Annotated in this window: 36 protein-coding genes and 2 pseudogenes (1 of these 38 cut by a window edge); 26 read left to right on the top strand and 12 right to left on the bottom strand. The window is 72.4% G+C overall.

Annotated features, from left to right (window positions below):
* Positions 1 to 123: 123 nt before the first annotated feature.
* On the bottom strand, positions 124 to 1,173 hold the full coding sequence (locus AB0D48_RS20020; RefSeq protein WP_362398190.1) for a ketoacyl-ACP synthase III family protein: 1,050 nt from the start codon (positions 1,171 to 1,173) through the stop codon (positions 124 to 126).
* A gap of 217 nt (positions 1,174 to 1,390) precedes the next feature.
* Between AB0D48_RS20020 and AB0D48_RS20015 the strand changes: the two genes are divergently transcribed.
* The 3 genes from AB0D48_RS20015 to AB0D48_RS20005 are packed head-to-tail and all read left to right on the top strand — an operon-like array spanning position 1,391 to position 4,021.
* Positions 1,391 to 1,669, top strand: a complete 279-nt coding sequence (locus AB0D48_RS20015) for an acyl carrier protein (RefSeq protein ID WP_362398187.1) — start codon at positions 1,391 to 1,393, stop codon at positions 1,667 to 1,669.
* Positions 1,662 to 2,885, top strand: coding sequence for a beta-ketoacyl-[acyl-carrier-protein] synthase family protein (locus AB0D48_RS20010; protein WP_362398184.1), 1,224 nt, complete (start codon positions 1,662 to 1,664; stop codon positions 2,883 to 2,885). Before AB0D48_RS20015 ends, AB0D48_RS20010 begins: the two co-directional genes overlap by 8 nt.
* A complete protein-coding gene (locus tag AB0D48_RS20005) occupies positions 2,882 to 4,021 on the top strand; it encodes a beta-ketoacyl synthase N-terminal-like domain-containing protein (RefSeq protein WP_362398181.1) in 1,140 nt (379 codons plus the stop codon). Before AB0D48_RS20010 ends, AB0D48_RS20005 begins: the two co-directional genes overlap by 4 nt.
* 36 nt (positions 4,022 to 4,057) lie before the next feature.
* Here the strand turns inward: AB0D48_RS20005 and AB0D48_RS20000 are convergent, their stop codons facing one another.
* Both AB0D48_RS20000 and AB0D48_RS19995 read right to left on the bottom strand, forming a co-directional pair.
* Complete coding sequence (locus tag AB0D48_RS20000; protein ID WP_362398178.1) at positions 4,058 to 4,747, bottom strand: response regulator transcription factor; 690 nt, start codon at positions 4,745 to 4,747, stop codon at positions 4,058 to 4,060.
* 14 nt (positions 4,748 to 4,761) lie between these two features.
* The gene (locus AB0D48_RS19995) at positions 4,762 to 5,916 is read right to left on the bottom strand and encodes an ATP-binding protein (protein ID WP_362398175.1); all 1,155 of its coding nucleotides are present in this window, start codon (positions 5,914 to 5,916) and stop codon (positions 4,762 to 4,764) included.
* A 338-nt stretch (positions 5,917 to 6,254) separates the two neighbouring features.
* On the opposite strand from AB0D48_RS19995, the gene AB0D48_RS19990 reads away from it, so the two are divergent.
* Positions 6,255 to 6,812 (top strand): TetR/AcrR family transcriptional regulator, encoded by a 558-nt coding sequence (locus tag AB0D48_RS19990; RefSeq protein ID WP_362398172.1) that lies wholly within the window; start codon positions 6,255 to 6,257, stop codon positions 6,810 to 6,812.
* Here AB0D48_RS19990 and AB0D48_RS19985 read toward each other — a convergent pair.
* A complete protein-coding gene (locus AB0D48_RS19985) occupies positions 6,775 to 7,386 on the bottom strand; it encodes a ScbR family autoregulator-binding transcription factor (protein WP_362398169.1) in 612 nt (203 codons plus the stop codon). The two genes, AB0D48_RS19990 and AB0D48_RS19985, sit on opposite strands and share 38 nt — an antisense overlap.
* A gap of 192 nt (positions 7,387 to 7,578) precedes the next feature.
* Here AB0D48_RS19985 and AB0D48_RS19980 point away from each other — a divergent pair, with 192 nt between their 5' ends.
* From AB0D48_RS19980 to AB0D48_RS19970, 3 genes are all read left to right on the top strand, one after another.
* Entirely contained in the window at positions 7,579 to 8,517 is a 939-nt protein-coding gene (locus AB0D48_RS19980) for a ScbA/BarX family gamma-butyrolactone biosynthesis protein (protein WP_362398240.1), read from the top strand.
* 14 nt (positions 8,518 to 8,531) lie between these two features.
* Positions 8,532 to 9,470, top strand: a complete 939-nt coding sequence (locus AB0D48_RS19975; RefSeq protein ID WP_362398166.1) for an NAD-dependent epimerase/dehydratase family protein — start codon at positions 8,532 to 8,534, stop codon at positions 9,468 to 9,470.
* A 168-nt stretch (positions 9,471 to 9,638) separates the two neighbouring features.
* A complete protein-coding gene (locus AB0D48_RS19970) occupies positions 9,639 to 13,625 on the top strand; it encodes a hypothetical protein (RefSeq protein WP_362398163.1) in 3,987 nt (1,328 codons plus the stop codon).
* Between the two features lie 89 nt (positions 13,626 to 13,714).
* Here the strand turns inward: AB0D48_RS19970 and AB0D48_RS19965 are convergent.
* Positions 13,715 to 14,700: pseudogene (locus tag AB0D48_RS19965) on the bottom strand (aldo/keto reductase).
* A gap of 225 nt (positions 14,701 to 14,925) precedes the next feature.
* Here AB0D48_RS19965 and AB0D48_RS19960 point away from each other — a divergent pair.
* On the top strand, positions 14,926 to 16,323 hold the full coding sequence (locus AB0D48_RS19960; RefSeq protein WP_362398160.1) for a CoA transferase: 1,398 nt from the start codon (positions 14,926 to 14,928) through the stop codon (positions 16,321 to 16,323).
* A 36-nt stretch (positions 16,324 to 16,359) separates the two neighbouring features.
* Here the strand turns inward: AB0D48_RS19960 and AB0D48_RS19955 are convergent, their stop codons facing one another.
* Positions 16,360 to 16,875, bottom strand: coding sequence for a GNAT family N-acetyltransferase (locus AB0D48_RS19955; protein ID WP_362398157.1), 516 nt, complete (start codon positions 16,873 to 16,875; stop codon positions 16,360 to 16,362).
* A gap of 38 nt (positions 16,876 to 16,913) precedes the next feature.
* On the opposite strand from AB0D48_RS19955, the gene AB0D48_RS19950 reads away from it, so the two are divergent.
* Entirely contained in the window at positions 16,914 to 17,717 is an 804-nt protein-coding gene (locus tag AB0D48_RS19950) for an exodeoxyribonuclease III (protein WP_362398154.1), read from the top strand.
* Here AB0D48_RS19950 and AB0D48_RS19945 read toward each other — a convergent pair.
* Complete coding sequence (locus AB0D48_RS19945; protein ID WP_362398151.1) at positions 17,699 to 18,388, bottom strand: MerR family transcriptional regulator; 690 nt, start codon at positions 18,386 to 18,388, stop codon at positions 17,699 to 17,701. The two genes, AB0D48_RS19950 and AB0D48_RS19945, sit on opposite strands and share 19 nt — an antisense overlap.
* Positions 18,389 to 18,561: 173 nt before the next feature.
* Between AB0D48_RS19945 and AB0D48_RS19940 the strand changes: the two genes are divergently transcribed.
* The 4 genes from AB0D48_RS19940 to AB0D48_RS19925 all read left to right on the top strand — a co-directional run bounded on the left by AB0D48_RS19940 (position 18,562) and on the right by AB0D48_RS19925 (position 22,239).
* Positions 18,562 to 20,151 (top strand): NAD(P)/FAD-dependent oxidoreductase, encoded by a 1,590-nt coding sequence (locus tag AB0D48_RS19940; RefSeq protein ID WP_362398237.1) that lies wholly within the window; start codon positions 18,562 to 18,564, stop codon positions 20,149 to 20,151.
* Complete coding sequence (locus tag AB0D48_RS19935) at positions 20,148 to 21,074, top strand: alpha/beta hydrolase (RefSeq protein WP_362398148.1); 927 nt, start codon at positions 20,148 to 20,150, stop codon at positions 21,072 to 21,074. The genes AB0D48_RS19940 and AB0D48_RS19935 overlap by 4 nt, the downstream gene beginning before the upstream one ends.
* A complete protein-coding gene (locus AB0D48_RS19930) occupies positions 21,071 to 21,955 on the top strand; it encodes an SDR family oxidoreductase (protein WP_362398145.1) in 885 nt (294 codons plus the stop codon). Before AB0D48_RS19935 ends, AB0D48_RS19930 begins: the two co-directional genes overlap by 4 nt.
* Positions 21,956 to 22,032: 77 nt before the next feature.
* Complete coding sequence (locus AB0D48_RS19925) at positions 22,033 to 22,239, top strand: hypothetical protein (RefSeq protein ID WP_362398142.1); 207 nt, start codon at positions 22,033 to 22,035, stop codon at positions 22,237 to 22,239.
* 174 nt (positions 22,240 to 22,413) lie between these two features.
* On the opposite strand, the gene AB0D48_RS19920 is transcribed toward AB0D48_RS19925, so the two are convergent.
* Positions 22,414 to 25,698 carry a S41 family peptidase gene (locus AB0D48_RS19920; RefSeq protein WP_362398140.1) on the bottom strand — a complete coding sequence of 1,095 codons (3,285 nt, stop codon included), beginning with the start codon at positions 25,696 to 25,698 and terminating at the stop codon, positions 22,414 to 22,416.
* Between the two features lie 176 nt (positions 25,699 to 25,874).
* On the opposite strand from AB0D48_RS19920, the gene AB0D48_RS19915 reads away from it, so the two are divergent.
* Positions 25,875 to 26,465 carry a TetR/AcrR family transcriptional regulator gene (locus AB0D48_RS19915; protein ID WP_362398234.1) on the top strand — a complete coding sequence of 197 codons (591 nt, stop codon included), beginning with the start codon at positions 25,875 to 25,877 and terminating at the stop codon, positions 26,463 to 26,465.
* Between the two features lie 132 nt (positions 26,466 to 26,597).
* A complete protein-coding gene (locus AB0D48_RS19910) occupies positions 26,598 to 28,802 on the top strand; it encodes an MMPL family transporter (protein WP_362398137.1) in 2,205 nt (734 codons plus the stop codon).
* A 100-nt stretch (positions 28,803 to 28,902) separates the two neighbouring features.
* Here AB0D48_RS19910 and AB0D48_RS19905 read toward each other — a convergent pair whose 3' ends face one another.
* Positions 28,903 to 29,301, bottom strand: a complete 399-nt coding sequence (locus tag AB0D48_RS19905; RefSeq protein ID WP_362398134.1) for an SsgA family sporulation/cell division regulator — start codon at positions 29,299 to 29,301, stop codon at positions 28,903 to 28,905.
* Between the two features lie 182 nt (positions 29,302 to 29,483).
* Here AB0D48_RS19905 and AB0D48_RS19900 point away from each other — a divergent pair, with 182 nt between their 5' ends.
* From AB0D48_RS19900 to AB0D48_RS19885, 4 genes are read left to right on the top strand one after another with little or no spacing between them, the layout of a single operon-like run.
* Positions 29,484 to 30,530, top strand: a complete 1,047-nt coding sequence (locus tag AB0D48_RS19900) for an energy-coupling factor ABC transporter permease (RefSeq protein ID WP_362398131.1) — start codon at positions 29,484 to 29,486, stop codon at positions 30,528 to 30,530.
* 1 nt (position 30,531) lies between these two features.
* Positions 30,532 to 31,293, top strand: a complete 762-nt coding sequence (cbiQ, locus tag AB0D48_RS19895; protein WP_362398128.1) for a cobalt ECF transporter T component CbiQ — start codon at positions 30,532 to 30,534, stop codon at positions 31,291 to 31,293.
* A 14-nt stretch (positions 31,294 to 31,307) separates the two neighbouring features.
* Entirely contained in the window at positions 31,308 to 32,060 is a 753-nt protein-coding gene (locus tag AB0D48_RS19890; RefSeq protein WP_362398231.1) for an ABC transporter ATP-binding protein, read from the top strand.
* Positions 32,061 to 32,088: 28 nt separating this feature from the next.
* The gene (locus tag AB0D48_RS19885) at positions 32,089 to 33,255 is read left to right on the top strand and encodes a serine hydrolase domain-containing protein (RefSeq protein WP_362398125.1); all 1,167 of its coding nucleotides are present in this window, start codon (positions 32,089 to 32,091) and stop codon (positions 33,253 to 33,255) included.
* On the opposite strand, the gene AB0D48_RS19880 is transcribed toward AB0D48_RS19885, so the two are convergent.
* From AB0D48_RS19880 to AB0D48_RS19870, 3 genes are all read right to left on the bottom strand, one after another.
* Positions 33,244 to 33,729 carry a YbaK/EbsC family protein gene (locus AB0D48_RS19880; RefSeq protein ID WP_362398123.1) on the bottom strand — a complete coding sequence of 162 codons (486 nt, stop codon included), beginning with the start codon at positions 33,727 to 33,729 and terminating at the stop codon, positions 33,244 to 33,246. The two genes, AB0D48_RS19885 and AB0D48_RS19880, sit on opposite strands and share 12 nt — an antisense overlap.
* Positions 33,730 to 33,943: 214 nt before the next feature.
* A complete protein-coding gene (locus tag AB0D48_RS19875) occupies positions 33,944 to 35,590 on the bottom strand; it encodes a penicillin-binding transpeptidase domain-containing protein (protein WP_362398120.1) in 1,647 nt (548 codons plus the stop codon).
* 372 nt (positions 35,591 to 35,962) lie between these two features.
* Positions 35,963 to 37,732: a phospholipid carrier-dependent glycosyltransferase gene (locus AB0D48_RS19870; protein ID WP_362398117.1), complete on the bottom strand. Its 1,770-nt coding sequence runs from the start codon at positions 37,730 to 37,732 to the stop codon at positions 35,963 to 35,965.
* A gap of 78 nt (positions 37,733 to 37,810) precedes the next feature.
* On the opposite strand from AB0D48_RS19870, the gene rsmI reads away from it, so the two are divergent.
* From rsmI to AB0D48_RS19835, 7 genes and pseudogenes are all read left to right on the top strand, one after another.
* Positions 37,811 to 38,707 carry a 16S rRNA (cytidine(1402)-2'-O)-methyltransferase gene (gene rsmI, locus AB0D48_RS19865; protein ID WP_362398114.1) on the top strand — a complete coding sequence of 299 codons (897 nt, stop codon included), beginning with the start codon at positions 37,811 to 37,813 and terminating at the stop codon, positions 38,705 to 38,707.
* 253 nt (positions 38,708 to 38,960) lie between these two features.
* Positions 38,961 to 39,350: a hypothetical protein gene (locus AB0D48_RS19860; protein WP_362398228.1), complete on the top strand. Its 390-nt coding sequence runs from the start codon at positions 38,961 to 38,963 to the stop codon at positions 39,348 to 39,350.
* Positions 39,351 to 39,360: 10 nt separating this feature from the next.
* Entirely contained in the window at positions 39,361 to 40,242 is an 882-nt protein-coding gene (locus tag AB0D48_RS19855; protein WP_362398111.1) for a TatD family hydrolase, read from the top strand.
* A gap of 1,206 nt (positions 40,243 to 41,448) precedes the next feature.
* A pseudogene (locus tag AB0D48_RS19850) lies at positions 41,449 to 42,528 on the top strand (ubiquitin-like domain-containing protein); the annotation flags it as partial.
* Positions 42,525 to 43,427: a 16S rRNA (adenine(1518)-N(6)/adenine(1519)-N(6))-dimethyltransferase RsmA gene (gene rsmA / locus AB0D48_RS19845; protein ID WP_362398107.1), complete on the top strand. Its 903-nt coding sequence runs from the start codon at positions 42,525 to 42,527 to the stop codon at positions 43,425 to 43,427. The pseudogene AB0D48_RS19850 and the gene rsmA, both read left to right, overlap by 4 nt.
* Complete coding sequence (locus AB0D48_RS19840; RefSeq protein WP_362398104.1) at positions 43,424 to 44,332, top strand: 4-(cytidine 5'-diphospho)-2-C-methyl-D-erythritol kinase; 909 nt, start codon at positions 43,424 to 43,426, stop codon at positions 44,330 to 44,332. The genes rsmA and AB0D48_RS19840 overlap by 4 nt, the downstream gene beginning before the upstream one ends.
* 392 nt (positions 44,333 to 44,724) lie before the next feature.
* A protein-coding gene (locus tag AB0D48_RS19835) for an acyltransferase (RefSeq protein WP_362398101.1) crosses the window boundary here: on the top strand, positions 44,725 to 45,761 show its 5' portion. 313 nt of this gene lie beyond the right edge of the window; the window shows 1,037 of its 1,350 coding nt (coding positions 1–1,037); it begins with the start codon at positions 44,725 to 44,727; the stop codon falls past the right edge of the window.

The raw sequence follows: 45,761 nt of genomic DNA, 5'->3' as shown, positions 1-45,761 counted from the left end.
GCAGGCGCTCAGGTCGGGGGAGTGCTCCCTCGCCCTGGCCGGCGGAGTCGCGGTCATGGCCACGCCCGAGGTCTTCCCTGATCAGGTCCGCCACCGCCCCCGGCCCCTTCTGCACGCGGCCCGTCAGTGCCGCTTCGGCGCCTCGACCACGGCGCACGACCAGGTGAAGCCCGCGCCGGCGTTGAGCAGCAGTGCGAACTCTCCGGCGCCGAGGGCGGAGCGGCCCACCACCTCGTGGAGCCCTGCCGCGAGATCACCCGTACCCAGGTGGCCGGTCTCGCAGCCCCAGTCCACGGCAGGCGCGTCGACGAGTTCCCGCAGCAGAGGGATCCACGCGTCGTCCAGGGTCTTGCGAGCCAGCCGGGGAAGTATCACGAAACGGATCCGGGGATCACCGGCGTCGAGCCCGGCGTCGCGCAGCGCGCCCGCCACCACGTGCCGGATCATTTCGCGGTTGGTCTTCTTGAACGGCTCGACGCCGTGCTCGCGCAGGTAGACCCGCTTGGTCCGGCGCATGTCGACCACCGCGGAGTTCTCGCGGGGCACCTGCGCGAAGGGGTCCGTACCGCGGTGCATCATCTCCAGGTGCGGGGCGGCGCCGGTGTGCAGGGCGCGCAGCACGAGGTCGTCCGGGCCGGCCGGCGAGCGCAGCAGCACCGCCGTGGCGGCGTCACCGTAGGCGGCTCCGTAGTCGCTGCGCCACCGGTCGAAGCCGGGCATGGCGAAGCGGTCGGCCGTCGTGACCAGGGCGTGCCGGGGAGCCGGTTCCCGCCCTTCCCCGGCCGTCATCCGGGCAGCCGCCAGCTCCAGCGCCGCCGCCCCGCCGTTGCATATCTGCTGGATCCCGACGGGAACGGCTGTGTGGGCGCCCAGCTGGTGGGCGATGTAGTGCGGCGGGGACCACAGGTCGTGGCCCTGGTAGTACATCCACGCGTGCAGCAGCAGCGACACGTCGGCCGCCGGTACCCCGGCGCCGTGCAGGGCTTCCTGAGCTGCCAGCACGGCCATCTCCGGGGGCGCGACGTCCCCCGCGACAGGCAGCCGGGGGTCCCCCAGTTCCTTCGCCGTGCGTGCCTCGACCCGGCGTTCGGCCACGGCGGTCTCTGCGGTGTCCTGATGCTCCGGCAGCCACAGAGCCACCGAGGCGATACCTACCGGCACGGGCATTCTCATGCGAGGAGCTCCCTCTGATTTCGGCAGCGGGGCGGTCCCGCCCCCCGACACCTGATTCTTTCCAGCCGAAATCGAATGCACGTCAAACCGGCATGAAAGTTGAATGCAAACCGGCCGAACGGGCTTCTCTCCGCAGCCCGGCCTGTGGCAGCATCCTTTCCCGAAGGAAGTAGCCGAACCATCTGGTCGATCGAGAATTCAAAGAAAAGGAATTCACATGTCCGGCAACCTGGCCGTGGAACTTGCCCCGGAGATTCGCAATCGCGTCCGCGAGATCATCGCGGATGTCCTGGAGGTCGGCCCCGAGGAGATCCGGGAGGAGCACAGCTTCGCCGAGGACTTCGAGGCCGACTCCCTGCTCGTCATCGAGATGTTCTCCCGCTTCGAGCGGCAGCTGCACATCGAGATCCCGCAGGAGGAGCTCGTCGACCTCGACGACCTCGGCACGGCCTACGCCCTGATCGCGCGTCACGTGACAGAGCCGACGGGTGTCTGAGACACAGCTGCGTCGCGTTGCGGTCACCGGCCTCGGAGCGGTGAGCAGCCTGGGCATCGGAGCCGGGGCGTTCACCGAGGCCATACGCGAGGGACGCAGCGGAATCTCGCAGATCCGGTCGTTCGACAGCACCGGGTTCAACCACACGCAGGCCGGCGAAGTGCACGACTTCCGGCCGGAGGAGCACCTGAGGGTGCTGGAGCCCGCGCAGTGGGGCCGTAGCAGCCAGTTCGCGGCGGCGGCGGCCCGGCTCGCCGCGCAGGACGCGGGCTGGGAACCGGACGCCCTGGCCGCCGCGCGGGCGGGCAGCGCGATGGGCACCACCAACGGAGAGGCCCAGGTCTTCCAGGAGCTGACCGAGCAGTGGCTGGAACGGGGGCTGGAGGGGATCGACGGAGACCTCGCCTCCCGGGCCTGCGCCGACCGCATCGCGGCGGCCGTCAACACGGAACTGGGCCTGCACGGTGAGGCCCAGACCTTCGGTACGGCCTGTTCCGCGAGCAACTACGCGATCGGCTACGGCTTCGACGTCATCCGCAGTGGCGCGGCGGACGTGATGGTGGTCGGCGGCGCCGACGCGGTGAACCGCGCCACGCACGCCGGCTTCCACCGCCTGGGTGCCATCGCCCCGGACCTGTGCCGCCCGTTCGACGAGCACCGGGGCGGCATCATGACCGCGGAGGGAGGCGCCGCGCTGATCCTGGAGTCGTGGGAGAGTGCGGTCTCCCGGGGCGCCCGGATCTACGCCGAGGTGCTGGGCTACGGCATCACCTGCGATGCCAAGCACCCCACGCAGCCCGATCGGGACGGGATCGCCGAATGCATCCGGCGCGCCCACCGGGATGCCGGGGTGAAGCCGGACGAGGTCGACTACGTGTGCGCCCACGGCACGGGGACGTCCGCCAACGACTCCACCGAGGTCGCGGCTGTCCGCGAGGTGTTCGGCGACCGCCTTCCCGCGATCAGCTCGATCAAGTCGATGCTCGGTCACACCATGGGCGCGGCCAGCGGCTTCGGCGCGCTGGCGTGCTGCATGGCCCTGTACGAGGGCTTCCTCCCGCCGACCTCGACGGTCCGCACGGTGGACCCGGCCCTGGGCCCCGGCCTGGACTGCGTGCCGGGGCAGGCCCGCCCCGCCCGTCCGAACATCGTGGAGAACCACGGGTTCGCGTTCGGCGGGAACAACGCCATCGTGATGCTGGGGAGGCCCCAATGAACGGAACCGCCGCGCCCGCGGTACGGATCACCGGCTACGGCGTTCTGAGCGCCGCGGGCATCGGTGGCAAGGCCCTGTACGAGGCAGTCCGGTCCGGGGAGCTGCCCCTGGGTGACGACGCCGCCGAAGTACTGGGCGGACAGCCCGCACCGCCGGTGCGGCTGCTCCCCGTACCGGACTTCAATCCCCGGGAGCACCTGGGCCGCAAAGGCCTCAGCGTCCTCAGCCGGACCAGCACCCTGGGCATGACGGCCTCGGAGCTGGCCCTGGACGCCCTTCCGGAACTGACCGGGGAGTCGGAGCGCGCGGACACCGGTGTCGTGCTCGGCAGCAGCACCGGCAGCGCGCGGGCGTTCTCGGAGTTCTTCCGGGACACCTACGAGCTGGAGCGGCCCTACCTGGTCAGCCCGGCGCTCTTTCCCGGCCTGCTGCTCAACCACTGCGCCAGCCAAGTGGCCATGCGGCACTCCTTCACCGGTCTCAACGCCTCGCTGGCGGGTGGACACGTCTCCGCTCTGTCCGCACTGCGCTACGCCCGCAACGCCCTGACCACCGGTCGTGCCTCGCGCCTTCTGACCGGTGCCGTGGAGGAACTCAGCGCCCAGTCCGCCTGGGCCTGGTACCGGAGCGGTGACCTTCCCGAAGGTGCCCCGGTGGGTGAGGGCAGTGCCGTGTTCGTGCTCGAACGCGGTACGGAGGGGGCTGCTGCCCACCTGGCCGAACTTGCCGCTTGCGAGGTGTCTTTCAGTCCACTGAGCGAGGGACCCCTGGCTGTGTCGGCGGCACTCGCGCGCTGCATCGGGGACGCGCTGTCCGCGAGCGGATGCACACCCGCGGACATCGGCGTCGTGTCCTGCGGATCGAGCAGCAGGCCGGGCTGGGCGGCGGTGGAGTCCCGGGGCCGGGGCCGGGCTCTGGCCGGCTACGACCCGGAGGTCCTGCGCGTCCAGGACGTGCTGGGCGAAACCCACAGTGCGAGCGGCGCGCTCCAGTTGGCGGCGCTGCTCGGGTACTGGGGGGCCGACGGCCCACGGGGCGAGCCGAGGGCGTCCGGCAGCTGCGGTCTGATCACTTCCGTCGGGCACGACGGATCGGTCGCGGCGGCGGTCGTCAGGCGGCCCGCACCCTCGGCCTGACCCCCCCCCTCGTTCAGAGGCGGGTGTGCGCAGTGGTCACGGGGAGACGGTCCTCCCTGCGGGAGTACCCCAGTGACCACTGCGCACCGCCGTCGGCAGGGTCGGCGACGGAATGATGTGCGCTTGTACCGCCTTGTTGACCGCGTCGAGCCTCGACACGGCTCCGAGCTTGCGGAAGACGCTGTTCAGATGCCGTTTGACCGTTCCCTCGGTGATGCGGAGCCTGTCGGCGATCTGACGGTTGCTCATCGCCGCGGCCACGCTGACCAGTACCTGACGCTCGCGCGAGGAGAGGGCCTGTCCGTCGAAACCCACCGCGGCCGGACCGCGGGGCACCATGACCGTGGTGTCCGCCGCCTCCCCGAGGGTCCGCTCGATCGCCATGAGGAGCGCTTCCCGGTCGATGCCCTTGTGCAGCACGCCGCGTGCGCCGGCGGCCAGGACCTCCTCGACGAGACCCGGCTCCGCGTAGGCGGAAAGGCAGAGGACCCGCGTACGCGGGGAAATGTTCAGGATGTCGCGGACCGTGCCCGCCCCCCGGCTGTGAGGCATGCGGAAGTCCAGGAGCAACAGGTCGGGGCGCTCGGCGGCTGCACACCGTACGGCCGCGGCCCCGTCGGCGGCGTGCCCCACCACGGTGAGGCCGGGTTGCCCTTCGAGCAGGTCACCGAGTGTCTCCCGGAACAGATTGTGGTCATCGGCCAGGACGATGCGGGTGGGCGCCATGGTGGGGGTCCTTGTCACAGTCGGATGCTGAGGGGCAGATGGATCTCGACGCACGTGCCCTCGCCCGGTTCGCTCCCGATGTGCAGGCGGCCGCCCAGGTCCTCGATGCGTCCCTCCATCGACCGCAGGCCGTGGCCGTCGCTCGTCTCCCTCAGGTCGCGTTCGGCCACGAAGCCGACCCCGTCGTCCTGGACCCGCGCGTACAGCCAGCGCCGGGTGGTGCGGACGGTGACCTCGATCCGCTCGGCCCCGGCGTGCGTGAGGCAGTTGCGCAGTGCCTCGCGCAGGACGAGGAACAGCTCGCGGCGGCAGAGCTCGGAGGCCAGCGTCTCGTCGCCCGTCACCTTGACGGTGACGGTGGCCCGCGGCTCCATGTCGGCGAGCCAGCGCTGCAAGGCCTCACCGACCGGCGGTGTGTGCGAGCTCCGGCGCAAGGCGCCGATCAGGATCCGGTTCTCGCGGGCGGCCTCGCCGAGGGCTTTCCTGGCGACGGCGAGATGGGGGGCGGCCCGGCCGGGGTCGTCCTCACCCAGTTCGATGCGGTGCAGCGCCACGGCCAGGGCGTTGCCCAGCTCGTCATGGAGCCAGCGGCCGAGACGGCGGCGTTCGCTCCAGCCGGGGTCGCCGTTCCAGAGGCCGAACTCCATGGCGCGCATGACGTGACCGAGTCTCCGGACGACGGCCATCCCGCGCTCCATCCGGTCGCGGCTGTCCGCGGTACCGGTCTCCGTCACCTGGAGCAGAGCGCATTCGAGCAACAGGGTGCCCGCGGCCACCAGGTACTGCGGGGCGCAACCACCTGCGGGCTGCTCTGCTCCGCCCACGGGTCCGGGTTCCTCGGGGGAGGGGCTTCCGGCCGCCTCGGCGAGCTGCAGAACGCGGCGGGCGTAGGCAAGGCAGGAGGCGTCACGGTGGGGGTCGTCCGGTTGGCCCGGGCGCCCGAGCGAGGGCAGTTCGAGAGTGAAGCGATGGAGGATCGCCACGGCCTCCGCCCGGAGAAGGGCGTCCGTCGGGGTCACCGGGGGCGGTGCCGCGAGGCGGACGGCGCCCATCGGCTTGTGGAGACGGGACGACGACCGGGCCCCCCGGGGCGCACCGGGGGCGCGGGTCGCCCGCACGAGCCCCTCGTACAGAGCTTCCGCGAACACCGGGGCGGATGAGCTGTCCATCGAACTCCTCAACGTCACTCAGCTCCCACGGGCACTCCCGCAAGACTCCCTGACAGTAAACAGACAGACTTGTCTGATTGTCAAAGCTCCTTACGCCATCCTGCGGGACGTGCCGCACCTGCTGTGGGTCTTCGTGGAGCCCTCGAACGCCCAGTCTTTCCGGCTTATTTCAGAAGAAAAACGCCCATATTCGCTCGGCTGGGGCTGTGCGGTGAGCGCCGCGGGTCAACCATGGAACAGACAGACTTGTCTGTTACGAGTGCCGGGTGGTTGACTGACCGCACGGGGCTCAGGCTCTGAAGACCCGCTCCCGAAGCCGAGGAAAGGCGTAGCGCCGGATGCAGAAGCGCGCCGAGCAGACACGTCAGGCGCTCATCCGCGCAACCGCCGAACTCATCGGCGACGGAGGTCTGCGCGCTGCCGGACTGGTCAACATCTGCCGCACGGCGGGGGTGAGCAGAGGGGCTCTCTACCACCACTTCGACACCACGGAGGCGGTGGCCGCCGCCGTCCGCGTCCGGGCGTGTGAAGTGGTCACGGGTCTGATCGACGACGCCTTCGAAGCCCCCGCCTCCACCGGAGCCGCTCACTTCAGTACGTCTCTGTGCCGTGCTCTGCGTGAGGACGTGACGGTGCGGGCCGGCCTGCAGCTGAGCCCGAGCGGATCCGACGGGAGCCCGCGGCTGCTCGATGAGGTGCTCGATCAGGTGCGCAGCAGGATGGGCGAGCGCCAATCGGACGACCTCGCGGATCTGGCCGTGGTCGTCACGGCCGGTCTGGAATCCCTCGGCCGCCGGGACGCCACATGGTGGGACCCGGAGACCTCGGAACGCATCTGGTCGGTACTCGACCGCGTGCTCAGCCCTCCTGCGCAGGGGTCGTCCGCAGACGGCTGATCATGGCGGGGGTGGCGAAGCCGGGCAGCAGCAGCCGCCACATGGACGCCACGCGCTCGAGGAGGTCCCGTCGTCCGCTGTAGACCTGGGACATCAGCTGAACGCCCGTGAAAGCCCCGACGATGAACGTGGTCAGCTCGTCGAGGTCTGCGCCCGGCAGGATCTCGCCCTGTTCCGCGGCCTCCGCCAGAAGGCCGGCGATCACCTCGGTCGACCACTGGTACGGAGTGCGCTCCGGATAGGTGAACGAGGTCTGTTCCACCGTCAGCCGCACACTGGCGCGCAGTACCGGATCGCACTGCAGCCGGCGGGCGAACTCCAGGGTCAAGTCGATGGCCGCCTGCAGCTTCACCTCGTTCGGCGGGGCCACCAGAGCTTCCGTCTGGGCCTCGACCAGAGCGATGGCGATGGCCTCTTTTGAGGCGAAGTGGTGGTACAGGGCCCCTCGTGTCAGCCCGGTGTGGACGAGGATGTCGGTCGTGCTCGCCCCGTCGTAGCCCCGCTCGTCGAAGACTCGCGCCGCCGCCTCCAGAATCGAGCGTCTGGACCGCGTTCCCCGCTCTTGCTGCACCACCTGGCCAGTACCCCTCTTTGATCTTTATCACTTTGAAAATCCGACAGACCTGTCTGTATCTTAACGGCTGTAGGTGATCATCAGCCACTGTGGCGGGCACCCGAGCAGGTAGCCCCGCCCTGCCAGCGAAGAGACAGGCGGCTTGAAATGCAGCCCAGCGGGACAGACCTCACCATGCGACGCAGGCCCTCCATTTACCCTGCCCACAGTCTCGCAGGCGATCCCCGCCTACGCACTCGGGCTCTCGCGCTCACCACCATCGTCCCGCGGGAGTACGTACACCGAGCCTCCGTCTCGGAGGTGTTCCTCACGCATTGGGAAACAAACAGCCCCGACAGTTTCTCCGTGACGGCGCAGTGGCCTCGTGGGCACGCGCTCTTCGTCCCGTCCGGTGGCTACCAGGACCCCCTGCTGCTCGTCGAGTCGGTGCGCCAGGTCGGTGCACTGCTGTCCCACGCGGAGTACGGGGTGCCGTTCGGGTACCAGTTCTTAATGAGTGACATGACGTACTCCGCACACGTGGACGCCCTCACCGCAGGGCCGGCCCCCACCGAGGTCGAACTCCTCGTCAACTGTCACGACATAGTCCGCCGCGGCACGCGGCTCGTCGGCCTTCGCTACCACGTCACCGTGATGAGAGACGGACAGCCCCTCGCCGTCGCCGAGGCGGCCTTCACCTGCGTCAGCCCCTCCGTCTACCAGCGGCTCCGCGGCGAACGCTCCACCAGCGCACCGGCACCGTCCGCCCCCATCCTGCCCGTCCTCGTCGGCCGTACGTCCTCCCGCGACGTGGTCCTGTCCGCGGCCGGCCCCCATGCCGGCCCCAAGTGGCGACTGCGGTTGGACACCACGCACCCCATCTTCTTCGACCACCCCGTCGATCACGTCCCGGGCATGGTCCTCATAGAAGCCGCGCGGCAGGCCGCCCATGCGGGCACCGGTCTGCCCCACTCACTTCCCGTCCAGCTCACGAGCGCCTTCGAACGCTATGTGGAGTTCGACTCTCCCTGCTGGATCGAAGCCGAAGCGAGCGAACCGGACACCGACGGCTGCGTCACGTCCCACGTCCGCGGAAGCCAGGACGGTCAGACGACGTTCACGGCCGCCGTCACCCTCCGACCGCTCCGCTGACGCCGGAGGATCCCGTGCCCCAGATCGTGATCACGGGAAGTGCCGGCTTCATCGGCCGCCACGTCACCCGCCACGCCGAGAACCTGCGCCTACCGCTCCGCCTGATGTCGCACCACACCGAAATCCCGGCCACCGCCCACGGCACCGAGATCGTCCCGGCCGACCTGCGCGATCCCGCGAGCCTGCGAGGTCTGTGCGACGGCGCGGACGTACTGATCCACTGCGCTTCGCAGATCGGCGGTCCACGCGAACTCTGCGAAACCGTCAACACCCGGGGCACCGAGGCGCTGGTGGAGGAGGCGCTGCGCAGCGGCGTCTCGCGCATCGTCCACCTCAGCACCGCCGCCGTCTACGGCCGGGGCGTCTACCGCCAGGCCCGCGCGGAAGACCTGGTGCGCAGCCCCCTGTCCGACACCTCACGAACCCGGGCGGCCGCCGAGGACATCGTTCTCGCCGCCGGGGGCGTCGTCCTGCGCCCCCACCTGGTGTACGGGGCGCATGACGCCAAGGTGGTTCCCGGGCTGGCCCGCCTGCTCAGGACCCTGCCCGGCTCCGTGGAGGGCTGGGCCGGGCGAACCTCGGCCGTCGCGGCGGAAGACCTCGCCCGTGTCCTGGTCGCCACCGCTCTCGCGCCCGCCGAACGGCTCACCACGTCCGTATACCACGCCAACCACCCGCAGCCCGTGCTGTGGAGCGAGCTGCTCCGGGCCGTCGCCGCGGCCCTGTCCCTGCCCTGGCCGGGTTCCGACCTCACCTGTCACGAGGCCGAACTCCACCTGGAAGCACAGGGCATTCCCACGCACGACCTCGACATGGTCACCACTGACCACTGGTTCGACAGCCGTCCGCTCTGGACGGCGGTCGCCTGTGACCCCGGACCCGGTTTCGCCGACCGTTTCCCCCGCTACGCCTCCTCCTACCGGAACGCGCTCATGGCCCGTGAACGGGTCTGACACCCCACCCGGGTGAAAGGTCCCGTCCGATCGCGAGACCGGGCGGGATCCTCGTGCTTTCCGGGTCCGAATCCCCTTGGGCTTCCCCCGCGGGCGACGGCTAAACTCCGCTCGCCCGCAACCCGTGTGATGGTCACAGGGGTCGGGCCTGCTTGAACTGGGGGGTTCATGAGTTTGCTGCCGATCGGCAGAAGAGTGCGGGACAGACGGGGGAGAGGCCGCGGGGCGGTCGCCTCCGGTGCGTTGCTGCTCGCCGTCCTCACCGCGTTCACCGGCCAGACCGGATCCGCGTTCGCGGCGGCGGCGCCGCCCGCGGCCACCGCCTCACCGCAGGCCGAGCCCACGGCGCCGGCCCCGGCCGGGCCCAAGGCCCCGCCGAAGGCGGACCCGAAGGCCGACCACGAAGCCGCCGTGCGGGCGCTGGGGCAGAGCGACGTCGCGGAGACCTGCCCTGCGGCGCTCGCACCGCACACGACCGTCAACTGCACGGTCGAGCCGTACAAGACCGTCTCCTTCGCGCTCACCCTGCCGCAGCAGAAGGACGTGGTCCTGTTCCAGGTCCTCCACTCGCACTGGGCGAACTCCAGGCTGGTCGCACCGGACGGCACCGCCGTCACCTGTGAGAACCTGCTCGGCTCCGGCTCCGCGGACGGTGCCATGCGCTGTTACACGGGCGCGGCGGGAACGTACAAGCTGGAGATCACGGACCAGTACGGCACGGAGAACTCCGTCTCCGCCTCGTACGTTCCGCTGCTCTCCTCCGCCGCCTGCAAGGCGGTGGGCGCCGCCGACCGCAAGCTCGGCGCCCCGACCGTGTTCCACGGCTCGCTGGCCGCCGGTTCGGCAGGCGACTGCTACACGCTGGACCTGGCCGCGAACGACGTGCTGCGCACCTACGCCTCCACCTACCGGGTGCAGCAGGCGGTCGTCGACGCCACGGGCAAGGAGATCTGCACGACCCGCGGCCACGAGGGCGACACCCTCGACTGCCGGCTCACGGGCACCGCGCCGTTCCGGATGTCGGTGGTCCAGGGTTCGGGGGCCGCCGAAGCCTACGACGTCACCGCGGCGCGGCTCTCCAAGCCGGAGGGCTGCGTCGTGGTGGAGCCGCAGGCGTTCGGGGTCTCCCCGGACCTCACCTCCACGGCCCGCTGCCGGACCCTGCGGGTGTCCGCCGCCTCCTTCCACAGCTTCCGCCCGGTCTCGGCCACGAGCGCTCCCTACGGCGGGCTGTTCACCGGCGACGGCACCGCGCTGCTCGGCGACTGCGCGCAGGGCGCCTGTGAGCTGGCCCAGGGTGACCACACCTGGGTGGTCGACCCCCGCAGCACCGACACGGGTGCCTTCGGCATGGCCTTCCACTCCGCCAAGGAGACCCGGGGCTGCACCGCCACCCACGACAACGGCCTGGTGGCCGGACCTGCGACCGGTACGTTCGGCGGACCCGGACAGCACCTGTGCCTGACCCTGCCGACCGCCACGGGCAAGGGCGTCTACCTGCTCAACCGGCCGCCGGCCGAAGGCACCCCCGCCAAAGCGAAGGTCTACGACGCGTCGGGTGCCCCGCAGTGCGACAGCGACGGCTACTCGTACCGCGTCTGCAAGCTGACCGGCACCGCCCCGTTCCGTGCGGTGCTGAGCGGCGAGGCGTCCAAGGCGTTCGCACTGGTCATCCACCGGACCGAGGAGACCGCGGGCTGCACCGCATGGCGCCAGACCGGGTTCGACGGCACCTGGGGCGCTGAGGCCTCGCTGTCGCCGGAGGTGCGCTCCGTCTGCCTGAGCGTTCCGGCGAACGCGCACTCCACGGCCGAGATGCTCGACTACGCCAATCTCGCCAACAGCGTCAACGCCTCGGTCCAGCTGGTCGATCCGGCCGGCACCGTGGCGTGCAACACGGTCGGCAGCTCCACCACCATCTGTCCGCTCGCCGCCGGTGTTTCGTACACGGCGATGCTGCTCCCCTCGAGCTGGCAGCCGGACACGTACAAGCTGGTCCGGCGCGATGTCTCGGCGACGGCGAACTGCACCGTGCCGGCTTCGACGAAGGTCGGCGGCCCGTCCACGCCCTTCGACCTGACCTCGGCGCTCGACGCCCGCTGCGTCCGGGTCACGGGGGCCGCTTCGGACAAGTTCTGGCTGAGCTCGCGAACGCTCGGGAACCCCAGGTACGAGCCCTCGACCCTGCTCATGGCCGTCGATGCCCAGGGCAAGTACGTCTGCCGCCAGGCAGGCGTCTCCTGCCAGGTCACCGGCTCGACCTCGTACGTGGCGATCGTGCTCGCCTCGGGGTACCGCGACAAGCCCGTCCACACCGACGTGGACGCGTGGAAGGCTGCCACGGCAGCCGGCTGGGCCCCGGAGTGCTCCGGCAACCGGGTCTCCGTGGACGGCTTCGCGGTGCGCAGCGGGGTGCTCTCGGAATCCTCGGCCGCCTACTGCGCCGTGATCGACGTCAAGCCCGGCCAGTCCTTCGACGTGGTCGGCAACACCAGCTCCACGAACGGCAACCACCCGAGCGTGAACCTGCTGAGCGCCACCCAGTGGAGCAGCTCGTACCTCGGGTACCAGTGCACCCAGTACTCCGGCAGGTTCGGTGGCGACTGCATGGCCACGAACAACGGCGAGGCCGGCCAAGCCCTCCTGATGCTCAGTGCCTCCAAGGCCGCCACCCCGGTCGAGTACAGCATCCAGGGCATCTGCAGGGATGGGTGCACGCGCCCGCCGACCCCGCTGCCGACGTCCGTCGGCCCCGCCACGGGCGCCGCCGGAACGCAGACCCAGGCCGTCGTCCAGGGCACCGGGCTCACCCTCGGTACCAAGATCAAGCTCTCCCGGCTCGGGAGCGGCTCGGAGCGGTTCATGACGCCGCTGTCGGTGAACGCCGACGGCACCGCGCTGACCGTCCTGGTCGACACCAACGGCCTGGAGCCCGGCAAGTACGACGTGATCGGCGACGGTGTCGGGTACTCCACCGGAGTGCCCTCCCCGGGCTACCTCCCGAACGCGTACACGGTGACGGCGGCGGCGGCTTCGGCGAAGAGCCGGTTCGTGCCGATCACTCCGTCGCGGTTCCTGGACACGCGTGACGGTGTCGGGGCTGCGAAGGCGCGGGTCGGCCCGGGTGGTGTGGTCACGCTTCAGGTGGCCGGTGTGAAGGGTGTTCCGGCGACCGGGGTGAGTGCGGTCGTGATGAACGTGACCGCCGTCAACCCGACCGAGGCGGGGCACGTGATGGTGTACCCGAACGGGCAGCCGAAGCCCGCGGTGTCGAACCTCAACTTTGCGGCCGGGCAGATCGTCCCGAACCTGGTGACGGTGCCGGTCGTGAACGGGAAGGTGGACCTGCGCAACAATGCGGGATCGGTGGATCTGATCGCGGACGTGACCGGGTACTTCACGGACAAGGCCGCGACCGGTTCGGCCTTCACGCCGATCACTCCGTCGCGGTTCCTGGACACGCGTGATGGTGTCGGGGCTACGAAGGCGCGGGTGGGTCCGGGTGGTGTGGTGACCCTTCAGGTGGCCGGTGTGAAGGGTGTTCCGGCGAGCGGGGTGAGCGCCGTCGTGATGAACGTGACCGCGGTGTCGCCGACGGAGGCCGGGCACGTGACCGTCTACCCGAACGGGCAGGCGGCTCCCGGGGTGTCGAACCTCAACTTCACCGCTGGGCAGGTCGTGCCCAACCTGGTGACCGTTCCGGTGGTGAACGGAAAGGTGGACCTGCGCAACAACTCGGGGTCGGTGGACCTGATCGCCGACGTCACGGGCTACTACTCGGCGGACGGGTCGACGTTCTCGGCCGGTTCCCCGGTACGGCTGCTGGACACCCGGGACGGGACCGGCGCCCGCGCCGGGGCGGTGGGCCAGGGCGGGATCGTCAGCCTCAAGGTCGCCGGTGTCGAGGGCGTGCCGCTGACCGGGGTGACGGCGGTTGTTCTCAACGTCACCGTGACCGGCCCGACGCAGGACGGCCACCTCATCGTGCAGCCCCACGGGGTCGCGCGCCCGAACGTGTCGAACCTCAACTTCACGGCCGGGCGAACCGTCTCCAACCTGGTGGTCGTGCCCGTGGTGGACGGCCGGGTGACGTTCTACAACAACACCGGTTCCGCAGATGTGATCGCCGACCTGAACGGCTACTTCACCTCCTGACGGACCTGCGCGGACAAGCGCACAAGCGGACAGGACGAGGGGCCCGGCCGATCGTGAGATCGGCCGGGCCCCTCCGTCGTGGGCCCGCGTCAGTTCACCGAGTCGAGCGTGGCGCGCTGCTCGGGCGTCAGGTCGAGCGCCACCGCTCCGAGGTTCTCCTCCAGCTGTTCCACCGAGGAAGCGCCGACCAGCGGGAGCACCGGGATGTCGCCGCCCATCAGCCAGGACAGGACGACCTGGTTCACGGTGGCGCCGGTCTCGGCGGCGACCTCGCGGACCGCGCGCAGGCGGCGCTCGGTGCCCGCGTGTTCGAAGCCGGGGCCGAGCGGCTTGTCGTCGCGTACGTAGGCGCCGGCGATCAGCGGGGAGTACGAGACCTGCGTGAGGGACGGGTTGTCCCGGAGGTAGCTGAGCAGGTCGCCGCTCACCAGGCCCTGGTTGCCGTCGGGCGAGCGCAGGCTGGGGATGTCGGTGCGCTGGCGCAGGTAGCTGTGGTGGTGCTGGAGCACCTCGTAGCCCGGTACGCCGGCCGCGGCGGCGAGCGTACGGGCGCGCTCCACGCGCCAGGCCCAGTGGTTGCTGGCGCCGAGCAGGCCGGCCGTGCCGTCCGCGACGACGTCGGCGAAGCCCTGGACGGTCTCCTCCAGTGGAGTGTTCTCGTCCATGATGTGCGCGTACAGCAGGTGGATCCGCTCGATGCCGAGGCGCTCGCGGCTGCGCTCCGCCGACTCGCGGATGACCTTGGCGGACAGGCCTTCCACATCGAGGCTGAAGCCGCTGGTGGGCTGGTTGGGGCGGGCGCCCAGCTTGGTGGCGACGGTGATCTCGTCGCCGATGCCGCGGCTGCGCAGCCAGCGTCCGACCAGCTCCTCGCTCTCGCCGCCCTGGGTGCCGTTCACCCAGAAGGCGTAGTTGTTGGAGGTGTCGATGAACGTGCCGCCCGCCTCCACGAACCGGTCGAGGATCCGTACGAGGTGGCCTCGTCGACGGTCGTGCCGAAGGTCATCGTGCCGAGGCTCAGCACGCTCACTTCGCGGCGGGTCTCGGGGGCGGAGCCGATGACGCGGTATTTCACGGTGGTGCCTTTCGGTTCGGTCCGGCTCCCGGCCGTGGCACCGCGCCCGCGCGGACCGGCTGGTTCCCCGTCACGCGCCGCGCCGGGCAGGGGAAGCGTTTTCCGTTCAACGTACATGAAGGCCATGGGGTGGTGAAGTGCCCTTCGCCGCCGCCGCGTTGCATCGATGACCAGCGTGAACTCGCCCCCGGGCAGGACCGCCCGGGCCTCCCCGAGAATGGCCCCATGACGATCACCGATGGGCGGGACGGCGGGACGGAACAGGCCTGGGCGGCGCTCGGCGGGGCGCCGGAGCTCGCCGGGCGGGTGCGGTACCGCGGCGCGGGAAACCTGGGGGACGGGCCGCTGCCCGTAAGGGAGCTGGCGCGGGCCACGGTCGGGGCGTGCGCGCTGGCCGCGGCGGAACTGGCGGTGGTGCGAGCGGGGGAGGGGCCGGACGGCCTCGCCGCGCCCGTCGTGGACGAGGGCGCGGTCGCGGCGGCCTTCGTCAGCGAGCGGCACCTGCGGGTACGCGGGCGGAAGCCGGTGAGCTTCGCGCCGCTGTCCGGCTTCTGGCGGGCGGCCGACGGCTGGGTCCGTACGCACGCCAACTATCCGCACCACGAAGCGGCGCTGGTACGGGCGCTGGGGCTGCCGGCGGCGGCACCGGAGGCGGTACGGGCCGCGGTGGCGGGGCGCGCGGCCCTCGACGTACAGGAACTCGTCTACGGGGAGGGCGGCCTGGCCGTCGCCGTGGCGGGCCGGTACGGGGATCCGCGGCCGCTGGTGGAGACCGTACGGGAGACCGGGGCCCCGGGCCGGACGCTCGGGCCCGCCCCGGGCGGGCTGCCCGCGGCCGGGGTGCGGGTGCTGGACCTGACCCGGGTCATCGCGGGACCGGTGGCGACCCGCACGCTCGGACTGCTGGGCGCGGACGTCCTGCGGATCGACCCGCCGGGGCTGCCGGAGGCGGACGACGCGTACGCGGACACCGGATTCGGCAAACGGTCCGCGCTGCTGGACCTCGCGGCCGCGGCGGACCGGGCGGTGTTCGACCGGCTGCTGGCCGAGGCGGACGTGGTGGTGACCGGGTACCGGCCGGGGGCGCTGGAGCGGTACGGGCTCGGGCCGGCGGAACTGCTGGAGCGGCGGCCGGGGCTGGTGGTGGCCCAGCTGTGCGCGTGGGGGTGGGACGGCCCGTGGGCCGGCCGGCGGGGATTCGACTCGCTGGTGCAGGCGGGCTACGGGATCGCCGCGCGGTGCGCCGGTCCGGACGGTGTGCCGGGGGTGCTGCCGGCGCAGGCGCTGGACCACGGCACGGGATATCTGATGGCGGCGGGCGTGCTGAGGGCGTTGGCCGAGGGCCCGCGCGGGCGCGCCCTGCGGTTCTCCCTGGCGGGAACGGCCTCGTGGCTGGTCAGGGACGTCCCGGCCGCCGCCCCGGCCGCCGGGGGCCACGCGGGGTACGCGGCGGAACCGTGGCTCCGGTACACGGACTCGGGATACGGGCCCCTCCGGTACGCCGCAGGGCCGCTCGGGGACTGGAAGCGCGGCCCGTCCCGCTGGGGCACGGACGCCGCGGTCTGGCTCCCGCGCCCGGCCGGGGCTCAGGCCGTCCCGGGGTGTCCTCCCGAGGGGGTGTGAAGACCGGCTCCGCGGTGCTCGTGAAGAGGTGATCGGCTAGCGGGACACGTCCCGGACGTCCCGGACCAGCGGCTTCGCCATGCAGCGACTGGAGTCGTGGAAGCGGTAGTGGCCGAACTTGGCTGACGGGGAGTAGCCCGCGGAGAGGTACAGGGCGATCGCCTCGGGCTGCTGGTCGCCCGTTTCCAGGACCATGCGGACGCGGCCCGCCGCGCGGGCGTCGTCCTCCAGCGCCGCCAGGATCCGGCGGGCCAGGCCCAGACCGCGCGCCTCCGGGATCACGTACATGCGCTTCAGCTCGGCGTCGCCGTCCGAGTAGCCCTCGTCGTTCTGCTCCTGGCTGCGCCAGCCGCCGCTCGCGACCGGGGCGCCCGCGGCGTCGTACGCCAGCAGGTAGAGCCCGGCCGGCCGGGCGAACATCGCCGGGTCGAGGAAGGTGACGTCACCCTCGCCGTCGTACCGCTCCTGGTACTCGAGCTGGACCTGGTCGTTGAGCTTGACCGCGTCCGGGTGGTCGTACGGCACCGGGCGGAGGTCTATACCGTGAGACATTCGAATATCGTACGGAACCGTCCCGCTAAGGTGCAGGGATGCTCACCGTGACCTCCGTGAATGTGAATGGGATCCGCGCTGCCGCCAAGAAGGGGTTCGGGGCGTGGCTCCAGGGATCCGACGCCGACGTGGTGTGCCTTCAGGAGGTGCGGGCCGAGGAGGGGCAGATCCCGGAGGAGGTCCGGACCCCCGGGGGCTGGCACACCGTTTTCGCGCCGGCCGCCGCCAAGGGGAGGGCCGGGGTCGCGCTGTACACGCGGCGCGCGCCCGAACGGGTGCAGGTCGGATTCGGGAGTGACGAATTCGACACCAGCGGGCGGTACCTCGAGATCGATCTGCCCGGCGTGACGGTCGCCAGCCTCTACCTGCCCTCCGGCGAGGCCGGGACCGAGAGGCAGGACGAGAAGTACCGGTTCATGGCGGAGTTCCACACCTACCTCCAGGGGCTGAGGACGCGGGCCGCCGCGGACGGGCGCGAGGTCGTGGTCTGCGGCGACTGGAACATCTGCCACCAGGAAGCCGACCTCAAGAACTGGAAGACCAACCGGAAGAACGCCGGCTTCCTGCCCGAGGAACGGGAGTGGCTCGGGAAGGTCTACGCGGAGGCCGGGTACGTCGACGTCGTGCGGGCCCTGCACCCCGACACCGAAGGCCCGTACTCCTGGTGGTCCTACCGCGGGCGGGCGTTCGACAACGACGCCGGCTGGCGCATCGACCTGCAGGTCGCGACGCCCGGACTTGCCGCGAAGGCGGTCAAGGCGTTCGTCGAGCGCGCCGAGACGCACCCCGAGCGCTGGTCCGACCACGCGCCCGTGACGGTCGTCTACGAGCTCGGGGTTTGACCGGATCCGGATGCCAGCAGGCGGTCCATCGCCATCGCCAGCTCGGCCTCGACCACGCTCTTGGCCAGCGGGCGCAGGCGCGGGAGGGCGTCCTGCGGGAGGTGGGCCGTGATCAGCTCGGTGAACAGGGCCGCCATCGCGTCCGCGTGCTCGCGGACGCGGCGGCCCGTCTCCAGGACCGCCGAGAGCGGAACGCCCTCGCGGACCAGGGCCGAGGAGACGTCCAGCAGACGCCGGCTGACGTGCACGATCTCGTCGCCGTCGGTGGCGAGGTAGCCGAGGTCGAGCGAGGCCGCCAGGTTCTCCGGGGTGACCTCGCCCTCGAAGTAGTCGGCCAGCGCCTCCGGCGTCAGCCGGACCGGGGTCTCCTCCGACCAGCCGATGCCGAGCAGCTCGCCGAGCTGGCTGACGTCACGGCCGCTCTCGAAGGCGGCGGTCAGCTCGGCGATGCCGCCGAGGGTGTGGCCGCGCTCCAGCAGGGCGGCGATGGTGCGCAGCCGCGCCAGGTGGTGGTCGTCGTACCAGGCGATGCGGCCCTCGCGGCGCGGCGGCGGGAGCAGCTTGCGTTCGCGGTAGAAGCGCAGGGTGCGGACCGGGATGCCGGCCAGCTCGGCCAGTTCCTCCGTGCGGTACTCGCGCACTGTCTTCGCTTCCGTCTCTTCCTTCGCCACAGCCGCAGCCTATGGCGTACCGGCAGTAACTTTCCGGGCTTGACCCCTACCCATGAGTACGGGGCTGCTCTACTCTCCCGATTGTGCCAGTGATTGCTGGCAGCGTTGCAGGTGCGGATGTGATGCGGTGGAAGGTGGCTGGCATGGGCGGCGGCATGGGCAGCGGCGGTGACATCGCACGACGTGAGCATGTGCGCGTGGCGGTGATCGGGTCCGGATTCGGGGGGCTCGGCGCGGCCGTGCGGCTGCGGCGCGAGGGGATCACCGACTTCGTCGTACTGGAGCGGGCCGACTCGGTCGGCGGGACCTGGCGTGACAACAGCTACCCCGGGTGCGCGTGCGACGTCCCCTCCCACCTGTACTCCTTCTCCTTCGCGCCCAATCCGGACTGGCCCCGGACCTTCTCGGGGCAGCCGGCCATCCGCGCGTACCTGGAGCACGTCGCCGACACCTTCGGACTGCGCCCGCACATCCGGCTCGACTCCGAGGTCCGGATGATGCGCTGGGACGCGGAGGAGCTGCGCTGGGAGATCGAGACCTCCGCCGGTCCGCTCACCGCCGACGTGGTGGTGTCGGCGACCGGGCCGCTGTCCGACCCGAAGATGCCGGAGGTTCCCGGGCTCGCCGAGTTCCCCGGCAAGGTCTTCCACTCCGCCCGCTGGGACCACGACTACGACGTCCGCGGCAAGCGCGTCGCCATGATCGGTACGGGCGCCTCCGCCATCCAGATCGTGCCGGCCATCGCCCCCGAGGTGGAGCGCCTGACGCTCTTCCAGCGGACCCCGCCGTGGGTGATGCCGCGCACCGACCGGGCCATCACCGCCGTCGAGCGCTGGCTGCACCGCCAGCTGCCCTTCACCCGGGCGGCGCGGCGCGGGCTGCTGTGGGGCATCAGGGAACTCCAGGTCAGCGCCTTTACCAAGCGGCCGAACCAGCTCGGGCTCATCGAATCGCTCGCCAAGGCCAACATGGCGCGCTCGATCAAGGACCCGGCCCTGCGCGCCAAGCTGACGCCCTCGTACCGGATCGGCTGCAAGCGGATCCTGCTCTCCAGCGAGTACTACCCGGCCCTGGCCCGGCCGGACGTGGACCTGGTCGCCTCCGGGCTGAAGGAGATCCGCGGTTCGGTCCTGGTCGCCGCCGACGGGACGGAGACCGAGGCCGACGCGATCGTCTTCGGCACCGGCTTCCACGTCACGGACATGCCGATCGCCGACCGGGTGGTGGGCGCGGACGGCACGACCCTCGCGGACGCGTGGAAGGACGGGATGCAGGCGCTGCGCGGGGCCACCGCGGCCGGCTTCCCCAACTGGATGACGATCATCGGGCCGAACACCGGGCTCGGGAACAGCTCGATGATCCTGATGATCGAGTCGCAGCTCAACTACATGGCCGACTACCTGCGGCAGCTGGCCCTCCTCGGTGGAAGCAGCCCGAGCGGCCGGGCCGCGCTCGCGGCCCGGCCGTCCGCCGTGAACAAGTGGAACCGGCACGTGCAGGCCCGGATGGAGCGGACGGTGTGGAACACCGGCGGCTGCACCAGCTGGTACCTGGACGCCCAGGGCCGCAACACGACCGTCTGGCCCGGCACGACCGGCGAGTTCCGCAAGGAGACGCGCACCGTCGACCTGTCGGAGTACGAGGTCCTCCGCGTCCGGGACAGGGAGCCGGTCCCGGCCGTCGCCAAGGCCGCCACGAAGGAGGCCGCCGAGGCCGCCACGAAGGAGCCCGCCGAGGCCGCCACCGAGGAGAGTGCCGCGTGAGCCGCCCGGCACACGTCACCACGGGGCCGTACGCGCCCCCGGTCGGGCGACGCGAGTTCGTCGCCGTCTCCGCCGACGGGGCACAGCTGCACGTCGAGGTGCACGGCGACGAGGGCGCGCCGGCCGTGGTGCTGGCGCACGGCTGGACCTGCTCCACCGCGTTCTGGGCCGCCCAGATCCGGGAGCTGGCGAAGGACCACCGGGTCATCGCCTACGACCAGCGCGGCCACGGCCGCAGCCCCGCCGCCCGGGAGCACAGCACCACCGCCCTCGCCGACGACCTGGTCGCCGTCCTGGGATCCGTCCTCGCCCCCGGGGAGCGGGCGGTCGTCGCCGGGCACTCCATGGGCGGCATGACGATCATGGCGGCCGCCGCCCGCCCGGAGTTCACCGAACGCGTCGCGGCCGCGCTGCTGTGCAGCACCGGCAGCGGCCGGCTGGTCGCGGAGGCGACGGTCGTGCCCCTGCGCCCAGGGCGCGCGAGGACCCGTATCACCGGCTCGGTGCTCGGCTCGCGCGCCCCTCTCGGACCGGTCACGCCGGTCGCGAAGAAGGTCCTCAAGTACGCCACCATGGGCCGCGGTTCCGCGCCCGACAAGGTCGAGGCGTGCGCCCGCATCGTGCACGCCTGCCCCACCAACGTCCGCCGCGCGTGGTCCCAGGTGCTGGCCGGGCTGGACCTGGACGCCGACGTGGCCCGGCTCACCGTGCCCACCGCCGTCATCGGCGGCAAGGACGACCGGCTCACACCCGTCGTGCACGCCCGCGGGCTCGCGGCCGCGCTCCCGAACTGCGTGGGCCTCACCGAGCTCACCGGGACGGGGCACATGACCCCGATCGAGGCCCCCGAGGCCGTCACCGGCGCCTTGCGCGAGCTGGCGTCCCTGTACCTCCCCGCCGTAGAGAAGGAGAAGACGCCGTGAGCGCTCGCAGGAGTCTGGAAGGCCAGGTCGCCGTCGTCACCGGCGCCGCCCGCGGGGTCGGCGAGCTCCTCGCCCGCAAACTCTCCGCGCGCGGCGCGAAGATCGCCCTCGTGGGCCTGGAGCCGGAGGCCCTCAAGGAGGTCTCCGAACAGCTGCACACCGACAGCGGCCACTGGTACGCCGACGTCACCGACCACGAGGCCATGGCCCGGGTCGCCGAGGAGGTCGAGCAGCGATTCGGCAAGGTCGACATCGTCGTCGCCAACGCGGGCGTCGCCTCCGGCGGACCCTTCGCCGATTCCGACCCCGACGCGTGGCGCCGGGTGATCGAGGTCAACCTCATCGGCGGGGCCGTCACCGCACGGGCCTTCCTGCCCGTCCTGACCGAGAGCCGCGGCTACTTCCTCCAGATCGCCTCGCTCGCCGCGATCACCCCGGCGCCGATGATGACCGCGTACTGCGCCTCCAAGTCCGGCGTCGAGGCGTTCGCCCACTGCCTGCGCGCCGAGGTCGGCTACAAGGGCGTCAAGGTCGGTGTCGGCTACCTCTCCTGGACGGACACCGACATGGTGCGCGGCGCCGACCAGGACGAGGTCATGCGGGAGCTGCGTCAGCGGCTGCCGTGGCCCTCGAACCGCACGTACCCGCTGGGCCCGGCCGTCGACCGGATCGTCGCGGGCATCGAGCGGCGCTCGGCGCACGTGTACGCGCAGTGGTGGCTGCGCGGGATGCAGGGCGTGCGAGGCTACCTGCCGGGGATCATCGGGGCCGTCGGGCAGCGCGAGATGAAGCGGTTCGAGCCGCGACTGGCCGGTGTTTCCAAGGGGCTTGTGGGGGCCGGCGGGGCCGCGGACGAGCGGGAGCGCACGCAGAGTAACTGATCGAAATGCGAGCTTTGTCCGCCCATGCCAGTCTGGTCGAGGCCCCACCACCAACACCCCTTCTGGAGTGAACGAGCATGGGTATCAAGGACCAGTTCCAGGACAAGGCGCACGAGCTCAAGGAGCAGGCGCAGAAGGCTGCGCAGGGCGCGAAGGGCGAAGCCTCCGAGCGTGCCCGGCAGACGAAGGGCAAGAAGCAGCCCCAGAGCCCGCAGCAGCCGGACGCGGCGCGCCGGCCGGACACGGCACGCCAGTCGTGGGACGAGGTCGACGACAACTTCTAGCGGCCCTGGCTGCCCCGAGGGGCGCGATCCACACGGATCGCGCCCCTCGCGCATGCCCTAGCGCATGCCCTCGCCATGCCCTCGCGCATGCAATGTTCCCTCGGTGGCACGCCCCCTCGCTACGCCCCCTCGCTACGGCCTCGGGCATGCCCCCTCGTCGGGCATGCCCCCTCGCTACGGCCTCGGCGGCAGCTTCGGGCGGCGCAGGTCCGGCACGTCCGTGTAGCCGGGCGGCACCGCGGCCGGGTCCTGCTCCAGCAGTTCCAGCGCCAGGTGCACGGCGTCGTCCAGCTGGGCGTGCCGTCCCTCCGCCCAGTCGAGCGGGGTGCGCAGGATCGCGAGGTCCGGTTCCACCCCGTGGTTCTCCACCGACCAGCCGTACTCCGGGAACCACGCCGCGTTCATCGGCACCGTGATCACCGTGCCGTCGCCGAGGGTGTGCCGGCCGGTCATGCCGACCACCCCGCCCCAGGTGCGCTGGCCCACGACCGGGCCCAGGCCCAGCAGTTTGAAGGCCGCGGTGATCATGTCCCCGTCCGATGAGGTCGCCTCGTCGGCGAGCGCCACGATCGGACCGCGGGGCGCGTTGGAGGCGTACGAGACGGGCTGGGCATTGCGCGTCAGGTCCCAGCCGAGGATCGAGCGGGTCAGCTTCTCCACCACCAGCTCGCTGATGTGCCCGCCCGCGTTGCCGCGTACGTCCACGATCAGCGCGGGCCGTGACATTTCCATCCGCAGGTCGCGGTTGAACTGCGCCCAGCCCGAGCCGCCCATGTCGGGGATGTGCAGGTAGCCGCAGCGGCCGCCGCTGATCTCCCGGACCACGGCCCGCCGTTTGGACACCCAGTCCTGGTAGCGCAGCGGCCGCTCGTCGATCAGCGGCACGATCGCTACCCGGCGGGCCGGGCCCTCGCCCTCGGCGGGCTGGAAGGTGAGCTCCACGGTCGTTCCGCCCGCCGCCGACAGCAGCGGGTAGGGGCCGGTCACCGGGTCCACCGGGCGCCCGTCGACATGGGTGAGCACCGCGCCCTCCCGGATGCCGGTGCCGGCCAGCGGGGAGCGGGCCTTGGAGTCCGAGGACTCGCCGGGCAGGATCCGGCTGACCACCCACGCCCCGTCCCGGGGAACGAGGTTGGCGCCGAGCAGCCCGATCGCCCGCTGGTAGTGCGGGGGGCCTTCGTTGCGGCGGGCGGGGGAGACGTAAGCGTGCGAGGTGCCCAGCTCGCCGAGGACTTCGCGCATCAGGTCGGCGAACTCGTCGGGGGACGCGACCCGTTCGACCAGGGAGCGGTACTGGCGCAGTACCCCGTCCCAGTCGATGCCGCACATCTTCGGTTCCCAGAAGTAGGCGCGGATGATCCGCCCGGCCTCCTCGTAGGCCTGGCGCCACTCGGCCGCCGGGTCCACCTCGTGCAGGATGCGCCGCAGGTCCAGGTAGACGGTCGAGTCGCTGTCGCCCGACTCGGTGGCCGGGACGGCGCGCAGGTCGCCGTCGTCGTTGATCACGAGTCGGGTGCCGTCGCCGCTGACGGCGAACCAGTCCAGTCCCGAGGCCAGTTCCGTCTTGCGGGCCTTGGTGAGGTCGAAGTGCTCCAGCGTCGGCTTGCCGCTGATGTCGGCCGGGTTGGCGAAGGTCTCGCCGAGCGCACCCGAGATCGGCCAGCGCAGCCACACCAGCCCGCCGCCGTGCACCGGGTACAGGGCCGAGTACTTCGACGCCGACACCGGGAAGGGCGTGACCCGGCTCTCCAGCCCCTCCACCTCCACCATCACCGCGCCGTCTCCGGAATCGCCCGAGTCCCCTTCGCCCGGGTCGAGTCCGCCCGCCGCGGGCCGGCCCTCGGCGGACAGCGCGAAGGGGGAGGGGGTCGCCGAGGACAGCGGAACCAGGTACGGGCGGCAGCCCAGCGGGAAGGACAGGTCACCGGTGTGCACGTCGTACACCGGGTCGAAGCCGCGCCACGACAGGAAGGCGAGGTAGCGCCCGTCCCGCGTGAAGACCGGACTCTCGTCCTCGAAGCGGCCGTTGGTGACGTCGATGACCGTGCGCGCGCCGGGTCCGGCGATCCGGGCCATCTTGATCTGCCGCAGCGACCGCCCGATGCCCGGGTGTGACCAGGTCAGCCAGCATCCGTCGGGTGAGAACGCCAGGTCGGTGACGGGCCCGTTGATGGACCGGATCAGCTCGGTGACCTCCCCGGTGGACTCCTCGGTCGCGTCGAGCAGCAGCAGCCGCCCGTCGTTGGACGCGATGGCGAGCCGTTCCCCGTCCGGGTCGGACAGCAGCTCCAGTACGCGCCCCAGCTCGCCCGAGGCCAGCCGGCGCGGCTCCCGCTCCCCGGACGCCCGCGGCAGGTAGGCGATCTCGATCGCGTCCTCGCCCTCGGCGTCGGTGACGTAGGCGACCTGCCCGCCGCTGCCGAGCATCTCGGGCAGCCGCACCCGTACGCCCGGGGTGTCGGCGATGGTCCGGGCGGGGCCGTCGCGGTGGGTCAGCCAGTACAGGCTGCCGCGCACCACGACCGCGCTGGCCCGCCCGGTGGCGTCCACGGACAGCGAGTCGACGTGGCTGGCGGCCGGTACCTGGTACGTACGCCGGCCGGCGCGCGGCCCGCCGAGCCGGACCTCCAGCTTGCGCGGGACGGCGTCGGGGGCCAGAGAGTCCACCAGCCAGATGTCCCCGGCGCACTGGTAGACGATCCGGGAGCCGTCGCTGGAGGCGTGCCGGGCGTAGAACTCCTCGTGGTCGGTGTGCCGGCGCAGGTCGGTGCCGTCGGGCAGGCAGGAGTAGAGGTTGCCGATGCCCTCGTGGTCGGAGAGGAAGGCGATACGGCCGCCGACGAACATCGGGGAGTCGAGGTGGCCCTCGATGTCCTCCAGCAGCCGCTGCCCGTGCAGCCACAGCCGGCCGGTGGCGCCGCCGCGGTAGCGCTTCCATGCGGCGGGCTCGTGCGGGGGCTTGCCGGTCAGCAGCAGGGTGCGCCGCTCGCCCGAGTCGTCGGGGTGGACCTGGATGTCGGAGACCGGCCCCCAGGGCAGGCGCCCGCCGGGGCTGCCGTCGGTGGGCAGGCTGTAGGCCCAGGCGAAGTAGGAGAAGGGCTGGCCGTGCGAGGAGACGGCCAGGATGTCGCTGCGGCCGTCCTCGTCGGGCGGGGTCCAGCCGCAGACGCGGGTGTCGGTGGCGCCCCAGTAGCTCAGCTGGCGGGCCGGCCCGCCGTCGACGGGGACCAGGTGGATCTCGGGGTCGAGGCTCCGCCAGGTGGTGAAGGCGATGTGCCGGCCGTCGGGGGAGAAGCGCGGATGGCTGACCCTGGTCCGGTCGACGGTGAGCCGCCAGGCCCGGCCGACCGGATCTCCAGGGGGAACCAAGGGCGCCACCCAAAGATCGTCCTCGGTGGCGAAACACAGCAGGTCGTCGTGCAGGTGCGGGAAGCGGAGGTACGCGACGTCGTGACTCACCCCCCAATGCTTTCCGCGCCAGGAGGGCCTGGCAACTCGTACACGTGATCCATGCCACTGCTCGATGCGAAACGGAACGGTTTCGTTTCGATGGGAGCGGGGGTATCGTCGTATGCGTACGGAACACTTTCGTTTCGATAAGAGGCGTGTTCGGACGTTCGGACGGAGGCACGGAGATGACCGAGGCGATGGCGCCGCGGCGCAGCCGGATCACCCCCGAACGGGAGGCCGAACTCCACGGGGCGGTCCTCGACCTGCTCCGCGAAGTGGGCTACGAGGCGCTGACCATGGACGCGGTCGCCGCCCGCACCAAGTCCAGCAAGGCCACCCTCTACCGCCAGTGGGGGAGCAAGCCGGAGCTGGTCGCCAAGGCCCTGCGATGTACCCAGCCCGTCTCGCTGCGGGAGATCGACACGGGCAGCCTGCGCGCGGACTTCGCGCGCATGGTGGAGCACTCGGACGACGCGCAGATGGCCAAGGACACCGCGCTGATGCGGGGTCTGGCCCATGCGGTCCACGAGAGCCCGGAGCTCCACAAGGCACTGCGGGACCTGCTGGTCGACCCGGAGATCAACGGCCTGCAGGTGATGCTCCAGCGCGCGGTGGACCGGGGGGAGATCCGCCCGGACTGTCCGGCACTGGACTTCGTACCGCACATGCTCATCGGGGCGTTCATCGCGCTCCCGCTGATCGAGGACCGTCCGGTCGACCGGGCCTTCCTCGGTGACTTCATCGACGCCGTGGTCTTCCCCGCCCTCGGCGTCTGACTCTCCTCCTCCTTCCCGTCCCCGCTGCTTTCCCGCTGTTCCTGACACGCCGCTCTCGTCGTCGGGCCGGCTCTCCATGCCCAGATCCGGCTTCCGGATCCATCCCACGACCCGAACGGGAGAACCACCGACGTGGCCACCTTCCTCTACCGTCTCGGCCGGGGCGCCTTCCGGCGCCGCGGCCTTGTCGCCCTCATCTGGGTGGCGCTGCTGTTCGCCGCCGGTTTCGGCGCGGCATCGGCGTCCGCACCCACCTCAGGTTCCTTCTCGATACCCGGCACGGAGGCCCAGAAGGCCTTCGACGTGCTCGACAAGAAGTTCCCGGGGATGGCCGCCGACGGCGCCACCGCCCGGATCGTCATCAAGGCCCCGGCGGGCGCCAAGGTCACCGACCCGGGCACCAAGACCGAGGTCGAGAAGATCGTCGAGGGCCTGAAGTACGGCCCGGGCAAGGACCAGATCTCCTCGGTCGCCGACCCGTACCAGAGCCAGGCCGTGAGCCAGGACGGCTCCACCGCCTACATCAGCGCCAAGTACAAGGTCAGCGGCATGGAGCTGACCGACGCGACCCGCGACGCGCTCAAGGAGTCCGGAAAGGACGCCCAGGCGCACGGGCTCACCGTCGAGATCGGCGGTGACGCGCTGATGGCGGCCCCCGAGACCGGCTCCGGCGAGATCATCGGCATCCTGATCGCCGCGATCGTCCTCGTCATCACCTTCGGCTCGCTGATCGCCGCCGGGCTGCCGCTGCTGACCGCGCTGATCGGCGTGGGCATCGGCGTCTCCTCCATCACCGCGCTGGCCAACGTGCTGGACCTCGGCAACACCACGGCCACCCTCGCGACGATGATCGGCCTCGCGGTCGGCATCGACTACGCCCTGTTCATCGTCTCCCGCTACCGCGCGGAGCTCGCCGAGGGCCGCGAGCGCGACGAGGCCGCCGGACGGGCCGCCGGAACCGCCGGCTCCGCCGTCGTCTTCGCCGGTCTGACCGTGGTCATCGCCCTCGTGGGCCTGGCCGTCGTCAACATCCCGATGCTGACCAAGATGGGCTTCGCGGCCGCGGGCACCGTGGTCATCGCCGTGCTCGTCGCGCTGACCCTGGTCCCGGCCATCCTCGGCTTCGCGGGCAAGAAGGTCCTGCCCGCCGGCGAGAAGAGCAAGCTGTTCGGCAAGGGCAAGGGCAAGGGCAAGGCGGCCGGGAACGAGAAGAAGGCCAACGGCGGCACCCGCTGGGCCCGCTTCGTCCTGCGCCGTCCGGTCATGGTCCTGCTGGCCGGCGTGATCGGCCTCGGCGTCATCGCCGTCCCGGCGAGCAAGCTGGAGATGGGCCTGCCGGACGACGGCGCCCAGCCGGTCTCCACCACGCAGCGCCAGGCGTACGACCTGCTGTCCGACGGCTTCGGCCCCGGCTTCAACGGCCCGCTGATGGTGGTCGTGGACGGCGACAAGGCACTCGCCGACCAGACGGTCGACCGGATCAAGGGCCTGGAGGGCGTGGCCGCGGTTACCCCGCCGACCCCCAACCAGGGCGGCGACGCCTCGGTGATCACCGTCATCCCGAAGGACCGCCCGTCCTCCACGCAGACGGAGGACCTGGTCCACACGATCCGCGACGGCAGCGGGGACGACGTCCTCGTCACCGGCGCCACCGCGATGAACATCGACTTCTCGCAGAAGATGAACGACGCGCTGCTGCCCTACCTGGCGCTCGTCGTCGGCCTCGCCTTCCTGCTGCTGATGCTGGTGTTCCGCTCGGTCCTGGTCCCGCTCAAGGCGGCCCTCGGCTTCCTGCTCTCGGTGGTCGCCGCCCTCGGCGCCGTCGTCGCGGTCTTCCAGTGGGGCTGGCTCGGTTCCCTCTTCGGCGTGGAGCAGACCGGCCCGATCATGTCGATGATGCCGATCTTCATGGTGGGCGTGGTCTTCGGCCTGGCCATGGACTACGAGGTCTTCCTCGTCACCCGGATGCGCGAGGCGTACGTACACGGCGAGCGTCCGGGCCAGGCCGTGGTGACCGGCTTCCAGTACAGCGCGCGGGTGGTCGTGGCAGCCGCCGTCATCATGATCGCGGTGTTCGCGGGCTTCATCGGAGCCAGTGAGCAGATGGTCAAGATGATCGGCTTCGGCCTGGCCGTCGCCGTCTTCTTCGACGCCTTCGTGGTCCGGATGGCCATCGTCCCCGCCGTGCTCGCACTGCTCGGGCACAAGGCCTGGTGGCTGCCGCGCTGGCTGGACCGGCTGCTGCCGAACGTGGACGTGGAGGGCGAGAGCCTGCGCAAGCACCTCGCGGACTCGGCGGACGGTCCCGACAAGGACCGCGAGCTGGTCAGCGCCTGACCCCGTACCGGCATACGCCGAGGCCCCGTTCCGCCCGACCGCCAGGGCGGGACGGGGCCTCGGCGCACCTCCCGGCGGCAGCCGGGGCAGGGCGTTGCGCCTAACGGGTGGCGGGGGCGTACGTACGGCGCAGGAAACGGCGCAGCCCGGCGATGTCGAACTGGACCACGGCCACGCCCTCGGGGGAGTGGAACTCGACGACCGCCTGGACGCGGCCGCAGGGCCAGATGCGTACGTCCCCGGTCCCGCTCGGCGCCTGGAGCCCGGCCTCCAGCAGGGCGCGGGGGAAGACCCACTCGTTGTCGGTGCCCTCGGGGGACAGGTCCGCCGGGAAGACGATCCGTACGGCCAGCGGTTCCGCGGGGACGAATCGCAGGACGACCGGGATCGCCCGGTAGAGCGGCTCATCGGTGATCACGCGGGCCCTGACGCGCTCCTCGACGAGCGGGACGGTCGCCGTGGCGGTCGCGGCGGCTGGATTCTCGGCGGTCGCTGACATCGACAAGACTCCTCGCATCGGAGCGTTGTGGAATCGGCACATATGCACCTTTTGTCGTCCAGCCTCGCACATTCCGGCGAAAGTGCGAGGGGGTATTTGTGACCGAGACGCTGTTGCCAACCATTTGCAAGAGGGCGCTATTCTTGAACGGTTAAAGCCTGTGTGAGAAGCGGAGCCACTCCATGCACGTGCCCGACGGATTCATCAACGCCCCCGTGTCGGTGGCCGCCGGAGTGGCGGCCGCCGCCGCTGTGGCCGTCAGCCTCCGCGGCGCCCGCCGTGAGCTCGACGAACGGACCGCGCCGCTCGCCGGACTCGTCGCCGCTTTCATCTTCGCCGTGCAGATGCTGAACTTCCCCGTCGCCGCCGGCACCAGCGGACACCTGCTGGGCGGGGCGCTCGCCGCGATACTCGTCGGCCCGTACACGGGCGTGCTGTGCGTGTCCGTCGTCCTGCTCATGCAGGGCATCCTCTTCGCCGACGGCGGGCTGACCGCCCTCGGCGTGAACATCACCGTCATGGGCGTCGTCACCGTCGTCGTCTCCTACGCGGTCTTCCGCGGGCTGCTAAAGGTGCTGCCCCGCACCCGCCGCTCCGTGACCGTCGCCGCCTTCGCCGGCGCCCTGCTCTCGGTGCCCGGTGCGGCGACCGCCTTCACCGCGATCTACGCGATCGGCGGCACCACCGACGTGTCCATCGGCAAGGTGTTCACCGCCATGGTCGGCGTGCACGTGCTCATCGGCATCGGCGAGGCCGCCATCACCGCCGCGACCGTCGGCGCCGTGATCGCCGTGCGGCCCGACCTCGTGCACGGGGCGCGCGGGCTGACCACGCGGCTGAAGCTGCGCGTGGGCGGCGCACTCGTCGACGCCCCGGCCGCCGCCCCCGTCCCCGTCGCGCCGCGCTCCACCACGAAGGTGTGGGCCACCGGCCTGGTCACCGCCCTCGTCCTCGCCGGGTTCGTCTCCTTCTACGCCTCCGCCAGCCCCGACGGCCTGGAGAAGGTCGCCGCCGACAAGGGCATCGACGCCAAGGTCGAGGAGCACGCCGCCAAGGACTCCCCGCTCGCCGACTACGCCGTCAAGGACGTCGCCGACGCCCGCCTCTCCGGCGGCCTCGCGGGCGCCCTCGGCGTCGGGGCGACCGTCGCCGCCGGCACCGGCGTCTTCTGGGTCGTACGCCGCCGCAGCACCGCCGAGCAGGCCGCGGCCGAGCCGTCGGCGGTCTGAGATGGGAGCGGGCCACGCCCACCGGCTCTACCGGCACGGGCACTCACCGGTGCACGCGCTGCCGCCGCACTGCAAGCTCGCCGCGACCTTCGCGTTCGTGGTCGTCGTCGTGTCCACGCCGCGCGAGGCGGTGTGGGCCTTCGGGCTGTACGCCGTCCTGCTCGCCGGGGTCGCGGCCGCGGCCCGGGTACCGGCCGGCTTCCTGCTGCGGCGGCTGCTGATCGAGATCCCGTTCGTGGCGTTCGCGGTGCTGATGCCGTTCGTGGCCGAGGGCGAGCGGGTGGACGTACTGGGCCTGTCGCTCAGCGTCTCGGGACTGTGGGGCGCCTGGAACGTCCTGGCCAAGGGCACGCTCGGGGTGGCCGCGTCCGTACTGCTCGCCTCGACGACGGAGCTGCGGGCGCTGCTGCTGGGTCTGCAGCGGCTGAAGCTGCCGCCGCTGCTGGTGCAGATCGCCTCGTTCATGATCCGGTACGGCGACGTGGTGACCGGCGAACTGCGGCGGATGTCCATCGCCCGGCGCTCGCGCGGCTTCGAGGCGCGGGGGGTCCGGCACTGGGGGGTGCTGGCCAAGACGGCGGGCGCGCTGTTCATCCGTTCCTACGAGCGCGGCGAGCGGGTCTACCTGGCGATGGTCAGCCGCGGCTACGCCGGTTCGATGCCGGTGATCGACGAGGTGGTGGCCACACGCGGGCAATGGGCGTACGCGGCCGCCCTCCCGGTGACGGCGCTCGCCGTCTGTCTGATGGGATGGACCCTGTGACCGACCCCGTGACCATGACCCCCGCGCCCTCGCTGGAAGTGACCGGCCTCGCGTACGCCTACCCCGACGGGCACCAGGCCCTCTTCGGGGTCGACCTGACCGTCGCGCAGGGCGAGCGGGTGGCCCTGCTCGGCCCGAACGGCGCCGGCAAGACCACCCTCGTGCTGCACCTCAACGGCATCCTGAGCGGCGGGGTCGGCACCGTGACCGTGGCCGGGCTGCCGGTGGACAAGCGCCACCTCGCCGAGATCCGGCGCCGGGTCGGGATCGTCTTCCAGGACCCCGACGACCAGCTGTTCATGCCGACCGTCCGCGAGGACGTGGCCTTCGGCCCGGCCGCGGCCGGCCTGCGCGGCGCCGAGCTGGAGGAACGGGTCCGGGAGGCGCTGGAGCAGGTCGGGATGGCCGAATTCGCCGACCGTCCCCCGCACCACCTGTCCTTCGGGCAGCGCCGCCGGGTCGCGGTGGCGACCGTCCTGGCCATGCGGCCCGAGATCCTGGTCCTGGACGAGCCCTCGTCCAACCTGGACCCGGCCTCGCGGCGCGAGCTCGCCGACATCCTGCGCTCGCTGGACGTCACGGTCCTGATGGTGACCCACGACCTGCCGTACGCCCTGGAGCTGTGCCCGCGCTCGGTCATCCTGAGCGAGGGCGCGATCGCGGCCGACGGCCGCACCCAGGACCTCCTGTGCGACGAGCCCCTCATGCGGGCACACCGCCTCGAGCTGCCCTTCGGCTTCGATCCCCGTTCGGTACCGGTGGCATAAGCACCGGTCGCCGGTTGTTGGACTGCGCGTGGACATCCAGGGTGTGGTGACGGAGGGCTACGAGCCCGTCAGAGACGCGTTCGTACGCAACTTCGAGGTGCTCGGCGACAGGGGCGCGGCGGTGGCCGTGTACCGGGACGGGCGCAAGGTCGTCGATCTCTGGGGCGGCACCAAGGACGCGAACGGCACGGAGCCGTGGACCGAGGACACCGCGCAGATCGTCCGCTCCGCGACCAAGGGCGTGGCCGCCGCCGTACCGCTGCTGCTGCACCAGGGCGGACTGCTCGACCTGGACGCGCCCGTGGCCTCGTACTGGCCGGAGTTCAAGGCGGGCGGCAAGGAGAAGACCCTGGTCCGCGACCTGCTCGCGCACCGCGCGGGAGTCCCGGCCCTGGACCGGGGACTGTCCGTGGCCGAGGCTGCGGACGGGGTCTCCGGGCCGGGCGCGGTCGCCGCGCAGCGGGCCTTCTGGGAGCCCGGCACCGAGCACGGGTACCACGCGCAGACCTTCAGCTGGCTGGTGTCCGAGCTGGTGCTGCGGGCGACCGGCCGCACGGTGGGAGGCATCCTGGCCGAGGAGATCGCGGAGCCGCTCGGCCTCGACTTCTGGATAGGCCTGCCGGAGGCGGAGGCCCACCGCGTGGGCCGGGTGGCCCCGGTCGACCCGCCGGAGAGCGCGGGTCTGCTCAGGACCCGGCCGAGGCGCAACGTCTCCGAGGCCTACGCCGACCCGGACTCCCTCACCCGCCGTGCCTTCGCGGCCATCGACCCCGTGCCGGACGAGAACGACCCCGCCTACCAGGCGGCCGAGCTGCCGGGCTCGGCGGGCATCGGCACGGCCCGCGCCCTGGCCCGCTTCTACGGGGCCACCATCGGCGTGGTGGAGGACGGCGCGCGGATCTTCACACCGGCCACCACGGCGCTGGCCGCGCGGGAGTTCTCGGCCGGGCCCGACCGGGTGCTGGTCGTGAACACCCGCTTCGGACCCGGCTACATGCTGCACGGCCCGGCCTCGCCGCTGCTGTCCCCCGCCTCCTTCGGCCACCCGGGCCGTGGCGGCTCACTGGCGTTCGCGGACCCGGAGTCGGGCATCGGCTTCGGCTACGTCACCAACGCCCACGCCAAGTCGGTCACGGCCGACCCGCGTGCGCAGGCCCTGGTGCGGGCCCTGCGGTCGGCCCTGTCAGCTCTCTGAGGCCCGCTCGCGCACGTCGGTGAGCACCGCCCCCGCGTACCGCACGAGCTCCCCGGGGGCCATCGGGAACACGGTGGTCGGCGTGCCGGCCGCCGCCCAGACCTCGGCGTGGGCCAGTAGGGACCGGTCGGCCAGCACCCGTGTGCGCGTGCGGTGGCCGAAGGGCGGGACCCCGCCGATGGCGTATCCGGTGGTCTCCCGGACCAGGGCGGCGTCGGCGCGCGTCACCTTTCCGGCGCCGAGTTCGCGGCGTACGGCGTCCACGTCCACCCGGGAGGCCCCGTCCATGAGGACCAGCACCGGGACCCCGTCCGCCGAGAAGATCAGCGACTTGACGATCTGGCTGAGCTCGCAGCCGATCGCGGCGGCCGCGTCGGCGGCCGTACGGGTCCCCTCGGGGAAGGTCCGGACGGTGAGGTCGAGGCCCAGCCCGGCAAGGGCCTCGGCGAACAGCGGGTGCGTGGTCGTCGTCATGCGGGGACGCTAGCCTGCGCGGGGCGGCGGGTCGAGGCGTTTCCGCCCCGCCCGTCCCGGGCCGGCCGGACCAGGCGCCGCCCCCGCCCTCCCGGGCCGGCCGGGACCGGGATGCGCCGCCCGTCGCGCCCGTCCGTCCGTCCCGAGTCGGCCGGGTCCGGGGAGGGCGCGCGGACCGGCTCCCGCCCCGCCGTGCCGTGCGACGGGCCCTGTTCTAGCCCGCGTTCAGCACTTCGGCGACGATCGGGCCCGCCGCGTCGGCGCCGTGGCCACCGCCCTCGACCATGGCCGCCGCGGCCACGTCGCCGCTGAAGCCGGTGAACCAGCTGTCCGGGCTGCCCGAGCCGCCGACCTCCGCCGAGCCCGTCTTCGCACCCTTGTCCGAGCCGCCGACCGTGGACATCACCTTCTGGGCCGTGCCGCTCGTCGCCGTCAGCCGCATCATCGAGACCAGCTGCTGATGCACCGCGGGCTTCATCCGGCGCTGCGCCGTCACGATCGTCCGGCCGTCGAGGTCCGGCGAGACCAGCAGCGGCTGGTGGAACACGCCGGTGCGGGCGGTCGCGGTGATGGACGCGACGTTCAGCGGGTTCATCGTGATCCTGCCCTGCCCGATGTACGCGGCGGCCGCCTCCGCGCCCGTCGCCACCGGGACCTTGCCGTCGGTGGACTTGACGCCCGTCTGCCAGTTCAGCCCGATGCCGAAGACCTCCGTGGCCTCCTTCGCCAGGGCGCCGTCGTCGTCGACCTCCTTGATCTGCTTGATGAAGGCGGTGTTGCAGGACTTGGCGAAGCTGGTCGCGAAGCTCGTGCCGGCGGGCAGCGCGAAGTTGTCCAGGTTGTGGAAGGAACGGCCGCCCGAGGACACGTCCTTCGGGCACTCCGCCGGCTTGTCGGCCGCTACCTTGCCGCGGTCCATCAGCATCTCGGACGTCACGATCTTCATCGTCGAGCCGGGCGCCCGGTTGCCCGTCAGTGCCGCGTCGTAGCCGTCCTTGCGGTGGTTGGCGACGGCCAGGATGTGCCCGTTGCTCGGCTTGACGGCGACCACCGACGCCTCGGGGAACCTGCCGACCGCCTGCTCGGCCGCCGCCTGCACCCTCGCGTCCAGGTACGTCTTGATGGTGCTCGGCTCGCCTTCGACCAGGGTCAGCAGGGTCCGCTTGGGCGTGTCCGCCGTGGCGGGTTCGATCCAGACCTCGGCGCCGGCCTTGCCGCCCGCCTTGCTGCCGTACGTGTCGCGCAGCTGGTCGAGTACCGGCCGCAGCGAGGGGTACTTCTCCGCCGTCAGCTCCTCACCGTTGCGGTCCACGGCCTTGACCGGCGGGTTCGCCGGGGCGCCCGCACGCAGCTTCTCGTCCCGCTGGAGCTGTGGGTGGATCACCGAGGCCTGCCAGTCGACCAGGGGCTTCCCGCTGGTCAGGCCGCGCACCACGGTCAGCTGGGACTCGTAGGCGAGGGGCTTGGTCGTGCCCTCGTACGTGATCTCCGCGGCGACCGCGAAGGGCACCGTGTCGCCCTTCGGCGTACCGGGCGTGATCACGGCCTTGGACACGTGCGCCTTGGCCCTGTAGTCCGCCACCGCGGTCCGCGCGGCCTGCTCGTTGTTCGTCAGGGCGGCGGCCGCCTGCGCGTCCCCCGCCGCCCACGCCGCCAGGAAGGCCTTGGCGGTCGCCGCCGTCTCCTTCTCGGTGACGGGCCCGCTGCCCTTCTCCGGCTGCACGGAGGCCTCGGCCTTCCCACTGCTCTTGCCATCACCGTCGCCGGCGTCCCCGACCAGGGTGTACACCCCGTATCCGGCGCCACCGACCATCGCGAGGAATACCCCGCCGACGATGGCGCCCTTCGCTACCCCGTTCACGTGCTTCTCCTTCAGAGTCCCCGTTCTCTGAACATGTTCAAAGAACCTCTGGGGCGGACCTTACGCTCCGCGAGCGGACGGTTCGCCGCTTGTTACCGGACCGGAACATCGATGGCCGAAAAGGTGGGTGGCCCGGCAGGGGCCGTGAAGCATGTCCGTTCCCGGAGCTGGGGGTTGGCCCTTTGCCGCCCGCTGAAGGGCGATGTGCGACGCTCAGAACGCGGCGCGCAGGAAGCAGCAGCGGCTGATCGCCCGGCTCGGCCGGCCGGGCCGCTGACCTGTCGTGGCGCAGGCGGTCCCGGCCACGGGCCGCCGACGTGACAAACGCGACGGCCCCGACGCCCGTGAGCGTCGGGGCCGTCGTTCTCGCTGCTAGACCCAGGTGTCCAGCCACATCCGGCCCCGCCACGAGTCCATCGGCAGGGTCTGGCCCGTGTAGACGGGCCAGAAATAGATGAAGTTCCACACGATCAGCAGGACCAGCACCCCCGCACCGATCGCGCCCAGCGTCCGCCGTCTCTCGGTCGAGCCCGCCGGACCCAGCAGCGCGCCGATCATCATCGCCACCGCCAGACACAGGTACGGGACGAAGACCACCGCGTAGAAGAAGAAGATGGTCCGCTCCTGGTAGTTGAACCAGGGCAGCAGGCCCGCGCCCAGCGCGCACGCGATCGCGCCCGCCCGCCAGTCGCGGCGGAAGAACCACCGCCACAGCACGTACAGCAGCGCGAAGCAGCCCGCCCACCACAGCAGCGGCGTGCCCAGGGCCAGCACCTCGCGGGCGCACTTGCCCGCCTCCGTCGCCGGGCAGCCGTCGGTGCCGGGCTCGGGGGACTCGTAGAAGTACGACACGGGCCGGCCCAGGACCAGCCAGCTCCACGGGTTCGACTCGTAGGTGTGCCCCGACGTCAGACCGACGTGGAACTTGTACACCTCGGTCTCGTAGTGCCACAGGCTGCGCAGCCACTCCGGCAGGAACGACAGCGCGCTGCCCTGGTCGTTCTTCGCCGCCCAGTCGCGCAGGTAGCCGCCCTTGCCGTTGTCGGGGCTGAAGATCCAGCCCGACCAGGAGGCCAGGTACGTCACGACCGCGACCGGGACCGTCGACACGAAGGCGGGCAGCGCGTCGCGGCGCAGCATCGCCGCGTACGGGGCGCCCGCGCCCGCGGTGCGCCGCGCGGCCGCGTCCCACAGCACCGTCAGGACGCCGAAGAAGGCCAGCACGACGAAGCCGTTCCACTTCGTGCCCGCGGCCAGGCCCAGGCAGACCCCGGCCAGGATCCGGTACGGGCGCCAGCCCAGCCGAAGGGTCTCGGCGATCCGCATGTCGGGCCGGGTCCGGCCCTCCCCGTCCACCGGGAGCGCGTCCGCGAGTCTGGCCCGGGCCTTGTCCCGGTCGATGAGCAGCGCCCCGAAGGCGGCGAGCACGAAGAACATCAGCACCAGGTCGAGCAGCGCGGTGCGGCTCATCACGAGGTGCAGGCCGTCCACCGCGAGCAGCGCCCCCGCCAGGCAGCCCAGGAACGTCGAGCGGAAGAGGCGCCGCCCGATCCGGCACAGCATCAGCACCGAGAGGGTGCCGAGCACGGCGGTCATGAACCGCCAGCCGAAGGGGGTGAAGCCGAACATCCACTCGCCGAGCCCGATGACCCACTTGCCGACGGGCGGGTGCACGACGTAGCCCGGGTCCAGCGGGAGGCTGACCCCGTCCGGGTTGGCGAGGATCGACTTGTCGATGTCCTTGGGCCAGCTCGCCTCGTAGCCCTGCTTGATCGTGGCCCAGGCGTCCTTGGCGTAGTACGTCTCGTCGAATATCACCGCCTTGGGGCTGCCCAGGTGCACGAACCGCAGCACCCCGGCGACGAGCGCCACCAGCAGCGGCCCCGCCCACGCCAGGATGCGCTGCCACGTGCCCCACACCTGCTGCGGCAGGCCGAAGGTCATCCACAGCTGCACGGAGGGCTGGGCGTACGGGGGCACCAGGCGGGTGCGGACGTCCGCGCGCCACGACGCCGCGCCGCGCGGCGCGTAGCCGAAGGCGCGCAGGCGGCGCAGCCAGGTGGGCGGCTCTTCCTCCTGTCCCGCCGACGGGGCGGGAGGGGCCCCCGCGGAGCTGGGCGGAGGCGTCGCGGTCTTGGTCACCGGGCCATCGTAGGGAAAGGATCTGTGAGTGCCCCAGTGGCGGGGAGGGTCGGGTCGCGGGACTGAGAGGATGGACGGGTGACAACTGACCAGCCCCGCGGTACCGAGCCCACCTCTCCGGCAGGCGTCCTCGTCCTCGCCGGTACCCCGATCGGCGACCTCGCGGACGCCCCGCCGCGGCTCGCGGCCGAGCTGGAGCGGGCCGACGTGATCGCCGCCGAGGACACGCGGCGGCTGCGACGGCTGACGCAGGGGCTCGGCGTGCACACCACCGGGCGCGTCCTGTCGTACTTCGAGGGCAACGAGTCGGCACGCACCCCGGAGCTGGTCGAGGCCCTGGCCGGCGGGGCGCGGGTGCTGCTGGTGACCGACGCCGGGATGCCCTCGGTCTCCGACCCCGGCTACCGGCTGGTCGCCGCCGCCGTGGAGAAGGACATCAAGGTCACCGCCGTACCCGGGCCCTCCGCGGTACTCACCGCGCTGGCCATGTCCGGGCTTCCCGTGGACCGGTTCTGCTTCGAGGGGTTCCTGCCGCGCAAGGCGGGCGAGCGCCTCGGCCGGCTGCGCGAGGTCGAGGGCGAGCGCCGCACGCTCGTCTACTTCGAGGCCCCGCACCGGCTCGACGACACGCTGGCCGCGATGGCCGAGGTCTTCGGCGCCGAGCGGCGCGCCGCCGTGTGCCGCGAGCTGACCAAGACCTACGAGGAGGTCAAGCGCGGCGGACTCGGCGAGCTGGCCGCCTGGGCAGCCGAAGGCGTCCGCGGCGAGATCACCGTCGTCGTCGAGGGTGCCCCGGCGGCCGCCCCCGGAGACGTGGACGACGAGGAGCTGGTGCGCAGGGTACGGGTGCGCGAGGAGGCGGGGGAGCGGCGCAAGGAGGCCATCGCCGCGGTCGCCGCCGAGGCCGGGGTACCCAAGCGCGAGGTGTTCGACGCGGTCGTCGCGGCAAAGAATGCGGCACAAAAGGTGCCGTAAGTCGGTAAAGAGCTAACCTGAAAAGCAAAGCTCAGACCGCGCACCGGGCGCTTTGGGCATGAGTCGCCCAAAGGCCGTCCAACACTAGACAGGGCCTGATGCGCTCCCGCCCGAAGAGGCGTCCACTGGCAATGGCACCAGTGGAACAAGAGGAGCTGGCATGAGTGAGATCGCTGACACCCCCGTACCCGTCTCCGTCGTACCCGTCCAGGCCGGCGTGCAGACCGTGCACGAGGCGTACTCCTTCGCCTGCATGAGGTGCGGGTACGGCTGGGAGCAGGCGTACGCGATAGAACACCACGTCGACGGCACGGGTCAGCCGTTCATCATGTACACGGTCAAGGGGGAGCGGGTGCCCTCCCCGCTGTCCAACCCGACCTGCCTGAACTGCGGCGGACACGTCGTCCGCATCATGCGCGCGGGCCAGGTCTCCTCGGTGCTCGGCACGATCGACCAGCTCTACCACCACCGCATCGCGCCCGGGATCGCCGGGCCCGTCCCGGCGGGCGCGAACGTCCCCCGGGCCCCGAAGCCGCACAAGGCGTCCCGGCACCATGACGCCCCCGGACCCGTCGCCATCGACGAGTCCGAGAAGCGCGGAGGCCCGATCTCCCGTCTGCTGGCGCTCTTCCGCCGGTCATAAGATCGGCCGTATGAGCTCTTCCTCTGCTTCGAAGGACGCACCCCCGCCGCTGCCCGCACCCCTCCGGGTGGCGGTGGCGGACTCGCACACCCACCTGGACATGCAGTCCGGCACCGTGGAGGAGGGCCTCGCGAAGGCCGCCTCGGTGGGCGTGACGACGGTCGTCCAGGTGGGCTGCGACGTGAAGGGCTCCCGGTGGGCCGCCGAGACGGCCGCCGCGTACGAGAACGTCCACGCGGCCGTGGCCCTTCACCCGAACGAAGCCCCCCGGATCGTCCACGGAGACCCCGACGGCTGGTCGAGGCAGGGCGCCCGGACCGGCGGCGGCGAGGCCGCGCTGGACGACGCACTCGCCGAGATCGAGGCGCTGGCGGCACTGGACCACGTGAAGGCAGTCGGCGAGACGGGGCTGGACTACTTCCGTACCGGCCCGGAGGGGATGGCCGCGCAGGAGCGTTCCTTCCGCGCCCACATCGAGATCGCCAAGCGGCAGGGCAAGGCCCTCGTCATCCACGACCGCGAGGCGCACGCCGACGTGCTGCGCGTGCTGCGCGAGGAGGGCGCGCCCGAGCGCACCGTCTTCCACTGCTACTCCGGGGACGCCGAGATGGCCCGCGAGTGCGCCGCCGCCGGGTACTACATGTCCTTCGCCGGGACCGTCACCTTCAAGAACGCGGCGCCGCTGCGCGAGGCCCTGGCCGTGGCGCCGCTGGAGCTGGTCCTCGTCGAGACGGACGCGCCGTACCTGACGCCGGCTCCGTACCGCGGCCGGCCCAACGCGCCGTATCTCATCCCGCTGACGGTACGGGCGATGGCGGCGGTCCGCGGCCTCGACGAGGACGCGATGGCCACCGCGCTGGCCGCCAACACGGCGCGCGCCTTCGCCTACTGAGCCCCGCGCGGCTCGACACCCTGTGTAGTCATACAACTTTGGAGCGTGACGAATCCTCCGCTATGGTGCCGTGCCCGAACCATGAGGGTCCGGACCAGTGGAGCGAGCTTCGTGAGCGATACACAGGGCAGTCACCGCCGCGGCGGTCCCGTCCCGGGGGCGTACGAGGCCGAGCCCGTGGCCTGGCGGGCCGGAGCGGTGGACCCGGAGCCTGCGGCCTGGCCGGGCGGTGCGGTGGATCCGGAGTCCGTGGCCTGGGCGGTGGGAGCCGGCGCTCCGGAGCCGGTCGCCTGGCCGGGCGGTGTGGTGGATCCGGAGTCCGGGGGCTGGCCGGCGGGAGCCGGGGGTACGGAGCCAGCGGTCCCCGCGCCGCGCGGCGGCGACCGGGGGGCGGCCCGCCGCCCCGCCGGCGGTCGCACGGCCCCGCCCCCACCGGCCCCCGCCGCGCCCTCGGCCGCGTGGCCGGATACCGGGGGCCCGGACGCCGAGTGGCCCGACGCGACCCCCACACCCGGCCCGGGCCGCCGAGGGGCCCACGCCGCCTCGGCACCGGCCGTCCCGGCGGCCGCGTGGACGGCATCGGCCGTCCCGGCGGCCGCGTGGTCCGACACCGAAGCGCAAGGCAGTCGGTGGCCCGAGGCGGAGCCCGCGCCCGGCCCGGGCCGCCGGGGGGTCCACGCCGGTTCGGCATCGGCCGTTCCGGCGGCCGCGTGGTCCGACACCGAAGCGCAAGGCAGTCGGTGGCCCGAGGCGGAGCCCGCGCCCGGCCCGGGCCGGCGCCGGGCGCCGGGGCCGCCGCCCGGCGCCGATGCCGGCCCGGCGGGCTGGGGCCCGCCGGGCCTCGCCGCCCAGCCGGCCGCCCGGCCCGATGCGGGGGCTCCGGCCGGCCAGTGGCCGGACGCGGCCCCTGCGCCCGGCCCGGGCCGGCGCCGGGCCCCGGGGCCGCCGCCCGGCGCCGACGCCGCGGGCGCCGCGGGCGGCGCGGGCGGCGCGGGCGGCTCCGGCCGCCGGGCCCGTGGCCGTACCGCCACCGCCGAGCCCCCGGCAGGCACCGGCCGGCGCCGGGCGGCGGACCCCGGAGCCGGGAGCGCCGGGCCCGTGGCCGTACCGGCACCGCCGGGCCCCCGGCAGGGGCCAGGGCGCCGCTCCCGCAGCCGGGCCGCGGCGCCCGCCGTACCCACCCCCGCCGCCCCGGGAGGGTCCTGGCGGCGGATCGTGCCCCAGGCGCTGGTCGTCGCCGTCCTCGCCGGCGGCACCACCGCCTTCGTCGCCGCCGACAAGTCGGTACTCCTCACCGTGGACGGCGTCCCCCGCAACCTCCACACCTTCGCCGGTGACATCGGCGAACTGCTGGCCGCCGAAGGCCTCGGCGTCGGACCGCACGACCTCGTCGCCCCCGCCCCCGGCGCACCCCTCGACGACGGCGAGCAGGTCGTCGTCCGCTACGGCCGCCCCCTGCGCCTCACCCTCGACGGACAGCGGCGCCAGGTGTGGACCACCGCCCGCACCGTCGAGGAGGCACTGCGCCAGTTCGGCATCCGCGCAGAGGGCGCCTACCTCTCCGCCCCCCGCACCGCCCCCGTCCCCCGCGCCGGCCTGACCCTCAGCGTCCGCACCGAACGCAGCGTCACCTTCATGGCCGACGGCCGTGAACGCACCATCCGCACCAACGCCGCCACCGTCGAGGAGGCCCTCGACCAGGCCGGCATCACGCTGCACGGCCAGGACACCACCTCCGTGCCCCCCACCGACTTCCCGCGCGACGGCCAGACCGTCACCGTGCTGCGCATCACCGGCACCCGCGAGGTCCGCGAGGAACGCATCCCGTACGCCACGGAGAAGACCGAGGACGACACCCTCTTCTCCGGAACCGAGGTGGTCGAGCGGGTCGGCCGCCCCGGGGCGCGCAGGGTCACGTACAGCCTGCGCACCGTCAACGGGGTCCGGCAAAAGCCCCGCCGCATCGCGGAGGAGACCGTCCGCGAGCCCGTCCCCCAGCTCGTCAAGGTCGGCACGAAGCCCCTGCCGACCTCCGTCTCCGGCGCCGACGGCCTCAACTGGGCCGCCCTCGCCCGGTGCGAGTCCGGCGGCCGCCCGTCCGCCACCGACCCCTCGGGCACGTACGGCGGGCTCTACCAGTTCGACGTCCACACCTGGCACGCCCTCGGCGGCAGCGGCCGCCCCCAGGACGCCTCGGGCGCCGAGCAGACGTACCGGGCGAAGAAGCTCTACGTGCAGCGGGGGGCGAGTCCGTGGCCGCACTGCGGCCGTAGGCTTAGCCGGTGAGCACCGCAGAGCAGCAGCCCAACGAGAACCCTTCTGACGCCCTCCTCGGCCCCGCCGACATCCGGGAGCTGGCCGCCGCCCTCGGCGTACGCCCGACGAAGCAGAAGGGCCAGAACTTCGTCATCGACGCCAACACGGTGCGCCGGATCGTGCGCACCGCCGAGGTGCGGCCGGACGACGTGGTCGTCGAGGTCGGCCCGGGGCTGGGCTCGCTGACGCTCGCGCTGCTGGAGGCCGCCGACCGGGTCACCGCCGTCGAGATCGACGACATCCTGGCGGCCGCGCTGCCCGGGACCATCGAGGCCCGGATGCCCGGGCGCAAGGACCGCTTCGCGCTGGTCCACTCCGACGCCATGCTGGTCACCGAGCTCCCCGGGCCGGCGCCGACCGCGCTCGTCGCGAACCTGCCGTACAACGTGGCCGTGCCCGTCCTGCTCACCATGCTCGACCGCTTTCCGAGCATCGAGCGGACCCTGGTGATGGTGCAGGCCGAGGTCGCCGACCGGCTCGCCGCCGAGCCGGGCAACAAGGTGTACGGGGTCCCCTCCGTCAAGGCCAACTGGTACGCGCACGTCAAGCGCGCCGGATCCATCGGCCGCAAGGTCTTCTGGCCGGCGCCGAACGTCGACTCCGGCCTCGTCTCGCTGGTGCGGCGCGCCGAGCCGATCAAGACCACCGCGACCAAGGCCGAGGTCTTCGCGGTCGTGGACGCGGCCTTCGCGCAGCGCCGCAAGACCCTGCGCGCCGCGCTGGCCGGCTGGGCCGGCTCGGCGGCCGGAGCCGAGGCCGCGCTCGTCGCCGCGGGGGTCTCGCCGCAGGCGCGCGGGGAGTCGCTGACGGTGGAGGAGTTCGCCGCGATCGCCGAGAACAAGCCCGCGGCGGAGAGGCCCGCGCTGTGAGTTCCCGTACGAGCGTGACCGTACGCGTCCCCGCGAAGGTCAACGTGCAGCTGGCGGTGGGCGCGGCCCGCCCCGACGGATTTCACGGCCTGGCGAACGTGTTCCTCGCCGTCTCCCTCTTCGACGAGGTGACGGCGACGGCGGCCGGCGGACTGACCGTGACCTGCGCGGGCCCCGACGCCGGCCAGGTCCCCCTGGACCGCACCAACCTCGCCGCGCGCGCCGCCGAGATCCTGGCGGCCCGGGCCGGCGTCGAACCCGCCGTCCACCTCCACATCGCGAAGAACATCCCCGTCGCGGGCGGCATGGCGGGCGGCAGCGCGGACGGGGCGGCGGCCCTGCTGGCCTGCGACACCCTGTGGGGCCTTGGTACCCCGCAGGCCGAACTGCTCGACATCTGCGCGGAGCTGGGCAGCGACGTCCCCTTCAGCCTCGTCGGCGGCGGCGCGCTCGGCACCGGGCGCGGCGAGCTGCTGACCCCGGTGGACGCGGGGGCGTTCCACTGGGTGTTCGCGGTGGCGGACGGTGGTCTGTCCACGCCGGCCGTGTTCCGCGAGTTCGACCGACTCACCGCCGGTACGAGGATCCCCGAGCCGGAGGCCTCGCCGGCCCTGCTCGCGGCTCTGGCGTCGGGCGATCCGGACGCGCTGGCCCCCGTACTGGCGAACGATCTCCAGCAGGCGGCCCTGTCGCTGCGACCGCAGCTGGCCGGGACGCTGGCCGCGGGGACGGATGCCGGGGCGCTGGCCGCGCTGGTCTCCGGATCGGGTCCGACGACGGCCTTCCTGGTCCGCGACCCGGAAACCGCCGCGAAGGTGGCTGCGGCCCTCGAAGCCTCGGGCACCTGCCGGGCCACCCGCGTGGCGTCGAGCCCGGCCCCCGGAGCCACTGTCCTCCCGTCCTGACCCGACCTCCCCGGGGCTCCGCCCCGCGTCCCCTGCGGCACCGCTGCCGGGGGCCGGCCCCCGGAGCCCCGCGCCTCAAGCGCCGGCGGGGCTGAATGTGCCCGGTGGCTCCGCCCGTACCCCGCGTGTCAAGCGCCGGCGGGGCTGGAAGACCGGGCTCCGCCCCAGACCCCGCGCCTCAAACGCCGGCGGGGCTGGATTTGGCTGGTGCCGCCTGTCGCCTGCCGGCGTGGGCTGGATTGCCCGCAGGGCAATTTCAGCCCCGCCGGCGCTTGAGGCGCGGGTCTGGGGCGGAGCCCCAGCAGACGGCCCGCACCCGTGCCCCGTACCTAGGCGGGAGTTGAGTATCCGCGCCCTGTCGGGAGACCGCCGCCGGCGGCGATCGTAGGGCCATGACAGTCAGCGCAAGCGACATGGCCGCCGCCACCCCCGCCACGCGGGACCGGTACGTCGACCTCCTGCGGGCCGCGTCCCTCGCCACCGTCATCGCCGGGCACTGGCTGATGGCCGCCGTCAGCGGCGACGGCATAGGGAACCTGCTCGCCCTCGTGCCCCCGCTCCAGGTGCTCACCTGGGGGCTCCAGGTCATGCCCGTCTTCTTCTTCGTCGGCGGGTTCTCGCACGCCCTGTCCTACCGCTCCCTGGCCCGCCGGACCGACCAGTCCGTCTACGCCGCCTTCCTGCGGGCACGGCTCCAGCGGCTGTTGCGGCCGACCCTCGTCTTCGTCCTCGTCTGGGCCGCGGCGGCGCTCGCCGTCCAGCTCGCAGGCCGCGGCGCCGGCGGGCTGAGCGGGGCCGCGCTGCGGGTGGTCACGCAGCCGCTCTGGTTCATCGGGATCTACCTCGCGATGGTCGCCTTCACCCCGCCGCTGCTGAAACTGCACGAGCGGTGGGGCTGGGGGGCCTTCGCAGGGCTTCTCGCCGCCGCCGCGCTCGTCGACGTCCTGCGCTTCGCGCTCGGCGTCCCCTACGTCGAGTTCCTGAACTTCGCCTTCGTCTGGCTCGCCGTCCACCAGCTCGGCTTCCTGCGCGCCGACGGGCGGATCCGCTTCCCCGCCGCCCTGGCCGCCGCCGGGCTCGCCGCGGCCGCGGCGTTGGTCGCGTACGGCCCGTACCCGCTGTCCATGGTCGGGATGCCGGGCGAGAAGGTCTCCAACATGGCGCCGCCGACCCTCGCGCTGCTCGCGCACGCCATGTGGCTCGTGGGCGCCGTCCAGCTCCTGGCCCGCCCCGCCACCGCCTGGCTCGCCCGCCCCCGCGTCTGGCGCGGTGTCGTCGCAGCCAACGGGATCGCCATGACCGCCTTCCTCTGGCACCTAACCGCCATGCTCGCCGTGTACGCCGCGCAGCTCGCCCTCGGGATCGAGCTGCCCGTACCGGGATCCGCCGCCTGGTGGGCGCAGGTACCGGTCAGGCTGTCGGCGGCCGC

The sequence above is a fragment of the Streptomyces sp. NPDC048269 genome (assembly GCF_040652395.1).
Taxonomy (GTDB): domain Bacteria; phylum Actinomycetota; class Actinomycetes; order Streptomycetales; family Streptomycetaceae; genus Streptomyces.
Note: the sequence above shows the minus strand (reverse complement) of the source record. Positions and strands in the feature narration are given on the sequence as shown.

Excerpts from the sequence above, each read along its gene's own strand:
- AB0D48_RS20020 (WP_362398190.1), bottom strand. The coding sequence starts at position 1,173 with ATGAGAATGCCCGTGCCGGTAGGTATCGCCTCGGTGGCTCTGTGGCTG.
- AB0D48_RS20005 (WP_362398181.1), top strand. The coding sequence starts at position 2,882 with ATGAACGGAACCGCCGCGCCCGCGGTACGGATCACCGGCTACGGCGTT.
- AB0D48_RS19900 (WP_362398131.1), top strand. The coding sequence starts at position 29,484 with ATGCACGTGCCCGACGGATTCATCAACGCCCCCGTGTCGGTGGCCGCC.
- AB0D48_RS19890 (WP_362398231.1), top strand. The coding sequence starts at position 31,308 with ATGACCCCCGCGCCCTCGCTGGAAGTGACCGGCCTCGCGTACGCCTAC.
- AB0D48_RS19925 (WP_362398142.1), top strand. The coding sequence starts at position 22,033 with ATGGGTATCAAGGACCAGTTCCAGGACAAGGCGCACGAGCTCAAGGAG.
- AB0D48_RS19950 (WP_362398154.1), top strand. The coding sequence starts at position 16,914 with ATGCTCACCGTGACCTCCGTGAATGTGAATGGGATCCGCGCTGCCGCC.
- AB0D48_RS19955 (WP_362398157.1), bottom strand. The coding sequence starts at position 16,875 with ATGTCTCACGGTATAGACCTCCGCCCGGTGCCGTACGACCACCCGGAC.
- AB0D48_RS19995 (WP_362398175.1), bottom strand. The coding sequence starts at position 5,916 with ATGGACAGCTCATCCGCCCCGGTGTTCGCGGAAGCTCTGTACGAGGGG.
- AB0D48_RS19880 (WP_362398123.1), bottom strand. The coding sequence starts at position 33,729 with ATGACGACGACCACGCACCCGCTGTTCGCCGAGGCCCTTGCCGGGCTG.
- AB0D48_RS19960 (WP_362398160.1), top strand. The coding sequence starts at position 14,926 with ATGACGATCACCGATGGGCGGGACGGCGGGACGGAACAGGCCTGGGCG.
- AB0D48_RS19860 (WP_362398228.1), top strand. The coding sequence starts at position 38,961 with ATGAGGTGCGGGTACGGCTGGGAGCAGGCGTACGCGATAGAACACCAC.
- AB0D48_RS19915 (WP_362398234.1), top strand. The coding sequence starts at position 25,875 with ATGACCGAGGCGATGGCGCCGCGGCGCAGCCGGATCACCCCCGAACGG.
- AB0D48_RS19970 (WP_362398163.1), top strand. The coding sequence starts at position 9,639 with ATGAGTTTGCTGCCGATCGGCAGAAGAGTGCGGGACAGACGGGGGAGA.
- AB0D48_RS20015 (WP_362398187.1), top strand. The coding sequence starts at position 1,391 with ATGTCCGGCAACCTGGCCGTGGAACTTGCCCCGGAGATTCGCAATCGC.
- AB0D48_RS19990 (WP_362398172.1), top strand. The coding sequence starts at position 6,255 with ATGCAGAAGCGCGCCGAGCAGACACGTCAGGCGCTCATCCGCGCAACC.
- AB0D48_RS19905 (WP_362398134.1), bottom strand. The coding sequence starts at position 29,301 with ATGTCAGCGACCGCCGAGAATCCAGCCGCCGCGACCGCCACGGCGACC.
- cbiQ (WP_362398128.1), top strand. The coding sequence starts at position 30,532 with ATGGGAGCGGGCCACGCCCACCGGCTCTACCGGCACGGGCACTCACCG.
- AB0D48_RS20000 (WP_362398178.1), bottom strand. The coding sequence starts at position 4,747 with ATGGCGCCCACCCGCATCGTCCTGGCCGATGACCACAATCTGTTCCGG.
- AB0D48_RS19855 (WP_362398111.1), top strand. The coding sequence starts at position 39,361 with ATGAGCTCTTCCTCTGCTTCGAAGGACGCACCCCCGCCGCTGCCCGCA.